The 51829-nt window shown below is 66.6% G+C and carries 37 protein-coding genes and 2 pseudogenes (1 of these 39 only partly in view); 18 read left to right on the forward strand and 21 right to left on the reverse strand.

Annotated features, from left to right (window positions below):
- Positions 1–183, reverse strand: the beginning of a protein-coding gene (locus tag IEW19_RS09480) for a DUF3710 domain-containing protein (protein WP_188571383.1). The gene continues 531 nt to the left of window position 1, outside the view; the window shows 183 of its 714 coding nt (coding positions 1–183); its start codon is at positions 181–183; its stop codon lies beyond the left edge, outside the window.
- Positions 184–290: 107 nt separating this feature from the next.
- A complete protein-coding gene (gene dut, locus IEW19_RS09485; RefSeq protein WP_188571384.1) occupies positions 291–809 on the reverse strand; it encodes a dUTP diphosphatase in 519 nt (172 codons plus the stop codon).
- Positions 810–926: 117 nt separating this feature from the next.
- Here dut and IEW19_RS09490 point away from each other — a divergent pair, with 117 nt between their 5' ends.
- From IEW19_RS09490 to IEW19_RS09500, 3 genes are all read left to right on the forward strand, one after another.
- On the forward strand, positions 927–1415 hold the full coding sequence (locus tag IEW19_RS09490) for a DUF3093 domain-containing protein (RefSeq protein ID WP_188571385.1): 489 nt from the start codon (positions 927–929) through the stop codon (positions 1413–1415).
- 205 nt (positions 1416–1620) lie between these two features.
- Positions 1621–2943 (forward strand): septation protein SepH, encoded by a 1323-nt coding sequence (sepH, locus tag IEW19_RS09495; protein ID WP_188571386.1) that lies wholly within the window; start codon positions 1621–1623, stop codon positions 2941–2943.
- 125 nt (positions 2944–3068) lie between these two features.
- Complete coding sequence (locus IEW19_RS09500) at positions 3069–3653, forward strand: dihydrofolate reductase family protein (protein ID WP_373283581.1); 585 nt, start codon at positions 3069–3071, stop codon at positions 3651–3653.
- A 22-nt stretch (positions 3654–3675) separates the two neighbouring features.
- Here the strand turns inward: IEW19_RS09500 and IEW19_RS09505 are convergent, their stop codons facing one another.
- Positions 3676–5556: a bifunctional lysylphosphatidylglycerol flippase/synthetase MprF gene (locus IEW19_RS09505; RefSeq protein WP_229748404.1), complete on the reverse strand. Its 1881-nt coding sequence runs from the start codon at positions 5554–5556 to the stop codon at positions 3676–3678.
- A gap of 154 nt (positions 5557–5710) precedes the next feature.
- Between IEW19_RS09505 and IEW19_RS23455 the strand changes: the two genes are divergently transcribed.
- Positions 5711–5992: a hypothetical protein gene (locus IEW19_RS23455; protein ID WP_229748405.1), complete on the forward strand. Its 282-nt coding sequence runs from the start codon at positions 5711–5713 to the stop codon at positions 5990–5992.
- 295 nt (positions 5993–6287) lie between these two features.
- On the opposite strand, the gene IEW19_RS09510 is transcribed toward IEW19_RS23455, so the two are convergent.
- Positions 6288–7472, reverse strand: coding sequence for an alpha/beta hydrolase (locus tag IEW19_RS09510; RefSeq protein WP_188571388.1), 1185 nt, complete (start codon positions 7470–7472; stop codon positions 6288–6290).
- An 874-nt stretch (positions 7473–8346) separates the two neighbouring features.
- The gene (locus IEW19_RS09515; RefSeq protein ID WP_188571389.1) at positions 8347–8628 is read right to left on the reverse strand and encodes an SGNH/GDSL hydrolase family protein; all 282 of its coding nucleotides are present in this window, start codon (positions 8626–8628) and stop codon (positions 8347–8349) included.
- A gap of 312 nt (positions 8629–8940) precedes the next feature.
- On the opposite strand from IEW19_RS09515, the gene IEW19_RS09520 reads away from it, so the two are divergent.
- Positions 8941–11139 (forward strand): PKD domain-containing protein, encoded by a 2199-nt coding sequence (locus tag IEW19_RS09520; RefSeq protein WP_229748406.1) that lies wholly within the window; start codon positions 8941–8943, stop codon positions 11137–11139.
- Positions 11140–11647: 508 nt separating this feature from the next.
- On the opposite strand, the gene IEW19_RS09525 is transcribed toward IEW19_RS09520, so the two are convergent.
- Genes IEW19_RS09525 through IEW19_RS09540 form a run of 4 tightly spaced genes read right to left on the reverse strand, consistent with a single transcriptional unit; the run spans position 11648 to position 17090 of the window.
- The gene (locus tag IEW19_RS09525; RefSeq protein WP_188571391.1) at positions 11648–12388 is read right to left on the reverse strand and encodes a thymidine kinase; all 741 of its coding nucleotides are present in this window, start codon (positions 12386–12388) and stop codon (positions 11648–11650) included.
- On the reverse strand, positions 12381–13619 hold the full coding sequence (locus IEW19_RS09530; RefSeq protein ID WP_188571392.1) for an alkaline phosphatase family protein: 1239 nt from the start codon (positions 13617–13619) through the stop codon (positions 12381–12383). The genes IEW19_RS09525 and IEW19_RS09530 overlap by 8 nt, the downstream gene beginning before the upstream one ends.
- 1 nt (position 13620) lies before the next feature.
- Positions 13621–14364, reverse strand: coding sequence for a DUF5998 family protein (locus IEW19_RS09535; protein ID WP_188571393.1), 744 nt, complete (start codon positions 14362–14364; stop codon positions 13621–13623).
- 41 nt (positions 14365–14405) lie between these two features.
- Complete coding sequence (locus IEW19_RS09540; RefSeq protein WP_188571394.1) at positions 14406–17090, reverse strand: bifunctional acetate--CoA ligase family protein/GNAT family N-acetyltransferase; 2685 nt, start codon at positions 17088–17090, stop codon at positions 14406–14408.
- Positions 17091–17166: 76 nt separating this feature from the next.
- Between IEW19_RS09540 and IEW19_RS09545 the strand changes: the two genes are divergently transcribed.
- Complete coding sequence (locus IEW19_RS09545; RefSeq protein ID WP_188571395.1) at positions 17167–19686, forward strand: DNA gyrase/topoisomerase IV subunit A; 2520 nt, start codon at positions 17167–17169, stop codon at positions 19684–19686.
- A 67-nt stretch (positions 19687–19753) separates the two neighbouring features.
- On the opposite strand, the gene IEW19_RS09550 is transcribed toward IEW19_RS09545, so the two are convergent.
- Together IEW19_RS09550 and IEW19_RS09555 are read right to left on the reverse strand one after the other, a co-directional pair.
- Entirely contained in the window at positions 19754–20554 is an 801-nt protein-coding gene (locus IEW19_RS09550) for an ABC transporter permease subunit (protein WP_188571396.1), read from the reverse strand.
- Positions 20544–21512: an ABC transporter ATP-binding protein gene (locus IEW19_RS09555; RefSeq protein WP_229748407.1), complete on the reverse strand. Its 969-nt coding sequence runs from the start codon at positions 21510–21512 to the stop codon at positions 20544–20546. Before IEW19_RS09555 ends, IEW19_RS09550 begins: the two co-directional genes overlap by 11 nt.
- Before the next feature lie 69 nt (positions 21513–21581).
- On the opposite strand from IEW19_RS09555, the gene IEW19_RS09560 reads away from it, so the two are divergent.
- Positions 21582–22100 (forward strand): DinB family protein, encoded by a 519-nt coding sequence (locus IEW19_RS09560; protein ID WP_188571397.1) that lies wholly within the window; start codon positions 21582–21584, stop codon positions 22098–22100.
- A gap of 60 nt (positions 22101–22160) precedes the next feature.
- On the opposite strand, the gene cydD is transcribed toward IEW19_RS09560, so the two are convergent.
- The 3 genes and pseudogenes from cydD to IEW19_RS09575 all read right to left on the reverse strand — a co-directional run bounded on the left by cydD (position 22161) and on the right by IEW19_RS09575 (position 28319).
- Positions 22161–25652, reverse strand: a complete 3492-nt coding sequence (gene cydD / locus IEW19_RS09565) for a thiol reductant ABC exporter subunit CydD (protein WP_188571398.1) — start codon at positions 25650–25652, stop codon at positions 22161–22163.
- 1 nt (position 25653) lies between these two features.
- Positions 25654–26675, reverse strand: a pseudogene (gene cydB / locus IEW19_RS09570) (cytochrome d ubiquinol oxidase subunit II).
- 39 nt (positions 26676–26714) lie between these two features.
- The gene (locus tag IEW19_RS09575) at positions 26715–28319 is read right to left on the reverse strand and encodes a cytochrome ubiquinol oxidase subunit I (RefSeq protein WP_188571399.1); all 1605 of its coding nucleotides are present in this window, start codon (positions 28317–28319) and stop codon (positions 26715–26717) included.
- A gap of 260 nt (positions 28320–28579) precedes the next feature.
- On the opposite strand from IEW19_RS09575, the gene IEW19_RS09580 reads away from it, so the two are divergent.
- Both IEW19_RS09580 and IEW19_RS09585 read left to right on the forward strand, forming a co-directional pair.
- Positions 28580–28963 (forward strand): BlaI/MecI/CopY family transcriptional regulator, encoded by a 384-nt coding sequence (locus tag IEW19_RS09580; protein ID WP_018769682.1) that lies wholly within the window; start codon positions 28580–28582, stop codon positions 28961–28963.
- 6 nt (positions 28964–28969) lie between these two features.
- Positions 28970–29962: a M56 family metallopeptidase gene (locus IEW19_RS09585; protein WP_188571400.1), complete on the forward strand. Its 993-nt coding sequence runs from the start codon at positions 28970–28972 to the stop codon at positions 29960–29962.
- Between the two features lie 85 nt (positions 29963–30047).
- Here the strand turns inward: IEW19_RS09585 and IEW19_RS09590 are convergent, their stop codons facing one another.
- On the reverse strand, positions 30048–32156 hold the full coding sequence (locus tag IEW19_RS09590) for a DNA gyrase/topoisomerase IV subunit B (RefSeq protein WP_188571401.1): 2109 nt from the start codon (positions 32154–32156) through the stop codon (positions 30048–30050).
- Between the two features lie 255 nt (positions 32157–32411).
- On the opposite strand from IEW19_RS09590, the gene IEW19_RS09595 reads away from it, so the two are divergent.
- Positions 32412–32633, forward strand: a complete 222-nt coding sequence (locus tag IEW19_RS09595; RefSeq protein ID WP_139028897.1) for a DUF7455 domain-containing protein — start codon at positions 32412–32414, stop codon at positions 32631–32633.
- 207 nt (positions 32634–32840) lie between these two features.
- Here the strand turns inward: IEW19_RS09595 and IEW19_RS09600 are convergent, their stop codons facing one another.
- The 4 genes from IEW19_RS09600 to IEW19_RS09615 form a co-directional block, all read right to left on the reverse strand.
- Positions 32841–34145: an RNA polymerase sigma factor gene (locus tag IEW19_RS09600; RefSeq protein ID WP_188571402.1), complete on the reverse strand. Its 1305-nt coding sequence runs from the start codon at positions 34143–34145 to the stop codon at positions 32841–32843.
- Positions 34146–34438: 293 nt separating this feature from the next.
- Entirely contained in the window at positions 34439–35782 is a 1344-nt protein-coding gene (locus tag IEW19_RS09605) for a DUF4192 family protein (protein ID WP_188571403.1), read from the reverse strand.
- A gap of 112 nt (positions 35783–35894) precedes the next feature.
- Positions 35895–37238: an MFS transporter gene (locus IEW19_RS09610; protein ID WP_188571404.1), complete on the reverse strand. Its 1344-nt coding sequence runs from the start codon at positions 37236–37238 to the stop codon at positions 35895–35897.
- Positions 37239–37289: 51 nt separating this feature from the next.
- Positions 37290–38228, reverse strand: a complete 939-nt coding sequence (locus tag IEW19_RS09615; RefSeq protein ID WP_188571405.1) for a proteasome assembly chaperone family protein — start codon at positions 38226–38228, stop codon at positions 37290–37292.
- A 255-nt stretch (positions 38229–38483) separates the two neighbouring features.
- Between IEW19_RS09615 and IEW19_RS09620 the strand changes: the two genes are divergently transcribed.
- The 5 genes from IEW19_RS09620 to IEW19_RS09640 all read left to right on the forward strand — a co-directional run bounded on the left by IEW19_RS09620 (position 38484) and on the right by IEW19_RS09640 (position 44608).
- Positions 38484–40007 carry a leucyl aminopeptidase gene (locus IEW19_RS09620; RefSeq protein ID WP_188571406.1) on the forward strand — a complete coding sequence of 508 codons (1524 nt, stop codon included), beginning with the start codon at positions 38484–38486 and terminating at the stop codon, positions 40005–40007.
- Positions 40008–40261: 254 nt separating this feature from the next.
- Complete coding sequence (lpdA, locus tag IEW19_RS09625; protein ID WP_188571407.1) at positions 40262–41644, forward strand: dihydrolipoyl dehydrogenase; 1383 nt, start codon at positions 40262–40264, stop codon at positions 41642–41644.
- A 114-nt stretch (positions 41645–41758) separates the two neighbouring features.
- The gene (gene sucB, locus IEW19_RS09630; RefSeq protein ID WP_188571408.1) at positions 41759–43525 is read left to right on the forward strand and encodes a 2-oxoglutarate dehydrogenase, E2 component, dihydrolipoamide succinyltransferase; all 1767 of its coding nucleotides are present in this window, start codon (positions 41759–41761) and stop codon (positions 43523–43525) included.
- A 160-nt stretch (positions 43526–43685) separates the two neighbouring features.
- Positions 43686–44039 carry a hypothetical protein gene (locus tag IEW19_RS09635; protein ID WP_188571409.1) on the forward strand — a complete coding sequence of 118 codons (354 nt, stop codon included), beginning with the start codon at positions 43686–43688 and terminating at the stop codon, positions 44037–44039.
- 140 nt (positions 44040–44179) lie between these two features.
- Positions 44180–44608, forward strand: a complete 429-nt coding sequence (locus IEW19_RS09640) for an OsmC family protein (RefSeq protein WP_188571410.1) — start codon at positions 44180–44182, stop codon at positions 44606–44608.
- Between the two features lie 82 nt (positions 44609–44690).
- Here IEW19_RS09640 and IEW19_RS09645 read toward each other — a convergent pair whose 3' ends face one another.
- Positions 44691–48218 carry a S41 family peptidase gene (locus IEW19_RS09645; protein ID WP_188571411.1) on the reverse strand — a complete coding sequence of 1176 codons (3528 nt, stop codon included), beginning with the start codon at positions 48216–48218 and terminating at the stop codon, positions 44691–44693.
- 73 nt (positions 48219–48291) lie between these two features.
- Here IEW19_RS09645 and IEW19_RS09650 point away from each other — a divergent pair, with 73 nt between their 5' ends.
- Positions 48292–49194 carry a TIGR01777 family oxidoreductase gene (locus IEW19_RS09650; RefSeq protein WP_188571412.1) on the forward strand — a complete coding sequence of 301 codons (903 nt, stop codon included), beginning with the start codon at positions 48292–48294 and terminating at the stop codon, positions 49192–49194.
- A 64-nt stretch (positions 49195–49258) separates the two neighbouring features.
- Here IEW19_RS09650 and IEW19_RS09655 read toward each other — a convergent pair whose 3' ends face one another.
- Positions 49259–50899 (reverse strand): serine/threonine-protein kinase, encoded by a 1641-nt coding sequence (locus IEW19_RS09655; protein WP_188571413.1) that lies wholly within the window; start codon positions 50897–50899, stop codon positions 49259–49261.
- A 137-nt stretch (positions 50900–51036) separates the two neighbouring features.
- On the opposite strand from IEW19_RS09655, the gene lipB reads away from it, so the two are divergent.
- Both lipB and IEW19_RS09665 read left to right on the forward strand, forming a co-directional pair.
- Complete coding sequence (lipB, locus tag IEW19_RS09660; RefSeq protein WP_188571414.1) at positions 51037–51705, forward strand: lipoyl(octanoyl) transferase LipB; 669 nt, start codon at positions 51037–51039, stop codon at positions 51703–51705.
- Positions 51702–51829, forward strand: a pseudogene (locus tag IEW19_RS09665) (lipoyl synthase); the annotation flags it as partial. The gene lipB and the pseudogene IEW19_RS09665, both read left to right, overlap by 4 nt.

Below are 51829 nucleotides of genomic sequence, written 5' to 3' on the forward strand. Positions count from 1 at the left end.
GATCAGCAGCGCACCCAGGTCCACGAAGGCGTCGCGGCTGCTGATTTCGGCCTCGTCGAAGGGGCCGTCCTGGCGGCGTGCCGCGGTCGCGGGTGCGCCGTCGCCGGCCTCCGCAATCGTGAGCTCTTCGGCCGGCTCCGCCGGCTCTTCCTTCTTTGCTTTCCTGCCGAGCCCAAAGACCATGGGTGACTCCTTAATTCTGGAATGTGCCAGTTCTGAATTGGTGCCGGCCGGACCCATGGAGGTCCCGCCGTCGTACGTGCTGGCGTGGCAGCGGGTGCAGCCGGGCGTCAGGCTCCGGAGACGTTGAACCCGCCCGTTGACCCGAACCCTCCCGTGCCGCGCACGGAACCGCTCAATTCGCTGACAGGAACGAATTGGGCATACTCCACCCGCTGGATGACCATTTGTGCAATTCTATCGCCGCGGCGCAGCTCTATCGGCCGGGAGGAGTCGGTATTCAGCAGGGTCACGGAGATCTCGCCCCGGTAGCCGGCGTCCACGGTGCCGGGGGCGTTGACTATCGTGAGGCCGTGCTTGGTGGCCAGGCCGGACCGGGGATGGATCAGGGCTACAAAGCCCTCGGGAAGGGCGATGGCGACCCCGGTGGGGACCAGTTTGCGCTCCCCCGGCAACAGGACCACGTCCTCCCGGGCACGGAGGTCGGCACCGGCGTCGCCCGGATGCGCGTAGGACGGTGCTTCAAGCTCAGGATCCAGCATCTTCAACTGCACCTGCAATGTGGAGGCAGCGGCGGCAGGTGAGGCTGCGTCCGGGACAAGGTCTACCGTGGCGGGATGATCAGTCACAGTCACTCACTCTAACCCGCGCCCCCAAATCAGTCCTAGGGAGCTCTGGTCCAGGGGACCGATCAGGGCCCCTGGACCCAAGGTGAAATAGCCGGCCAAAGGTGGAAAGCTTAGGCTATGCCCGAATCAAGCTCGCCTGAGTCCGTTCCCAGCACACCTTCCGCTGGGGCACCTGTTATTTACAGGGAGAAGCTGTGGCCGAACGCCTGGATCTGGATCATCGCAGCCGGCGTCTCCGCGGCGGGGATCCTGGTATTCGCCCCCATCAGCATGGAAGCAGGCTACACCGCGGCTCTGGTGCTCTTCGTCATCATCGCTGTCCTCCTGGTCCTCTCCACACCCACCGTTACGGTGACGGCGGACGCCCTCACCGTTGGAAGGGCCACCATCGAACGCCGGTTTATTGGCGCTGTCCAGCAGTTCAGGTCCGGCGAAGCGACCGCGGAGCGCGGCACCCGGCTGAACGGGCTCGCCTACCTGTGCATCCGCGGCTGGATCGATCCCGTGGTGAAGGTCGAGATCACAGACCCGGCGGACCGTACCCCCTACTGGCTGGCCTCGACCCGCCACCCGGAGAAGCTGACGGCAGCCCTGTCCCGGCACTGACACTGCCGGGACTCCTGGCGCTAACGCCCGCAGTCTTTGCCTTGGCTCGGCAGTCGCCCCTGGTCGACCCGTGCCGGGGCCAGGCCACTCCTCGTTCGGGCCCGGATCCAGCGGAAAATCACGGCGCGCCCTGCTCCTTGAGCGAATTCCGCGCTGCCGGGTGGCAGAGTTTCGATTGATAGTAATGCCAGGGTGGAGGATTTGTATGCAGGATCTACGGCTTGTAGGCGTGCACGACGACGGGACGCATCTCCTGTTGAGCGGGGCCGGCGGCGAGATGTTCCAGCTGCCGATCGATGAGGCCCTCAGGACGGCCAGCCGGTCCACGGTGAAATCGAGGGCGGAACGGCCTGCCGTTCCGATGTCTCCCAGGGATATCCAGGCCCGCATCCGTGCCGGCGCAACCGCTGCGGACGTCGCGGAGTTGTCCGGGATGCCGCTGGCAAAGGTGGAGCGCTACGAAGGGCCCGTCCTGGCGGAACGCGAGTATGTTGCCCAGCAGGCTCGGAAAGTCGAAGTCGCCGCGCCCTCTCCCGGCCACGACATTTACCGGTCCGCATTCGGTGACAATCCGGCAACCCTGGGCGACATGGTGGCCCACCGCCTGTCCGCCCACGGCATTGACCCCGCAACGGTGGAGTGGGACTCGTGGCGGCGCCAGGACGGCACCTGGACTGTCTCGGCAAGCTTCGAAGCGAAGCCCGGCGGGACCTCCGGGATCGGAGAAGAGCCGCCCGCGTTGTGGACGTTCAGCCCCGGACGCAAATCACTGCAGAACACAAACCGCTGGGCGCAGCAGCTGAGTGAACTCGAGCCGCTGGACGGGCCTGTTCCCGCACGCCGGCTCACAGCGGTTTCCGACCGCCCCTTCGATTTCGAGACTGACGCAGACGCGTCAAAGATCTCACCCCAAGGCCAGGGTGGCACCGCGCAGGATTCCGGCAAGGAATCCGACGGCCTCCTGGACATGCTCCGCTCGCGGCGCGGCCAGCGGCTGGGTGTGGACGAGGACTCGGACGATGCACTGGCGCTGCTGCTCACGCACGGCGTGCCCGCTGCCCACCCACGCCCTTCCGAGGTGGTGGCTGAGGCTGAGGCTGAGGAGCCGGAACCGCAGGATGACGCGCGGGAGGCGCCGGCAGCCCAAGGGGATTCCTTCATTCGGCGCAGGGACACCAGACCGTCCATGCTTTCACGGCTCAGCCTTCTACCGCCGCACCGCGACGGCCACGATGACGCGCTGCGGCTTCACGACGGCGTCAGCACCGACACACGGGAAATCACCATTGTGGCGTCCCCGCAGAAGCCCTCCGCTGCTACGCCTGGAGCCGGTTCCGGGACTTCCGGCGGCGCCGGATTGGACGAACTGCTTGGCGGAAACCCCCGCCGCCCCGCACCCAAGCAGACCGATCCGACCCCTTCTACCGGACAGTTGCCCGAGACTGAGGCGCCGGAACGGCCCGCACGGCCCAAGCGTTCCAGCGTCCCGTCCTGGGACGAGATCGTCTTCGGTACACGGAGCGATTAGGAGCAGTTTCTCCGGCCACTGCCGGGGTCGCTGTCATCTCCGCTGCATGCTAGTATCCCCGCAATCGCTTGGTTTGAAGCTGGAATTAACCCTGGAGGTTCGCCGTGCCGGACACCACCTGCCATATGTCGATGTCACTGGACGGCTTCGTCGCCGGACCTGACCAGAGCCGCGACAACCCGCTGGGCAGGCGGGGACTCGAACTGCACGGCTGGCACATCGGCGATCCGAGGGCCAATGAGGTCGACGGGATCGCAACCGACTGGCTCATGCGCCCGCGCGGGGCTTATGTGATGGGCAGGAACATGTTTGGGCCCATCCGCGGTGGCTGGGATGGGGAGTGGAACGGCTGGTGGGGGCCCGAACCGCCCTATCACGCGCCCGTGTTCGTCCTGACCCACTATGAGCATGAGCCGATCCGGATGGACGGCGGGACAACCTTTCACTTCGTCACCGACGGTTTCGATGCGGCCTACGCCGCAGCCCGTGAAGCAGCCGGGGACAAGGGCATCGATATTGCCGGCGGAGCCTCCACCGTCCGGCAGGCGTTGAAGGCAGGGGTGATCGACGAGCTCACCCTGGACATCGCACCGGTTCTACTCGGTTCCGGTGAGCGGATATTCGATGGGATTGCATCTTTCGGCTTCGAACCTGTAGAGGTGTTGCATTCGCCTCTGGCCACCCACATCCGCTACCGCCGGGTGGGCTAAGAGCGGGAAGCCACGCCGGCGGCTAGTCGCGCCCCGCTCCCGGCGTGCGTGGCAGCAGGAGTTGTCCCGCAAGGCCAAGCCGCCGCACTGTGGAAACGTCTCCCAGGTAGGCTGTTGCGATTGCGTTGGCAATGCTTGGAAGAGCCGCAGCGTCGTTGTAGACCAGGAACAGGGGTTCGAAGCGTGGAGCGAACTTGTTTTTGAAGGTTAGTAACGAGCGGAATCCGTAGACAGGTTCCAGCCGGCTTCCACACCAGTCCAGCACGTGTGCCAGAGGCGAATCGTAGGAGCCGGCGTCGCCATTCTGCAGGGAACCTGCGAGGGGTGCTCCTGACAGGCTGACGTAGCTGTAGCCCTCGTCCCTGAGTGCCAGGGCGGCGGAGGCGATGAGCAGTTCCGTACTGTTTGGAAATCCGTTCGTGCGTCGGCGCATGAGATCCAGTGTCCAGCCAACGATCTTGCCGTTGCAGTACGACGGGAGCCAGGAAGTAATGCCATGCACCGTCCGGTCCGCGTCCAGTGCCACCAGGCATCGGACCTCTGGGTCCTGCAGTTCGGTAAGGCCACCCAGGGTGAAGCCCAGTTCGGGCAATTTCTTGTCGGCTACCCATTCCTTGGATATCTCGTCGATTTGTTGCCGGATCTCCAAGGGTGCCTCAGTGTAGTTGACCCATTCGACGTGGATTCCTTCTTTGCGGGCCCGGTTCATATTTGTGCGGATGTGCTGAAATTGTCGTCCAGCGAAGGTGAGTGCGGCCAGGGGGAGGATTGTCTGGAGGGCGACTTCAATTGAGCTCCAGCCTTGCGCTGCGGCTTCATCCCGGAGGGTCTGGTCTGCAGAGTAGAAACAGGGCGTCCAGCCGTTGTCATCACAGAAGCGGGCGAACCCTGCCACGCACGTCCGGTAGTCGGCTGCCGGGCCCACGGGTGAGCCCAGCGCCAGGGCCACGCCGGAGTTGACCCGGTAGGCGACATAGCCTTTGCCATCGGGTGTAAACCAGTAGCGGTTCCCCGGCCAGGTGGTCATCCAGGAGAGGGGGTTGCCAGTCCCGGAGCGAAGTATGTTCCGCACTCTCGAGGGGTCCGGGGCGTGCGGGCTGGGCGGCGTCTGCAGGAAGGAGTGGAGCACAAGTGCGCCGGTCATCGCCCAAAAGACGATCCCGATACCTTCATAAAGCATGACGGCCGGCGTGCTCTGGGGGAAGATCGCAGGCGGGATGTCAAGGGTGTATCCCAGCGGCAGGAATCGATCGGGCACGTCTGTCAGGAGCTGACCCGGCGAGGGAACCGGTGTGAAGCCGCCGGACAATGCCACCCCGGCTCCAACGTAGACGGCTGCGAGCACGGCGCCAAGCAGAAGGACCCTGCGGCCAAGCCTGGCGTAAGTGCCCGTTGTCGCGCGGGCAGGGAAAAGATCGCGGAATCCGAGGACGAGCAGGAACATCACGCCTGGCAGCAGCAGCGGCACCACGAGACCCAACTTGTTGTGCAGATGGCTTAGGTTTTGGAAGTCCATGTTTTCGTCCTGCAGCGTCCCGAGGACCCCTGGCCAGACCACTCCGGCGACGTGCATGGCGGCCAGAACCGCCGTGCTCCCTAAGACAACCAGAGCGGACCACCACGCGAAATGGCGTCCGCGGCGGAGTCCCTCGGCGATGAGCAGCAGCAGAAAGGAGGGAAGAATGGCCATGAATATGCCCCCTGCTCCCGCCCGGAGCTGAAGGAGCATCATTTGGCATTCGGCGGACCTTGGCCCCGAGGTACAGGCGCTCTTGAGCGCCTGGGGATCGACCGGCTGAATATCGGTGAACAGGAGATGGAGCACCGAGAGTGGGCCGGGAGCATGCCGCGACAGCCCGGCGATCACCGGCCCGATCGCGAAGGCAGCTACTGCCAGTGCCACCAGAACCCGTACTTCCCGGCGTGACACCCGGGGCCAGGCCAACGCTGGCCGGCGGCCTAGCAAGAATGGACCCAGGAACATTCCCGCTGCAGCGGAGAACATCCTCACGAGGTCGGCATAGGATCCCTCAAATAGCACGAGAAGCAACAGCAATGTGCACACCGCCATCCGCAGGCGGCGCCGCCACAGTACCGGCATCGTCGCGGACGCAGCCATTGATACCCCACAGAGGGCCGCTGTGGGACCCAGGTACCGGTCCGGCATCAGGACCACCGGCCAAGAGCCCGTCGTGGAGTGCATCGCCCAAACTGCTGCCGATGCCCCCATGATGCCCATGATCTGGCTGGCAGCCATCGCTCCGGCAAAGCGGGCAGATCCCAGCCGCCGCTCCAAAAGAAGCCCTGCCAGCAGGACCGCAACTGTCGCGGCGACATAGTAGAGGGGCGTTGGCAGCCAAAAGGCTGAGGTCGCCACAGACCAGGGCCGTAAGAAGAGTGACGACGGGGCTGCTGCTACCGACCCGAGGCCGCCCGGGACGGGCACGCGAAGTACATGAAGGACCTGCGTCACGCCCGTAACAGCCCAAAGCAGGGCAACGTAGCCGAGCGTGACAGGTGCTGTCCGAAGCCTTGGGACCAGCCACCCGGCGAAGGACCGCAAATGGGCCAGGTATCGGCCGGGCAACGCCCAGACCGGCATGCGATCCCGGCCCGTGGACCCCTGCGTACCAGTCATCGCGCGGAAAGGCCGAAGCGTTGGAACAGCAGTGGAAGGCCCATCTTCAGCCCGTAATCTACGGCGTCCCCGCGGTGGCCAACTGCGTCCCCGGTGAAGCGGTAGGTGGTCATGCCCGCCGCCTTGGCATCTGCAGCTGCGGCGGTTACCTGCGGCGTGTAGGTGTTGTCCAGGGTGCCGCTCGTGAAAATTGCCTCCAGGTCGGTGTATGTGTGGGCCTTGAGGATGTTGGCCGGTTCTTCCGCACTGAAGTTGGCTTCGTTGCCGCGGAAGATGGTCTTGACGGTGTCCTGGACGCTGCCGCTGACTGGTTCGAGCTCACCGGATATGTCAAGAAGTGAGCCGAAGAGCTCTGGTCTTTTGGCAGCGAAGGACAGGGCGCACTCGCCGCCATTTGAGTAGCCCGCTACGGCCCAACTGTCCCGGCTGGGTGAGACGTTGAGGCTGCTGCGGACGAAATTGACGACGTCGGTGGTGACGTATGAGTACACATTGCCGCTTGGAGAATCGACACACACGGGGTTCTGGTAGGGACTGCCCAACTGGTCCACAGTGAGGAGGAGCGGGGCGAGGCCATGGTTCTTGGCGGCCATGGCGTTCAGGCGGGCGACGGCGTACTGGTTCTGGTCCGGCCCTCCAGGCTGGCCCATCATCATGATGATTATGGGTAATTGCGGTGGCTTGGCGACCAAGGCTGCCGGGGGAAGATACAGGTAAGCGTGTCTGGCCTGGAACCCGGAGACTGTGGCGGGGATTGCAACGGGCCCGCTCCGCCCCGTGGCCGGCATCCCCGACGGCGGCTTCCAGGTTTGCCATAACGGCGCCGTGCCTGCTTCCGCCGGGGCTGGAATCTGCTTGGGGAGTTGCAAAAAGCGGCCTGTGTTGACCCCGAGGAGGGAACCAAGGGTGGGATTAAGCCTGTAGTCGGCGTTAACTCCAAGGATGGCCGTGGCGAGAAAGACCGGAACGGACACCACGGCCAGGATCTTCCGCCACCATCGTGAGCGCCACAAATTCACCAAGGCCAATGCGACGGCGGTAAAGGCCAGAATGACCCACGTTCGGGTATCCCCGTCCAATGGAATACCGAAGATGTTCAGCCAGCCCTCGCAGATAACCAAAACCAGTATTCCGACGCATGCCCCCGCAGCCAAGGCAAGCAGGCTCGTACGGAGCCGCATGCGACGAAAGGTTTGGGAGCCGCGCAAGGCCGGGCCCGGATTGCTAACAGCCGTACGTTCGCTTCGGTCCCGACGTGGCAAGAGAATCGGGCGCCAGACCAGATAGATGATTGCCAGAATACTCGCCGCGTCGAAGGCGTACCGCAGTGGCTCCTGAAGGATATTCAACTTGAGTAAAGCGTCCATCTCACTCCCTGTCCCCAGACCGACCAGCAAAACATTGCTCCGGCATGGCACGGGATCGTATGGTGCCGGGCTGCAACGGACGCCGGGCGTACGTCAGCCGTGTGACGAGCTTGAGGCCTTCCGCGGGCAAGTTTTTCACCTCTCCACCGACCTCCAAGGCTTTTTCCTGACTCATGCCCTGGTTGCTTGGTCTCTGGCCTCCAGCTCCGTCGCCACGCACCGGGCTCTAGAAATGAGGTTACGGTCGTGGTCGGGAGTCAGGCACCAGTAGCGAGTACTCGCATTTACCCTGCATCCCCCAATCCCTGGGTAAGTACCGGGATTCGGGACGCTGATCCTTGGGTAGGGACAGGGATTCCATCCCTGTCCCGCACCCCTGCACCACCGAGCTGGGAAGAGGCAAAATCCACCTGCTGCTTCAGTGACGCCATCACATGCCAGTCCCCGACGGGCAGGTCATGCCTCGCCGGTGGGGACGCCCGACGTCACTAGGACCGGTCGAAAAACGCTATCGTGTGGTTCGGGCTGCCGGGCCAAGTCGGTCCGCTTTGCACTATGACGCTGAGAATTTGGCATCTCCGGAACCGAAATCCGGACAGAGCCGCCGGAAGCCAAGACCGCGCCGACCGGAGTGGGAACGCCAGACTCCCCTTGATGGCGTTATTGGCAGGCGGCGAAGGGGCGAGGGCTAATTGGGCCGGGAGTTCGGATCCGACGGCACGGTGCCGTCGGATCCCGGCGTTGTTGCCAGGTAACCGGCCCCGTTTTTGGCGGCGTTAGTAATCTCCACTCCCTGCTGCCCGGAACCCAGATCGTAAGCAAGAAGCACCGGCCATGCTTGCTCCGGGGAGGTCCCGTACCCCGTGCTGAGGGAATCACCGATGATCACGATGCGTTTTGGCGCCCGCTGTTCCGGGCTCGGGGACGCGGCCTGGACGGATATGTTCTGCTGGTGTGTCTTTGAGGCCATGGCGTGGCCAGTGGCGGGCACAGCGGGTGAGGGCGACGGCGAGGGCCGGCGCACAAAGGGCGGCCACGGAAATTAACCCACGGCGTAAGCCGGCGGTCATCCGCGTCCGAATAAATCTCAAGGTTCGCTAAAGACGCCGTGGATACCCTTGTGTTGGTTTGGTAAGGGGGTCTACGGTCTGGGCTAGTTGATTCCGCTATCCTGGGCGGCGGATGAGAGCTCAAGTTGGAAGTCAAAACAGCCCAGCCGGAGCTGGTGTCCAGCAGCCCTACCGTGAAGATTAAACGTTGTGCGACAACATTGGCTCCCGCGGTGCTTGCCGCTCTTATCGTGGCAGGAGGCGTGGTCTGGTCTCCCCCGGCGTCGGCCGATCCGGTCTACGGCACCCAGAGCTTCACCTACACCGGTGTCTCCAACCCGCCCACATCGGATAAACCGCAGAGCAAGCTGTGGTGGAATGACGGGTCGTGGTGGGCGGATATGTGGACCACCGGAAGTGGCTGGCACATCTACCGGCTCGACAGGGCCGCGCACAGCTGGGTGGATACAGGGGTGTTGAATGATGCGCGCGGCAGCACCTTGGCCGACACCCTCTGGGATGGGACACATCTCTACATCGCCTCGCACGTTGTTGGTGTCTCGACCAACGCCAACCCTGTACCGTCGGTTGCCGGCCAGCCCGCTTACCTCTACCGGTACAGCTACTCCGGTGGCAAGTACACGCTGGACGCTGGGTTCCCCACGGTCATCACGGACAACAGCAGTGAGTCGATGACCATCGACGAGGACAGCACGGGCGCCATCTGGGCAACGTGGACGCAGGTGGCGGCCGACAACACCAGCGGATTCACCAACACGGTTTACGCGAACAACTCGGCACCCGGGGGCACCAGCTGGGCTTCGCCGTTCGTCCTGCCGGTCTCCAACCCGCACCCCTCTCCCGACGACATCGCCGCCGTCGTGTCCTACGGCAAAAACAAGATCGGGGTGATGTGGAGTGACCAGCTCACCGGCACCATCTGGTGGGCCACCCGAACGGACGGGACCTCCGCCACCGCACCATCTTCCTGGAACTTTCAGCCGGCCATCAGGGGCAGTGGGCAGGCCGATGACCATCTGAACGTCAAATCCCTGCAGTCGGATCCCAGCGGCCGGGTTTTTGCCGCTGTGAAGACAAGCCTCAACGACATATCCTCGGATCCGACACTGCCGCAGCTTTTGCTGCTCGTCTTCAAGCCGGGCACGGGGTCCTTCACCCAATCGACCATCTCCACCGCCGGTGACTGCGTCACCCGCCCGCAAATCGTGCTGGACACCCAAAACAACCTCGTCCACGCCTTCCAAACAGCCCCGCCAACCTCAGTGAGCAGCTGCGCGTACTCCGGGGTTGCCGGCAGCATCTACGAGAAGACTGCGTCCATGGACAACCCAACCTTCGGGGCCGGCCGCGGAAACCCCATCATGCAGGCAGCGTCCTCCTCGAACATCAATGACGTTACCACCAGCAAACAGGGCGTCAATGCCACAACAGGTATCGTCATGTTGGCCAGCGACGACGTCGCCAAATCCTACTGGTTCTCGGACGAGCCCCTAACGTCCGGCAACCCCACCCCCGTAGCGTCGTTTACTGCTACCCCAAACTCCGGCACAGTGCCGCTGTCTGTGGCATTCAAGGACACCTCTACGGGAACACCGACCTCATGGTCCTGGAACTTTGGCGACGGCACGGCGGCCTCCACCGTACAGGACCCGACACATACGTATTCCGCTGCAGCGACCTACACCGCAACATTGACGGCCACGTACGGCACTGGTTCAACTGAGTCCGCCTCCTCCACCATCACAGTCCTGACGCTCGCGCAGGCGATGGATGCCAAGGCCGCTCAATGGAATTTAGGGGCGCCCGTCGGCGACGTGGCGGCAATCCGTGATGGTGGCTATTACCGCAACTACCAGTCAGGTGCCATAATCTCGGCGCCCACGCACAACCTGTTCGTCTCCCATGGCGCCATCCGCAGCGAATGGGCAGCGCTCAACTTCGAAAACGGCCTGATGGGTTATCCGACTACAGACGAGGTCGGCGGCCTGGTGAACGGCGGGGTGTACCAAAACTACGAGGGTGGGGCCATTATCTGGACCCCAGCCACCGGCCCTCACGAGTCCTTCGGCTCGATCCGGTCAGAGTGGCAGGCCCTGGGCTTCGAGGGCGGCGTCCTGGCATACCCGACCAGCGAAGTAGTCACCGGCCTGATCAACGGGGGCTCCTACCAGAACTACCAGGGCGGAGCCATCGTGTCCTCCCCGGCTTCCGGTACACACGAGTCATATGGGGCCATCCGCACGGCCTGGATGTCCACAGGTTTTGAGCGGGGCGCCCTTGGCTACCCGACCAGCGAGATCTACTCTGTGCCCAATGGAACAGCACAGGACTTCCAGGGCGGCCGCATCAACGACGTCAATGGAACTACGACCATCGCCTATTCGACTGGATCAAGCACCCCGCCAGCCTGATAGTCGCGGCTACCCCACGTTTGATCGGTTCCGGCCAGTTTAAGATCGTTCGCCCTGCCCAAACTACCCATCAGCCGCCAACCCGAGGATGCCGGCTGCCCGCACGGCAGCGTCTGTCAGTGGGTGGCTGGGATGCCGATCGCAGCAGGAGAACCTCTGACTTCCCGGTCTTCCCAGGCCGGCTCCAAGGCAAGGTCAATATCAGGCCGGAATGGAGGGAAATCCACAGACATTTCAGCGGCGTCCAGCAGCCGGCCAGGAGGACGGTCCTTGGTAAAGGCGCCGTGCCTGCTTCTTCCGGGGCTGGATTCTGCTTGCGGGATTGCGGAAAGCGGCCTGTGTCCACGTCCTCCCTGACCCGGTCCAGAGCAGTCAGCGACCCGCTCCTGCTAGGCACCAGTAGGCAGTACTCGCACATATCCCATCGGCCCCAAATCCGTAGGTAAGCACAGGGATTTGGGCGTGCAATCACGTCTAGGGATAAGGAATAGGCTGCACCCTCCACCGCTCAGCCTTCGCCGCCGTCCCCGCGACCCCCGCCAGGTCCGCCTGACCCCCGCCACAGGCAGGCATCCACGTCGAACGGGAGCAGCTGGTCCTGCTGGGCCATCAGGTTCGCGCCGTGCGCCGTGACGCGCCGCATGAAGTGGCGCCGGCACAGTGTTTCGTATCCCACCAAGGGCACATGTCCTGCCTCCGGAGCGGCGGCCTCCACCACCATGTCCACATCGCCCACCACCACCTGCGCGCCCTCGGTGACCATGACGCCGTCGACCGTCCTGGCGTTATGCGTGGCCCGCCGCCCGCACCAGCACAGCGCCTCCACCTGCAGCACCTGCACCCGGTCGGCGAGCTCAATAAGCCGTTGAGAACCCGGGAACAGCCGCGTCCGGAAGTCGGCGGTGATGCCGAACGCAAAGACGTCAACGTCGATCTCGTCCACCACCTTGGCCAGCTGTTCCACCTGCTCCGGAGTGTAGAACTGGGCCTCGTCGCAGATCAGGTAGTCCACGCGCCGGCCCTGGGTGCGGCGGAGCATGACCTCCTCCCAGAAGTCTGTGGTGTCCAGCACCTCCACAGCGTCCGTCTCCAGGCCCAGGCGGCTGGAGATCCGGGACTCGCCGGCGCGGTCGTTGCGGCTGAACCGCACCCCACCGCGCCCGCGGGCCCGGTGGTTATAGTCCATCTGCAGGGCCAGGGTGGACTTTCCGCAGTCCATGGTGCCGGAGAAAAAGATGAGCTCAGCCATGCCGGCGGTTCCTTCCTTCGGCCGTGAAGCAGAGCAGGGGGACCTCCCGCTCGGCCTTCGTCAGGGAACCATGCTGGCCCACCACCTCCATGGCAGTAGGCCGCATCCGCCGGCCGTCATAAAAGGCGACGGCGTCACGGGCCGCGATCATCAGGTCACCAATCCTGCCCTCAACAGCGGGCCGGACGTCACCAAAGAGGCCGGCGGCGATGGCTTCTCCACGGGTGAAGGCCCAGATCCGGTCACCGAACCGCGCCTTCCAGGCGGCAAGCAGCCGTTCCCGGCCACCTGCGCCGGCCGCCGTCTGGGCTGGTTCCAGGTAGAGGTGCACCATCCGCGGCTCACCGGCAGTGTGGCGGACGCCAGCCACCAGGTCCGGGTCGGTGGAGAAATCGATCCGCTGCGGTTCGGGCACGTCCAGCATGCCGTGGTCCGCGGTAAGCAGGATGGTGGTGCCTGCGGGAAGGGAGGAGTTGAGCCGCTTCACCGTGGCATCGAGCTCTTCGAGCTGGTGTTCCCACTGCTCGGAGCGGCAGCCGTAGCGGTGGCCGGCCTTGTCCAGATCGTTGACGTAGAAATACATGAGGGACGGGCCGGGGGCCGCCATGGCGTCGGCAGCCGCCGCAGTGCGGGCGTGCGCGGTTGTCCCCGGAACGAACCTGCCTCCGCGCAGGGCAGCCCGGGTCATGGGAGAGCCGTCGAACTGGGCGAGGCTGACTGTGGTTACGTCCACTTCGTCGGCGATCCGCTCAAACACCGTGGGGAAAGGCTGCCAGGTGGACGGGTCAACGCCTGGATCCCAGTTTCCCAACAGGTTGACCACCTTGTCCTGGTCCGGGTCCAGGACGTCGTAGCCAACCATGCCGTGCTGGCCCGCAGGAAGTCCGGTGCCAAAGCTGGACAGTGCCGCTGCGGTGGTGGAGGGGAAAGCGGAGTCCAGCCAGACAGGGACGCCGCCCTGCCCGGCCTGCACCACCGAACGCAGGAAGGGCGTGTGCGCAGCCTTTTGCTTCAGGAGGTTCCTGCCCAGGCCGTCCGCGAGGACCACGCAGACCCTTGAGGCGGCCGGGAATCCCAGGGTATTGGTGAACCCCTCCACGCCCAGGCTGGCCGCTGCACTGGTGAGGACTTCGGCGATGGAACGGTGCCCGTAGGCGGGGGCGGGCGGAACGTCGGGAAGGTGTCCGGAGGCTGCTGGGGCTTGAAGGGCGTGGCGGCGGTCTTCCGGCATCTCAGCGCTGCTGGTGCCCGCGGCTGAGCCGGTTGCCGAACACTCCGGAGCGGGGCCGGGGCGCCATGGACTGGGCGTGGGACGCGGGAGCAGCGGAACCGGTGTTGACCGCCCGCAGGGCCCTGGCGAACAGTTTGGCGTCCTGCACAGCCTGCAGCCCGTCCGCCTCGGCGCTGATGCGAAGCACGATGTCTTCCTGCGCGATGGTTCCGGTGTAACCGTGGTCCGCTTCACACTGCGGGTCGCCGCAGCTGGCGGGACCCATGTCCAGTCGCTGGCCGCCGGACCACGCAATGGACAGGGTGAGTTCGCGGACCGGGTCGGAGGGCTTGTAGTTCTGCGGCTGGGCGTACATGTAGCTGAGGACCACCGACCGGATCTGTGCCACGGGAACGGACTCGGTGGAGATCTGGGCGACGATCTGTTCGCCGGCCTCGTCCAGCTGCTGGTCGTCCACGTGGGTGATCACCAGCATGTCCGCGGTGAGGACGAGCACAGTGATGTGGCGGCGCACCTCTGCCCGGTCGAAATGGGTCTCCAGGTGGACCAGGTGGGCCACGCAGTCCCGGCCGTCCAGTGCGTCGTCGACGACGTCCGAGACCAGGGGCGGGTAGAACCCTGCCTTTTGCAGCGCGTCCTCCAGGCTCTGGCCCTGGGCTCCGTGGTTGTGTGAGCTGTGTTGTCGGACTGCCTGGTTTTCATTGCCGGGTGTTTCGGGCGCCGAAGCGGGAGGCTGGAAGCTCATTCCCCCATTTTCACAGATCGTCCGGTCACTTGCTAACCGCATCAGCCCAGCATTGCCCTGCGGGCACTGTCGGTACGTTGGGCGGCATTGCCGATGCGCACGTCAGCGGCGAGGATAGTGGCCCCGGCGGGGCCGCACAAAACAGGGTTGAATTCCACCAGTGCGATTTCCGGGTGGTTGTCCTTCATCCAGGCCAGCCTGCCGGCGAGGTCTTCCAGCGCCGCCACGTCGACGGCGGGCAGGCCCTGGTAGCCGAAGAGCTTCCGGGACGCCCGGGGCGCCCTGATGAAATCGTGGACGTCCGCCTCGTAGAGCGGGGGAACCCGGTGCGACCAGTCGTCCAGGAGGTTCACGGCGTCGCCGGCGAGTCCGAAGGAGATGACCGGACCCAGCAGCGGATCCTCGATGGCCCGGAACGTGCAGGCCTGTCCCACCGGGGCCATGGCCTGCACTTCGAGCGCCGGGTCTCCGTAGGCGGCGAGCGCGCGCCGCATCTGCAGCACGTTCAGGCGCAGCGACTCCGCGTCCTCGATGCCAAGCCGCACCCCGCCGAGGTCCAGCCGGTGCCGGAGGGAGGGCACGGTGGTCTTCAGCACCACCGGCCAGCCCAGTGCGTCTGCCGCTGCCACCGCCTCATCAGGGGTGGTAAACGGTGCCGACGGCAGCACGGAAATGCCGTAATGGCCCAGCAGGGAAGCCGTTGCCGCCGGGTCCAGTTGCTTGAGTTGCTCGCCCGTGACGTCGCGCAGCAGTTCGTCGAGCCCTGCCGCTGCCTGCCGGGGGTCGCAGCCGGCGGGTTCCACGAACTGCCCCTGGTCGCGCGCTGCCCACGCGGCGTACCGCACGACGGCGGAGAGGGCGGCCACGGCGGCGCCGGGGTTTGAGAAGCAGGGGACGGTGCAGCCGTCCGTTCCCACCAGGCCTTCCACGTGGATGGCAGGGTCCAGGATGCCGGTGAAGGCAGCCACCACCGGCTTCCCCGCGCTGGCGGAGCATTCGGCCAGCACCTGCGCCACGGCGTCGGCGGTCAGCCCACGGGCCGGCAGCAGTGCGGCAACGGCGGCGTGCACTGCGTCCGAAGCCAGGGCGTCGAGGAGGGCCTTCCGCAGTGCGGGCAACGCCACGGACTGGCCTGCGTCGAGGTCGAGTCCGGAAACCACCTGCGCCACTCCCAGGCCGTGCGCCGCTGCGCTGTCCGCCACCACGTTGCCCAGCGCCTGGGAGTTGCTGAAGATGGCGACGTCGTGCCCGGCGGGAAGCGGCTGGCCTGAGACCACCTGGGCCACGTCCATCAGCTGTTCCACGGTTTCGACGCGGATCACGCCTGACTGGCGCAGCATGGCGTCCAGCGCGCCGGCCGGCGCCTGCGTGGTCCGGACGGCATGTCCCGGGGGGAGTCGAAGCCCCATGGTGTCCGATTTGGCGACGATGACCGGCTTGGTGCGGGCCAGCCGGCGGGCGATGCGGGAGAACTTGCGCGGGTTGCCGATGGACTCCAGGTACAGGCCCACCGCCGAGGTGTCGGCGTCGTCCTCCCAGTACTGCATCATGTCGTTGCCGGAAACATCCGCCCTGTTGCCCGCCGAGAGGAGGCTTGACACTCCCACCCGGCGCCGGCTGGAGGCGGCGTAGAGCGAGACGCCGATAGCCGCGGACTGGCTGAACAGGCCAAGGCCGCCGCGCAGCGGCATGGTGGGCGCCATGGAGGCGTTCAGTGATACGTCCGGATGGGTGTTGGCGATGCCCAGCGACGCCGGCCCGATCACCCGCATCCCGTTCGCCCTGGCCTGGCGCACCAGGGCGCGCTGCCGCAGCAGGCCGCGTTCGCCGTCGTCCCCGAAGCCCGCCGACGCGATCACCACGCCTTTGACGCCTGCCGCCGCGCACTCTTCCACCACGCCGGCAACCTCTTCGTAGGGCACGGCGATGATAGCCAGCTGGACGGGCTCGGGAACCTCCGAGAGCTTGCCGTAGGACATCATGCCCGCCAGCTCCAGCGCCTCGGGGTTGATGGCATAGACCGAGCCGCGGAAACCGCCCTCGATGATGTGCTCCAGCAGCTGGTACCCCACGGTCCCCCACTTGCGGCTGGCACCGATCACGGCAACGGACGACGGCGCCAGCAGGTCCCGGACGCTCCTCGCCTCGGCACGGTGTTCGCGGGATTCCATCACCGCGCGGGACTTTTCGGTGGGGTCGACGTTGAACTCGAGGCTGACCACGCCGTCATCGAAATGGCGTTTGACGTCATAGCCGGCGTCGGAGAAGACCATCAGCATCTTGCGGTTCTCCGGCAGCACCTCTGCCGTGAACTTCCGGATCCCGTTTTCGTGCGCGGCGGCGGCGAGGTGCTCCAGCAGGATGGATCCGATGCCCCTCCCCTGGTGGGCGTCCGCAATGTTGAAGGCCACCTCTGCCTCGGTGGGATCGGCAAGCCGGTCGTAGCGGCCGATGCCGATGATTTCGCCATGGATGGTGATGACGAAGGCCACCCGGTCCTTGTAGTCCACTTCGGTGAAGCGCTTGAGCTCCTTGGCGGACAACCTGGCCTTGAACGCGAAAAAGCGCATGTAGATTGAATTCTGCGACTGCCCGGTATGGAAGGCCTGGACAGCGTCCGCATCCGACGGGTGGATGGGGCGAAGGTGCGCCGTTCCGCCGTCGCGCAGGACGACATCGGCTTCCCAATGTTCCGGATATTCGCCGTCCCCGGGCTGATCCACCATAGGCTTAGCCTAGCCAAAAACTAACGCAGCACACCCCAAAGGCTGCGCAGGAACCCCCGAAGGATTCACCAAACCCATGGCCCGCCGCCAAAGTTCAAAGCCCATCGTGGACGACAGCTACACGGAAAACATCGTCGATATCGATGTGACGTCCGAAATGCAGGGCTCCTTCCTGGAGTACGCGTACTCGGTGATCTACTCCCGGGCCCTTCCCGATGCCCGGGACGGACTCAAGCCGGTACAGCGCCGGATCCTGTACATGATGAGCGACATGGGCCTGCGCCCGGACCGCGGCCACGTCAAGAGCGCCCGCGTGGTGGGCGAGGTCATGGGCAAGCTGCACCCGCACGGTGATGCCGCCATCTACGACGCCATGGTGCGCATGGCGCAGGACTTCTCGCTGCGGCTGCCGCTGATTGACGGGCACGGCAACTTCGGCTCGCTCGACGACGGCCCGGCAGCACCGCGGTACACGGAAGCCAGGCTTGCTCCCGCCGCGCTCACGCTCACCAGCCACCTCGACGAAGATGTGGTGGACTTCGTTCCCAACTACGACAACCAGCTGACCCAGCCGGACGTCCTGCCCGCCGCCTTCCCCAACCTGCTGGTCAACGGCGCCACCGGCATCGCCGTCGGCATGGCCACCAACATGGCCCCGCACAACCTGGTGGAAGTGATCTCCGCGGCCCGGCACCTGATCGCGCACCCCGACGCAACGCTGGATGACCTCATGCGGTTCGTTCCGGGCCCGGACCTGCCGAGCGGCGGCCGGATCGTGGGCCTGGACGGCATCCGCGATGCGTACGCCACTGGCCGGGGATCCTTCAAGACCCGGGCCAAGGTGGAGGTCGAACAGCTCTCCGCGCGCCGCACCGGCCTGGTGGTCACCGAGCTGCCGTACATGGTGGGCCCGGAAAAGGTGATCGAAAAGATCAAGGATGCAGTCAACGCCAAGAAGTTGACCGGCATCAGCGACATCGTTGACCTGACGGACCGCAAGCACGGACTGCGGCTGGTGATCGAGCTCAAGAACGGCTTCAACCCGAACGCGGTCCTGCAGCAGCTCTACCGGTACACGCCGATGGAGGATTCCTTCGGCATCAACAACGTCACGCTGGTGGACGGCCAGCCGCAGACGCTGGGCCTGGTGGACCTGTTGAGCGTCTACGTCAACCACCGCATCAACGTTGTGCGGCGCCGGACCTCCTTCCGGCTTGGCAAGAAGAAGGACCGCCTGCACATGGTGGAGGGCCTCCTCATCGCCATCGTTGACATCGACGAGGTCATCCAGATCATCCGGTCCTCGGACGAGGCCGCCGCAGCCCGTGAACGGCTGATGTCCATCTACGACCTCACCGAGATCCAGGCCAACTACATCCTGGAACTGCGGCTCCGCCAGCTGACCAAGTATTCCCGGATCGAACTGGAGAAGGAACAGGACGAGCTCCGCCGTGAGATCGCTGACCTTGAGGCCATCCTGAACTCGGAGGAGCTCCTCCGCACCGTGGTGTCGGACGAGCTGGGCGCGATTGCCGAGGAACACGGCACCCCCCGCCGCACCGTGCTTCTGGAGTCCGAAGCGGTGTCCCCCACCGTGGCCGCCGCCGAGCTTGTGGGGGCGAACGGCAAGAAGGGCAAGGCCGCGCCCCTGTCCCTGGAAATCGCCGACGACCCCTGCTGGGCAATCCTCACCGCGTCCGGGCAGGTGGCCCGCACCAGCAACCAGGAGCCACTGGCCGAGGCTGGGCCGCGGAGCAAGCATGACGTGTACCTGTCGGTGGTAAAGACCTCGGCCCGCGCCGAAATCGCGGCGGTCACCTCGCTGGGCCGCATGCTCCGGCTCCAGGTCATGGACATGCCCGTGGTGCCTCCGGTTTCCGGCCTGCCGAACCTGGTGGGCGGCGTTCCTGCCAAGGAGTTCCTCACCCTGGTGAAGGGTGAAACCCTGGTGGCGTTCGTGCGCCTTGACGAGGTGCTGGCCATCGGCACCGCCCAGGGCGTGGTGAAGCGCGTCCAGCCGGACTACCCGCTGAACCGGGAGGACTGGGAAGTCATCGCCCTCAAGGACAAGGACGTCGTGGTGGGAGTCGCTCCTGCCGGTGCGGATGACGCCGAACTGGTGTTCCTCACCCGGGAGGCCCAGCTGCTGAAGTTCCCCGCTGCCGCCGTCCGCCCCCAGGGGCGCACTGCCGGCGGCATGGCGGGGATCAAACTCGCGGCGGGTGACCAGGTGATCTTCTTCGGCGCCGTCCAGCCGAACGACGGGTCCGCCGTCGTCGTCACCATCGCCGGGACCAACGGCGCCCTGCCCGGCACCGCCCCCGGCACGGCCAAGGTAACCGCGTTCGCCGAGTATCCCGTCAAGGGCCGCGCCACCGCCGGGGTGCGGTCGCACCGGTTCCTCAAGGGCGAGGACATGCTGCTGCTGGCCTGGGCCGGGCACGGGCCGGCCAAGGCATCGTCGGCCGGCGGAGTGGCGCGCTCGCTGCCGCAGGAGCATGGCCGGCGCGACGGCTCCGGTGTCCCGCTCTCCCAGGCCGTGGATGCGGTGGGTCCGGCCATGGCGTGGCCGGACGGGCCGGCAGCGGCGGAATAGCGCCGGGGAACAGCGTAGGCGGGGGCACAGCGTAGGCGGGGGCACAGCGTTTGAGTGCGCCCGGTGCTCAGCCAGCTACGTCCCTGCGCCGGAAGCCCGCCACGGCGAGCGCAACCAGCACGGCAATGGTGGCTGTGGACACCAGCACGCTGTCCCAGGCAACGCCCTGCCTGAGGGGGTCGTGGGCGATGTACTGGAAGAACGGCGATACCTTCTGGATCCGGTCGAAGACGTCCACAAGCGGTGCCAGAGCGTTGACGATGTAGGCCAGGACCGCCAGCACGGCCGGAACTCCGCGGCTGAGACCGGTCCGGCCGGTGGCCGCTGAGAGCGCCAGGGCCAGGGAGCCGAAAACGACGCCCAGAAGTGCAAGGTGCAGCATGGCCGCAGCCACCTTGTCCGGCGGAAGGACAAGGTCCACCATGCTGCCCTCAAGCACCAGGGACACACCCATGACCGCGGCCAGCCCGAAGGTGCCCAGCACCATGGCGAGGAACTTGTCCACCACCACCCTGCCCCGGCCCACCGGGTTGGAAAGCAGCAGGTCCATGGTGTGCCGGTCCTCTTCCCCGCCAATGGCCCCCGCGCCGGCGCTGATGGCGTAGATCAGCACCGCAATGGGTCCCATGAAGGACAGGAGCTCCACCTGGATGTACCCGGTGGGAGTGGACATGTCGGCGCTGGAGGTGGCGAACAGGGAACGGAAGGCCTCCGGCATCTGCTCGATGAAGCCACTGATCGAGGGCTGGGACTGCACCGAAGGCCAAACGGCCGCGTACGTGGCCACGATGAGCGCCAGCGAGACTGCCCATGCAAGCAGCAACCGGCCCTGGTCCCTCAGCGTTTTCAGCAGGACGCTAGCCAGCATGCTGCGCCGCCGATCCGGCCGCACTAAGGGCTGTGCCGCCGGCCTGGTCCATCCCGTAGTAGCTCAGGAACGTCTCCTCCAGCGGGGCCTCGGAGCATTCGAAGTCCTCCACTTCCCGGGCGCTGACCAGCTTCAACAGGGCGTCCAGGGCTGACTGCGGTGCGTTGCAGCTCAGCGTGCGGCCTTCCACCAGCAGGTCCCGCACCCCGGGCAGGCCTGCGAAATCCTCTGCGGCGACGTCCCCGGCAAAGCGTGCCCGGACCCGGTGCAGGGAGCGCGCGGCAAGGTCCTGCAACCGCTCCACCGCCACCAGCTTTCCCCCGCGCACTACCCCGATCCGGTCTGCGACGCGTTCCACCTCGCCCAGGACATGGGAAGAGAACAGCACCGAGCCGCCGTCGGCAGTGTGTTCACGCAGGATTGAGTGGAAGACCTGCTGGACCAGCGGGTCGATCCCGCTGGTCGGCTCGTCCAGAACCAGCAGCCGGGGCCGGGACATCACCGCCAGGACGACGGCGAGCTTCTGCCGGTTCCCGCGCGACAGCGTGCGGGCCGGGCGATCCAGGTCCAGGTCCAGCCGCGCCGCGACCTCGGCCGCCCGGTTGGCGTCGTCCCGGTGCCGCAGGTGGGCGCAGTAGGCCACGTGCTGCCGGCCGGTGAGGCGGTCGTAAAGTGCCGGTTCCCCTGGCACGTAGCCCACCACCCGGTGGACTTCGCGGGACTGCCGCCACGCGTCGAGCCCCAGCACGGACGCTGTGCCGGACGTGGGCCGGAGCATCCCCATCAGGAGCCGTATCGTGGTGGTTTTGCCTGCCCCGTTCGGGCCCAGGTATCCGAACACCTCGCCCGGTCCAATGGTGAGGCTGACGCCGTCGAGCGCCGTGTTCCTGCCGAACTGCTTGGTCACGCCGGCGAGCTGCACCATGCTTTCCGCTCCCACTGGGGCTTCCGGGCTCATGCCGAAAGGCTAGCCGGGCGGCTGCGTGCGTCCCAGAGTCTTTTGGCCCGCACCGCTTAGACTGCTCCCATGCCTATCGTTCCTGATGAAAAGGACTGGACCTGGGTCCTGTCCCGCCCCTGCCCGGAATGCAATTTCGACTCCTCCACCGCCACCCCCTCAACAGTCCCCGGAAGCATCGAAAGCATGATCCCCCGGTGGCTCGCCGTGCTCCGCCGGCCGGATGCGGCGGATCGCCCGGACGACCAGACGTGGTCCGCGGTGGAGTATGCGTGCCACGTGCGGGACGTCTTCACCCTTTTCGTCCAGCGGCTGAACCTGATGCTGACGGAGGACGGCGCCCGCTTCGCTGACTGGGACCAGGACCTGACAGCCATCGAACAGGACTACGCCAACGCGGACCCGTCGGCGGTTGGCCCCGAGCTGGCGGCGGAAGGACACGAGGCCGCCGAATCGTTCGCCCGGGTCCGGGAAGAGGACTGGGGACGCAGGGGGCTGCGCAGCAACGGTTCGGAGTTCACCGTCCTCACGCTCTCCCGATACTTCCTGCACGACGTCGTCCATCACCTGCACGACGTCGACGGCTAAGGGCACGGTTTCCTGCGCCCCAAGCCGCTGAGCCCTCAGTCCGCCAAGCCCCTCCCGGACCTAGCGGAAGGTTGCCAGTCGTCCCGCGGGCTGTTCGGAGGAGGCCGGGAGATCCAGCCGGGCATCATGGGCCTGGATGTCCGCAGGGTTGTGGGTGACCAGTACCACGGTGCGGTCCCGCAGTCCGGTGCGCAGGTCCGCCAGCATGGCGGCCGCCGATTCCGCGTCGAGGTGGGCGGTGGGCTCGTCCAGCAGGATTACCTCCGCACCTGTCAGCAGGGTTCGTGCAACGGCCAGGCGCTGGCGCTCGCCGCCGCTCAGGAAGGCACCGCCGGGGCCGATCCGGGTGTCCAGCCCCGACGGCAGGCGGCGCACCAACCCGGAAAGTCCGACGGCGGCGAGGACGGCTTCCAGCGCATCGTCCGCGGGCGCCGGTGCGCCATTCGCGGACGGCCGCCCCAGCAGCAGGTTGCCGCGGATGGTGGAGTCGAACAGGTGGGCCTCCTGCGGACACCACGCCGCCCGGCCGGTGACCTGCGCCTGTCCTGCCGCCGGCGGCAGGAAGCCCAGCAGCACCGAGAGCAGGGTGGATTTTCCCGAACCCGATGGCCCGGTAACCGCCAGCCAGCGCCCGGGCCCTGCCACCGCGTCGACGCCGGCGAAGACCAGCGGACCGTCAGGCCACGCCGCGGCCAGGTTCACCAGTTCAAGGCCTGGCGCCCGGCCGGGCCTGGCAGGGACGGGCTGCAGGCCATCGCGCGGGTCACGCTCATGCCCGGGCGTCCCGGCTGCGTATTCGCCGGTCCGTGATGGACCGCCCTCGAGGGCCCCGGACTCCCCCACCCGTCGCATGACGGCACGCAGCGCCGGGAACTGCCGTACCGCCGTCGTCATCGCTGCGTAGGGTTCCACCAACGCCAGCAGGAGGAGGACCACCACCGCCGCGGTGGCCGGGGCAACCCGGGCAGCCAGGACCTCGGGGCCCGCCAGCCAAGCAGCCGCAAGGGCAGCGGTTCCGCAGGCAGCGGTGGCGACGGCGTGTCCCAGCCCATCGGCCCAGGCTGAGCGCTGGGATGCCCGGGTGGCGTGCCGGTCCTCCGCCAGCACCGCCTCAAGCACGCGCGGCGCCACGCCGTTTGCGTGCAGTTCCGCCCGTGCGTCGAGGGCCGCGGTGATCCGGCGCAGGACGCCGGAGCGCAGGGACTGTTCGGCGCTGGCGGACTTGCGGTCGCCCCACAGGGCGGCCGTGGGCGCCAGCAGCAGGCCGCTGATGGCTGCGCAAACCACTGCTGGAAGGGCAGCCGGCACCAGGACGCCGGTGGCAGCCACCGCAAGCGCGGACACGGCAAGGGCCGTAACGGGCGGCAGGACCACGCGCGGCAGGAGGTCACGGACCGTGTCGACGTCGTCGATCACCGTGCCCAGCACGTTGCCGCCCTGCAGGAGCCGGCGCAATGACAGCGCCCTGCGGCTCAGGGACTCCCAAAGCCGGCCGCGAAGGCGGGTGAGGGCGGCGAAGACGGCATCATGCAGCAGCAGCCGCTCCCAGTACCGGAACACCGCCCGGCCAATGCCGAAGAAGCGCACGCCGACGATGGCGGTCAGGAGGTAGAGGATGGGCGGCTGCTCGCTGGCCCGGATGATGAGCCAGCCGGACAGGCCGGAAAGCGCGACGGCGAAGACGGCCGCCAAGGTGCCCAAGATGGCCGCGGCCGCGAATTTGCCCCGCACCGGCGCCAGGAGTGCGGCAAGGAGGCGGGCGGCGCCGGCGGGCTGACGGTCGGATTCGGTGAAACTGGTGTTGGCGGGGCTCTCTGTGTCGAGGCTGCCCGCGGAGTCGCTGGCTGTCCCGGCGCTGCCCGCAGCGGGGCCGCCTGTGATGCCGGTGCTGGCGCTGGCGGGCAGGAGCCCGGCAACGCTGCCATGGTGCTGCGCAGGCGTGGCAGCGTTGCCCGGAGGCAGCACGGGCACCAGCAGGTCGGCAAGCTGCCGGGTGCGCTGGTTGTGGGCCACCAGGATCAAGGTGACCTGGCCTCGAAGCCGGCGGATGGCGTCCTCGACGATGGCTGCCGAGGCGTCGTCCAGGTGGGCGGTGGGCTCGTCCAGCAGGAGGAGGGTGGCGCCGGCCTCGATCCGTGCCAGCCCGCGGGCCAGTGCCACGCGGCGCAGTTCGCCCGGGCTCAGCTCCGCCTGGTGCTTTCCTGCCAGATGCCCGGCTCCGGCGCGTGCCAGGCACCGGCGGGCAGCGTCTTCGGCGGCGAACCGGTCCGGGCCATGGCCGGACTCCGCGGAGAGGTACAGCAGCACCTCGTCCAGGACGGTTCCGGCCACCATGACGGGATGCTGCGGCACCCAGGCCACTGTGCTGCGGTCCAGGCCGCTTATGGATCCGGTGATGCGGGTACCGTCGCCGGTGCCGATGGTGCCGGCCAGTACGCCCAGCACGGTGCTTTTCCCGGCGCCGCTGGGACCATCCAGGGCGGTGATCCTGTCCTGGGGTGCTGTGAATGTGAGGGGCCCGACGGCGGCACCGGAGCGCCCTGCGTACGTCACGGTGAGTCCGGTGACCTCAAGCGGCGCGCCCGGCCGGCCGGCCTTGGCCGCGGGCAAGGGGGTTGCCTCGGGCGCACCGGTTACGGCGGCCGTGTCCGCGAGCGCCACCCTGCCGTCGTCGCTGGCGTGGTGGGCCGTGCCCAGCTCCCGCAGCGGAAGGTAGCAGTCCGGGGCCAGGAGGAGCGCCAGCAGCCCGGCTTCCAGCGGCATGTCGCCGTGGACCAGACGGACTCCGATGAAGACGGCCACCACGGCAACCGAAATGGTGGCGATGAGTTCCAGGGCCAGGGCGGACAGGAACGCGGTCCGCAGGGTGCCCATGGTGCGCGAGCGGTACTCCTCTGAGATTTCCTCCAGGGCCTTGCGCTGGGCGGTGGCACGTCCCAGCCCCACCAGGACCGGCAGGCCCTTGGCGAGCTCGAGCATGTGCGCGGACAACCGTGCCAGCGAAGCCTGTGCCTGCCGCACGTTGTCCCCGGTGTACCGGCCGATCAGCACCATGAACACCGGAATCAGCGGCACCGTCAGCACAATGACCAGCGCGCTCACCCAGTCCGCGACGAGGATCCGTGCCCCCAGCAGCAGCGGAACGGCGGCGCAGTTGACCAGCGCGGGAAGGAACTGCGTGTAGTAGCTGTCCAGGGCGTCCAGGCCCCGGGTTGCCAGCACCGCCAGGCCGCCGTCGCCGGGCCCCGTGCCGCGGGCGCCGGTGCGCAGGGCGCGCTCCAGCAGCTCCGCGCGGAGCTCTTCCTTGACCCCCAGGGCTGCGCGGCGGGCAGCGACCGCCTGGCCCCAGACGGTGAGGGACCGGAGGACGACGCCGGCAAGTCCGGCCTCGAGCTGGTTGGTCCAGTCGGGGTTCCCCGCCACGAGCCCGGCAAGGACGGAGGCCACCGCCTGGCCGATCAGGACCAGGGACAGGGCCTTGAGCGCGGCGAGGACTCCCAGCCAGTAGATGGCTGACCGGGTTGCCGGACCGGCGGGAAAGGTTGGCCGCACGTCAGCCCTTGGTGAAGGCCTTGACGGCCACCGCGGGAAGGAAGCTGTGGGCTTCCGGGATGTGGGCGGCACTGACGCGGCGGCGGAAGACCCAGTAGGTCCACGCCTGGTAGGCGATCACCAGGGGGAGGCCAAAGGCTGCCACGATGCTCATCAGCCCCAGGGTGTAGTCCGAGGACGAGGCGTTGGAGATGGTGAGGTCAAAGGCGCTGTCAAGGGTGGAGGGCAGCACCACCGGAAATACCGCGCCGAAGATGGCGGTGGTGCCCAGCACCAGGAAGGCGCCCAGGGCCAGGAAGGCCCTGCCCTCGGAGCCCTTCCGGGCCAGCAGCCAGGCGGTGGCGGCAGCAGCGACGGCCAGGACGACGGCGGCCCAGGTCCAGGGCTTTCCCTCCATGAACTGGATGGCGAGGGCCCACGCGGCAATCGGACGAACCACTGCCGGGCGCGGTGCCGGACCTCCCCGTCGGTCTTGAGGGCCAGGAAGGCCAGGGCGTGCAGCAGCGAGAAACCCACCACTGCGAGGCCGCCCAGCAGCGCGTAGCCGCTGAACCAGGCCATGGGGCCGCCTTCGCGGTCGCCGTTGGCGTTCAGCGGAAGCCCGGTGGTAGTGAGGGCAAGGGCGGCACCCACCCCGAAGGCCGCGAACAAGGAACCCAGCGCAATGGCCCAGTCCCACCGGTTACGCCAACTGTCCGTGTCCACCTTGCCGCGGTATTCGAACGCCACGGCGCGGAAGATGAGGGCCAGCAGGACCACCAGCAGGGGCAGGTAGAGCGCGGAGAACAGCGACGCGTACCAGAGCGGGAAGGCGGCGAAGGTGGCGCCGCCAGCGGTGAGCAGCCACACCTCGTTGCCGTCCCAGACAGGTCCAATGGTGTTCAGCAGCACGCGGCGCTCCGTGTTGTTGCGGGCGAAGAGCTTCATGAGCATCCCGACGCCGAGGTCGAAGCCCTCCAGGAAGAGATAGCCGGTCCACAGCACCGCGATGGCGATGAACCAGATGGTGGGAAGCAGTTCCATTGTTTGTTTCCTCTGCTCAGTCTTTGGAGCCGGGTGCGGTTAGTAGGCGAAGGCCAGGACGTCGTCGGCCGGTTTGGTTTCCCTGTTGCCGCCGGTGCCGGGCGTTTCGTCCTCGTTCTCGTCAGCCGGGGCATGGCCGAGCTCTGGCATCGCGGAAACGACGCCGCCGCGGATGTACTTGACCAGCAGTTTCACTTCCACCACCAGCAAGACGGCGTACACGGCCGTCAGGGCCACCAGCGAGGCGATCAGCTCCCCTGCGGAAACACCGGGCGACACGGCCGCGGCGGTGAACATGAACACCTGGTCGATGCCACTGGGATCGGGGTTGGGGGCCACCACGAACGGCTGCCGGCCCATCTCGGTGAAGATCCAACCGGCCGCGTTCGCGCCAAAGGGTGCCAGGATGCCGAAGACCGCGAGCCGCATGAGCCACCGGGACTCCGGTACGGTCCCTTTGCGGGCGAGCCAAAGCGCCACGAGGGCCGCCAGTGCGGCGAGGCCGCCGAAGCCGATCATCATCCGGAATCCCCAGTAGGTGACTTCCATGACGGGCACGTACTGGATTTCCTGGCCGGCGCGCTCGCCATAAATCGGGTTGTCCGGCAGGTTGGTACCGTAGTTTGCTTTGTACTCGGGCAGCAGGCTGTTGACGCCCTTGACCTCGGTGGTGAAGTCGCCCTTGGCCAGGAAGGACAGGATCCCCGGGACTTCGATCACGGCCACCACGTCGTCGCAGTTCTTGGATCCCACGTTTCCGACGCTCAGGACAGAGAAGCCCGTGCCGTCGTGGCAGGCGGCCTCCGCGGCGGCCATCTTCATGGGCTGCTGCTGGAACATCAGTTTGCCCTGGAGGTCGCCGGTGACGGCGGTGCCGGCGAATGAAATCATCGCCACCACGGCCCCGATCCGGAGGGACCGGATCCACACCTTGTGGTCGGCACGGTCGCGGCCCGGGATGCGCACGTCCTCACCGGGGATCACCCTGCCGTCGGCACCCACGGTGTCGACGCCGTCGTGCCGCCTCCGCCACAGGTGGTACCACGCGATGCCCAGGAGGAAGCCGCCTGCCACCGCAAGGGCACCGAACAGGGTGTGCGGGACGGCCACAAGCGCGGTGTTGTTGGTGAAGACGGCCCAGGCGTCGGTCATGACGGGCCGTCCGTTGATCATTTCCACACCCACCGGGTGTTGCATCCAGCTGTTGGCCACGATGATGAAGTAGGCAGAGAGCGCCGACCCTATGACGGCCACCCAGAGGCAGGCGAGGTGGATGGCGGGCTTGAGCTGCTTCCAGCCGAAGATCCACAAGCCCAGGAAGGTGGATTCCACAAAGAAAGCCAGCAGGGCCTCAAGGGCCAGCGGCGCACCGAAAACGTCACCCACGAAGCGGCTGTACTCGCTCCAGGCCATGCCGAACTGGAATTCCTGCACAATGCCCGTGGCGACGCCCATGATGAAGTTGATGAGGAACAGCTTTCCCCAGAACTTGGTCATGCGCAGGTATTCGGGCTTGCCGGTGCGGAACCAGGCGGTCTGGATGACGGCCACCACGAGGCCGAGACCGATGGTGAGCGGCACCATCATGAAGTGGTAGACCGTGGTGATACCGAATTGCCAGCGTGCGATTTCCAAGGCGTCCATGGCGGTCCCTACTGTTGGCCAATGCAGTCTTCTACGCTCCGTAGAACTGTAACTTCTACAAAGTGTAGAACATCATCTTCCCGGGCAAAAACTGATTCCCTCCTCCCAAGGATGGCGCGTCCCGGCCCGGGGCGCCACATGTTCTACCCGGTGTAGAAAGTAGAGCGGTTTCAAGGTAAATTTGATTCTGTAGTTGAACAACCGCGTGAAGTCATCGTCGCTGTGAAGCGTTCGGTGCGGGGAAATAGAGGAAAACTGAAATGGCTAGTCTTGGTGAACTGGAACGGGCAGTGATGGACCTGCTCTGGGCGGGCCAGGAAGCGGCTACGGCCAATACCCTGAGGGACCAGTTGGCGCGCACTTCTGCAGCACAGGGCGGACCGGGCCACGAAGGCAAGGAACTGGCCGTCACTACGGTGCTTACCGTACTTTCCCGCCTGGAGAAGAAGGGTTTGGTGGAACGCGAACGCGGAACCCGCCCGCACCGGTACCAGGCAGTGTCCAGCCGCGCAGACCATACAGCCGAACTCATGCATGAGGTCCTCGGTTCAGCCCCGGACCGCGAAGCTGTCCTGGCCCGCTTCATCGGGTCCGTGTCCGAAGGTGAAGCCGAAACGCTGCGCAAACTGCTTGGCCACCTCTAGCGCACCATGTTCTGGGCCTCATACCTGCTGGCGGTCCTTGCGATAATCCTGGCCTGGCCGGTGCCAATCCTCCTGTCACGGGCACAATGGCCGGCCAGGTCGCCGTTCACGGCAATGCTGTTATGGCAGGCAATCGCGCTCGCAGGTGGACTGTCCCTGATCGGCGCCATGCTGGTCTACGGCCTGGAACCTGTTGGGGACAACCTCATCGCCGGACTCCGGTCCCTGGCCGGGATGGTGCTTTTCAACGCCCCAACCACGGCACTGGGGTTCTGGCACATCTTTGCGCTGTCCGCTGCCGCCCTGCTGACCGCCCACCTGGTCTTTACGCTGCTGCTGACGTACTACAAAATCCAGCGGCAGCGGCGCCGGCACCGCGAACTGCTCGCGCTGCTGGCCTCGCCATCCGGGCAGGATGCGGGGACCCTGGTCATCAGCCACGACTCCCCTGTCGCCTACTGCCTTCCGGGGGGCGCCCGCTCAGTAACCGTCCTCTCGGACGGCCTCATGGCGGCACTCGAGCCCGCAGAGCTTCGGGCCGTCCTGATTCACGAGAACGCACACCTGAGCCAGCGGCACCACCTGCTGCTCTGGGCCTTCGCAGCCTGGCGGCAAGCCCTTCCGTGGCTCCCCACCACCCGGCTTGCCCAGGAGTCAGTGAACTCCCTGATCGAAATGCTTGCCGACGACGTGGCCCTGCGGACCGAGAGCAAGGCGACCCTCATCAAGGCAATCGCCATCGTTGCCAGCGGTTCGGCGGGTGCTGCGGGCGCCGCGGATCTCCGGCCGCCCAACCCCGCACTGGCCCTGTCCGGGCTGGAGGCAGCATCGGGCGGATCCGGCTCGGACGCCGTCCGGACCACAGCATCCCGGGTCAGCCGCCTCCTGACGCCGCAGCCCCAGCTTCCTGCCGCCGTCCGCAGTGCCGTCATGGCCGGCTGTGTCCTGCTGCTTGCCCTGCCCACCGCACTGCTTGTGGTTCCCGGGCTGCTCGGCTGAGCTGCCGCCGTCGTGCGGCGTCCCGCGGCGGCTAAGCCTGTCGAAACCCCGGCACCGTCACGCCCACCCGCCGTCCCACCGCCTGTCAGGCGTCGATGCGCTCCCGGTCCAGGCTCGATGCGCCGGCGATGATGAAGTCCTTGCGCGGCGACACGTCCGAACCCATCAGCAGATCGAAGATCCCCTCTGCCTGCTGCGCGTTTTCTATTCCCACCTTGCGCAGGGTGCGGTGCCGCGGATCCATGGTGGTCTCGGCCAACTGCTCGGCATCCATCTCCCCCAGGCCCTTGTACCGCTGGATCGGTTCCTTGTACCGTTTGCCTTCCCCGGCCAGCCGCGCCAGCAGGACATGGAGTTCTGCCTCGGAGTAGGTGTAGATCATCTCGTTGGCCTTCTGGCCGGCGTTGATGACCTCCACCCGGTGCAGCGGCGGAACCGCGGCGAACACCCTGCCTTCGAGGATCATGGGCCGCATGTAGCGGAAGAAGAGGGTCAGCAGCAGGGTCCGGATGTGGGCACCGTCCACGTCCGCGTCAGTCATGAGGATCACCTTGCCGTACCGGGCGGCGCTGATGTCGAAGCTGCGCCCGGAGCCGGCGCCCACCACCTGGATCAGGGCTGCGCACTCGGCGTTGGAGAGCATGTCCCCCACCGACGCCTTTTGGACGTTGAGGATCTTGCCACGGATGGGCAGCAGGGCCTGGAAATCCGAGGAACGGGCCAGCTTGGCAGTGCCCAGCGCGGAGTCGCCTTCCACGATGAACAGTTCGGAGCGTTCGACGTCGTCCGTCCGGCAGTCGGCAAGCTTGGTGGGCATCGAGGAAGTTTCCAGCGCGTTCTTGCGCCGTTGGGTCTCCTTGTGCACGCGGGCCGAGATGCGGGACTTCATCTCGTTGACGATCTTTTCCAGCAGCAGCGAGGACTGGGCCTTGTCGTTCCGGTTGCTGGAGGACAGCTTGGCGGAGATCTCGCGCTCCACCACCCGGGCCACGATGGCGCGGACGGCGCTGGTGCCGAGGATCTCCTTGGTCTGGCCTTCGAACTGCGGTTCGGCGAGCCGGACGGTCAGCACTGCCGTCAGGCCGGCAAAGATGTCGTCCTTTTCGATCTTGTCGTTGCCGGCTTTGAGCTTCCGGGCGTTTACCTCCACCGCTTTCCGGAAGGTTTTCACGAGGGCCTGCTCGAACCCTGACTGGTGCGTGCCACCTTTGGGGGTGGCGATGATGTTCACGAAGCTGCGCACGGTGCTCTCGTACCCGATGCCCCAGCGCAGTGCCACGTCCACCTCGCAGTCACGCTCAACCTCGGCCAGCTGGCTGTGCCCCCGTTCATCAAGGACGGGGACCGTCTCCTTGAACTTCCCGGAGCCGTGCAGCCGCCACACATCGGTGACGGCCGGATCCGCCGCCAGGAACTCGGCGAACTCGGAGATGCCGCCGTCATGGTGGAAGACCTCCTCGTGCGGGCCCGCCTCGCCCGGGGTCCCGGGCACTTTGCGTTCGTCCCGCACGGTGAGCTTGAGGCCGGGCACCAGGAAGGAAGTCTGGCGGGCACGGGCCACGAGGTCCTCGTAGGAGAACTTGGCGTCAGGGGTGAAGATCTGCCGGTCCGCCCAGTACCGGATGCGGGTGCCCGTGACGCCGCGCTTGGCTTTGCCCACGACGTCCAGCACAGAGTCTGAAACGAACGGCGTGAACGGCGCTGCCGGGTCCAGCCGGGACCCGGTGTCCTTGAACCGTCCGGGCTCGCCGCGGCGGAAGGACATCCTGTAGGTCTTGCCGCCGCGGTCCACTTCCACGTCCAGCCGGGAGGACAGCGCGTTGACCACTGACGCACCCACACCGTGCAGGCCACCGGAGGCCGTGTAGGACCCGCCGCCGAACTTGCCGCCGGCGTGGAGCTTGGTGAACACCACTTCGACGCCGGTGAGCCCGGTCTTTGGCTCCTTGTCGATGGGAATTCCGCGGCCGTCGTCGTGGATCTCCACTGAGTTGTCCGCATGGAGGATGATGCGGATGTCGTGGCCGAACCCTGCCAGGGCCTCATCCACGGAGTTGTCGATGATTTCCCAGAGGCAGTGCATCAGACCACGTGAGTCCGTTGAGCCGATGTACATGCCCGGGCGCTTGCGGACGGCTTCGAGGCCTTCCAGTACGGAGAGGTGCCGGGCGGTGTACTCAGAGCTTGGTGCCACTGGTTATGAACTCCTTCTGGGACGTGGAAGCGGCGCTGGGACCGCACCTTCCAGCGTAGTCGGCGCCGGCGGTGACCGCCGTCTGCCACACCTTGAGCAGGTGTGCGGCGCGCCACCAAGCCCCGTGATTGGCGGAACTTGGCGATTCTTGACTGAACCTTGCGGATACGCGCACAGCGAACTTGCCCCATCCTTGCGATGGTTTGGATACGAATGCTGGTTATATAGACGTACTGATCTACTAAGGAGGCCGATATGACAACAGCAGTGGCAGACCGCACACTAAACGCACTCGACCGGTGCGACCGGTGCGGAGCCCAGGCATATGTCCGGGTTGTACTCGAGTCCTCCGGCGGTGAGCTGTTGTTCTGCGGCCACCACGCCCGTGCAGTCGAGGCAACGCTGAAGCCGTTGAGCTCCGACTGGCACGACGAAACGGGAAAGCTTCACGAGAAAGCTGTCGTGGAAATCGACTAGATGAGGCATCGGTAAGCGAACCTGCGGGACCCTTCCACCACGGAAGGGTCCCGCAGCCGTTTAAGGACCTCCAGGTCATCGGGCCCACCCCACGTGAACGCACGCAGGCCCGGCCAGCGGCCAAAGACAACAGGGGCCGTTCCGGACCCACCTTGAGTGGATTCGAAACGGCCCCTGTCCCGTGCGTGGTTTCGCGGAGCGGAGGACCTAGTCCAGGTAGTCCCGCAGCACCTGCGACCTGGAGGGGTGGCGGAGCTTGGACATGGTCTTCGATTCGATCTGGCGGATCCGCTCACGGGTGACGCCGTAGACCTTTCCGATTTCGTCTAAAGTCTTCGGCTGTCCGTCAGTCAGGCCGAAGCGCATGGCGACCACGCCGGCCTCGCGTTCGGAGAGGGTGTCCAGCACAGAGTGCAACTGCTCCTGCAGGAGGGTGAAGCTTACGGCGTCAGCCGGAACGACGGCCTCCGAGTCCTCGATCAGGTCACCGAACTCGGAATCGCCGTCCTCGCCCAGGGGAGTGTGCAGCGAAATCGGCTCGCGGCCGTACTTCTGGACCTCGACGACCTTTTCCGGGGTCATATCCAGTTCCAGTGCCAGTTCTTCGGGCGTGGGCTCGCGGCCCAGGTCCTGCAGCATCTGGCGCTGGACGCGTGCCAGCTTGTTGATGACCTCAACCATGTGCACCGGAATACGGATGGTGCGGGCTTGGTCGGCCATGGCGCGGGTGATGGCCTGCCGGATCCACCAGGTTGCGTAGGTGGAGAACTTGAAGCCCTTGGTGTAGTCGAACTTCTCCACGGCACGGATCAGGCCCAGGTTGCCTTCCTGGATCAGGTCCAGGAACAGCATGCCGCGGCCGGTGTAGCGCTTGGCCAGGGAGACCACCAGGCGCAGGTTGGCCTCCAGCAGGTGGTTCTTGGCGCGCTTGCCGTCGTGGATGATGAATTCGAGTTCCCGCTTGTACTTCGGATCCATCGACCCGTCGTCAGCGGCGATCTTTTCCTCGGCGAACAGACCGGCTTCGATCCGGAGTGCAAGGTCCACTTCCTGCTCGGCGTTGAGCAGTGCCACCTTACCGATCTGCTTCAGGTAGTCCTTGACGGGGTCAGCCGTGGCACCGGCAGACATGACCTGCTGCACGGGGGCGTCATCGTCGTCGGCATCGGAGTAGACAAAGCCCTTGCCGCTGCCGGCGGCACCCTTGGCGGTATCGGCGTCGGCGTCCTCTGCTGCATCCGGGCCTTCAAGGGCGATGTCGTCGAGGTCTTCCTCGACTTCTTCGGCCTCGTCCGGGTTAACGTCACCGGCGGCAGACTTTCCTGCAGCCTTGGCGCCGGGCTTGGGCCCACGCTTCTTGGGCTCGCGCTTGCCGTCCGCTGCAGCTTCGCCGGCCGAAGCCTTGTTGGCTGCCCGCGTAGCTGCCCGCTTGGCATTGGTCGCGGCCTGCTTCTCCTCAGGGGACAAGACATCCTGGGCGGCGGAATCCTTCTTCGTGGAAGACGGGGTCACAGAAAACCTTTCTAGCGGTGGTCTGTGGAATCACCATACGGGCAACACCACTATGACCCTGTCAAGTCCGTGATGAAAACCAAGCGCCACCACGGCCGGCAGAGTCACTTAAGACAACTCCCGGAGCGGCTGTAATGTTCCCTTGCGGGGACGGCTACAAGCACTCGATACACGGACCCAACCGGGTCTCGGCATCTATTGTCTCATGATTTGCCCGGATCCGGCCTCCCCCGCCCCTATCCGTTCCGGCTGCCTGGCCTACCCACCCCCGACGATCCCGTGACCGCCGCCCGTCAAGGTGTCGGCCTGCCGCTTACGGCGCCTCCCTCCCCCGTGGGATCCTCCGGGAACTTCTGCCAGGCCGCTTCCTTCCGCGCGGCCCAGCCACAGAGTGTTCCCCTGCCCACGAGATCCAGCAGGAGTTCCGCAAGCCGGTACTCCGGCTCCAGTTCCAGGGCCTGGCCCAGATAGGCAGCCGAGTAGGAGCCTCGGCCCCGGCACCACGCCACCCAGCCACGGAGCGTCAGCGCCGCAGCGGCCGGACGCCCTCCCAGCGCAGCCAACTGCCCGAGAATCCGGTCGAGAACGTCAAGGCCGGCCCAGTCGGGCACGTCCGGTGCCACGCCCATCAGGACCTCGCCGTAGCCGGCAGGAACGGAGCCGGAAACTGTAGTGCAGCCATAGCTCCCGCCACGCACCTTGGGTGTGCCACGTGCTGCTCCGGCCACCTCCATGCCACTTCCCGGAATTCGAGGTTGCCGGCCTGTTGGTGCCGCCGGAGGCAACAGCGGCAGCGGCACCACCGAAAAGTCCGTGCCGTCGCCACTTCCGTCCGCAAGGACGCCGTACTCTTCGGCGCCGGCCTCTGCAGCGTTCCGTCCGGCTGCGGCCATGACCAGCACTGCGTCGCGCCAGGTGGGAACGAGCAGCGTGGCGCGGAGGAAGGCGTCACGTTCGACGTCCGGTATCCACGGCCCGGCCTGGGACCGGTCCAGCAGTGCCTCCCAGAAGTCAAGGACCGCGTTGAACTGCGCCCTGCTTCGGGACCGCCCGCCAAGCTCCTCCTCCCAGCCGCACTGCGCCTCAAGGACGGCGGCCAGGTGCATGGCGGGAACCGGAGATGGCTGCGCGCTGCCGGCCCGTGGAGCCGGTCCGACGCTGCTGCCCCGGTACACCATCTCGGTGTTCAGCATGCTGTCCCTGATCTCGTGCACGGGCCGCCCCGGCAGCGGGCAACACGAAGCATCGGCGCATAAAGCGTCGCGCCAGTACTCCTCCCCCACGAACCAGGCGCTGCGGACGGGCATCCCGGCCTGGTCCAGGGCAGACTGCACCACGGAGATCAGAAGGTCGTAGGCGGACGGCGGGGCCATTCCAGCATCGCTGGTGAAAACGGCAAGCAGGGCGCCGTCGGCATCCTGGTCCGACTCCAGGTAGCGGCGGACGGCACGGGCGAACTCCGCCGGTTCGGCCTGCACCTCCCGCCCCGGCAGGTCAAGCCGCAGCGTGGCGCCGAGCCTGGTGCCGTGCAGCGTCATGGCCACCATGCTGGAGGCCGGCCAGTACCCCAGGGAATGTGGAATGAAGCCAAGAATGTCTTCCGGCCCGCGGACTGTTAATCGTTCTGAAGCTGTCATGGCTCCAGCATTCGCCCGGACCCACCCCCGCATAAGGGGAGTCTTGTCGTAAGTGGACAAGTCGGCCGCCAGGCAGTCCAACCCGCGTCAGAGCGGGCCTGTGGAGGATCAGTCAGTCGTCGACGGGCGCGGACTGGCGGCGCGCCAGGCTTTCCCGGCGCTGCCTGGCGAGGGCGCTGCGCAGTGGCGGCACCACGATTCCCTCGGCTGCCATTTGCCGGCGAACTTTCCGCCGGGAGGCCAGGATGGCTGCGGCGCCGAACGCCAGGAGCACGAACTGGACGCTCAGGGCCAGCCGGAAGGGCTCCAGGCCGTACAGCACCCCCTGCGAGAACCCGGTGGCGTTGAGGACGTCGAGCACCAGGCCGATCAGGAAGATGGACACCAGGGCGGCGATGAAACCGCCAACGTTGACGATGCCAGTGGCAGTACCGATCCGGTGCGCAGGGTTGAAGGTTCGCGCGAAGTCGAAACCGATCATCGAACCGGGACCGCCGATGGCCAGCACCACCACCAGGCCGGCCAGCAGCCACAGCGGAGCCCGTCCGGGCAACAGCAGCACGGCGGCCCAAGCCACGGCGGTGGCGCCGGCGATCAGCAGCACCATGGTGGAACGGCGCAGCGGGTGGCGCGAAACGAAACGGCCGATGAAGGGACCCACCGCCATGGCGGCAGCGACGTACAGCGCCATCAGCGCGGCAACGGTGCCGGCATCCAGGCCCTGGCCGGAGATCAGGAACGGGTAGCCCCAGGTCATGGCGAACACTGTGCCGCTGAACTGGATGGTGAAATGGCTCCACATCCCCAGCCGGGTGCCGGGCTGCCGCCATGCCCGGGCAAGCGAGGCACCGGTGGCCCGGAGCCCCTGCCGTGCGTGCGGGCGCCCGGTCCCCGGCGGAGCATCCTGCAGCAGCAGCAGTACCAGTACGACGGCGAGCGCGGACATCCCGGCCAGCATCAGGAAAGCGGGGGTCCAGCCAGCCAGGTGCAGGACCAGCGCGAAGGGCAGGACACTGAACAGCTGCCCCAGCTGGCCCGACATGCCGGTCAGCTGCGTGACCAGGGGGACGCGGGCGGGCGCGAACCACAGGGGGATAAGCCGGATCACCGAGATAAAGGTCATCGCATCGCCGGCGCCCACCAGGACCCGGCCCAGGACTCCCCCGGGAATGCTTTCGGCAAAGGCCATCTGCAGCTGGCCGAGTCCCATCAGGACCGCACCGCCGGCGACCATGGCCCGTGATCCGAACCTGTCCACCAGCAGTCCCACCGGAATCTGGAGGCCCGCGTAGACCAGCAGCTGCAGGACCGTGAAGAAGGAGATGGCAGACGCGGTGGCGTGGAACCGCTCGGTTGCCTCAAGTCCCACTACGCCAAAGGACGTCCGCTGCGCCACGGCCACCAGGTACCCGAAGATTCCAATGGTCCAGATAAGCCAGGCGCGGGGTGCAGTCACCACATCATTATGCCCGGCCGGCGCGCGCACCCCGGCAGCTGTGACGCCGCGCTACTGCCCCGGGTTTTCCCTGGCCAGGTAGGCCTCCACGGCGGCACCGAGGTCCTCGGCGTCGGGCAGTTCGTCATTTTCGTTGGCCAGCAGCGACCGGCGCACGATGCCGTCCGCCTTTTCGTCGTAGCGGGTCTCGAGCCTTGACACCACCTGCCGGACTTCCTCGGACGCCTCGATCTGCTCGGCGATCTGGCGGCCGACCTCCCGGCCCGATTCACGGAGCCGGTCGGTGGGCAGCATCAGGGACGTCGCGGCACCCAGGTATTCCAGGCCGGCGACGGCGGCGGTGGGGTACTCCGCTTCAGCAAGGTAGTGCGGGACGTGGATGACGTATCCGGCAACATTGCGTCCGGCCTCCACGAGGCGCAGTTCCAGGATGTGCCCAACAGCGGCGGGAACTTCAACGGTGGGCTTCCACACCGAGATGCCCTCGATCAGCTCAGGCCGGTTTCCGTGCACCGTCACGCCCACGGGCCGGGTGTGCGGCACGGGCATGGGAATTGAGTGGATCCAGGTGACCAGGTTGACGTCCAGCTTCTCCACAATTGTCACCACGGCGCGGGCGAACCGTTCCCACTGCAGGTCAGGCTCGAAGCCGGCCAGCAGGAGGAAGGGCTTCCCCAGGCCGTCCACCAAGCGGTAGAGGGCCAGCCGGGGCTCCTGGTAGTCCTGGACGTGGTCTTCCACGAAGCTCAGGTGCGGCCGGCGGGACCTGTAGTCAATCAGCTGGTCCGCGTCGAAGACCGCAACAGGCTGGGCATCGAGGGTGTCCAGCAGTTCGGCGTTAATCTGCTTCACCACGTGGCCGGCGTCGGCAAAGCCGGTGAATCCCATGACCATGTTCAGCCCTTGGAGCTCCGGGCTGTGGAACAGCTCTATGTTGCTGGCATAGAGCGCGTCGGGGTCCAGCAGGGAGCCGGAAATCCGTTCAAGCACGGCATGTTCCTTTCAGGGTTCGGGTGGACATCAGGCATAACGCGGCAGGGACACCTGGCATTCCGGGGCGCGGTGTGGCGCACATCTCAGGAAATTCTCCTGCTGCGCAGAGGAAGGGCTACGATCGGAACTGGCCTGCCAGGTGGGCTTGCACGCACCCGGGCACTGTCCAGAACGGCCGGATCCGGGCCACCATGGCAGAGCGCCCAATATGCATCCCTGCCCGAACGTTTCGAGAATCGAGGACTCATCCCTGTGGTCAAGAATACTGAAATCAACCTTAGTACCGTCTCGCGGGACCTGAAGAAGAACCCCAGCGATGCAGTGGTCATCGGTGTGGGGCAGGGAACCGACGGACCTGTCCTGCTGGACAACCCGCTGACGGCGAAGTCGGCCGAGGCAGTCGCCGACTCCCTGAAGGCGCTCGGAGTCACTGGCGCCGCAGACCAGCTGGTCCGCCTGCCGGGCCTGCCCGAGACCGGGGCCGGCATCCTGGTGCTCGCCGGCGTGGGCAAAGTTTCGGCCGGCGGACAGCCCACGGGAGAATTGCTCCGCCGCGCTGCCGGATCGGCCGTCCGGCAGCTGGCCGGCCTGGCCACGGTCACCCTGGCATTTCCGACGGCGACGGTCCAGGATGTCGCCGCCCTCGCCGAGGGTGCCGCGCTGGGGGCCTACTCCTTCACGGAGTTCCGGTCCTCCGCCGACGGGCTCAAGGATCCTGTCCGCAATGCCGTCATCTTTACCGAGCTGGCAGTAAACGGGAACCTGGACGGCGCACTGAAACGGGCCGGGCTGGTGGCCAAGGCCGTTAACGCCACCCGGTCCCTGGTCAACACCCCTCCAAGCCACCTGTACCCGGAATCGTTTGCGGAGGCTGCAAAAGACCTGGCCAAAGGCCTTCCCGTCAAAGTCACCGTCTGGGACGAGAAGCGCCTCGAGAAGGAAGGCTTTGGCGGCATCATGGGTGTGGGCAAGGGTTCCACCCGGCAGCCGCGCCTGGTCAAGGTCGAGTACTCCCCCGCCAAGGCCACTGCCAAGGTCGCCCTCGTCGGCAAGGGCATCACGTTCGACACCGGCGGGATCTCCCTTAAGCCGGCCCTGAACATGGGTGACATGAAGAGCGACATGGCCGGTGCCGCCGTCGTCCTTAACACTGTCCTGGCCCTCGCCGGCCTGGGCCTGCCCGTGAAGGCGACCGCCTGGCTCTGCATCGCGGAGAACATGCCCGGCGGCGGCGCGTCGCGCCCTGCCGACGTCTTGACCATGTTCGGCGGCAAGACGGTGGAAGTCCTTAATACGGACGCCGAGGGCCGGCTGGTCATGGCGGACGGCATCGTCGCTGCCAGCCGCGAATACCCCGACGCCATCATCGACGTCGCCACCCTCACCGGCGCGCAGCTCATCGCACTGGGCAACCGCACCGCCGGAATCATGGGATCCGACAGCGTCACAGGTCCCCTCAAGGCCGCAGCTGACCGCGCCGGCGAACTGGTGTGGCCCATGCCGCTGCCGGAAGAACTGCGCCCCAGCCTGGATTCCCAGGTGGCGGACCTTGCCAACATCGGTGAACGGCACGGCGGCATGATGACCGCTGCCGTGTTCCTGCGCGAGTTCGTGGGTAAGGACAAGGCGGGCGAACAGATCCCCTGGGCGCACATCGATATTGCGGGGCCGTCCTTTAATAACGGAAGCGCGTATGGCTACACCCACAAGCAGGGCACCGGATGCACCGTCCGCACCCTGGTTGCGTACGTGGAGGACATTCTGGCTGCCGCCTAAGCGGGGGCAGGCACCTTAGTGCCACGCGGCTTTGCGGCACAGTGATCCCTGTGCCACAGGGCCGCGTGACACTGGACACAAGCGCTCCACAAACGCAGTGCCAAGGTGGAGCATGGATAGGTGGTTCGCTAAGGTGAACCACGGTAGTCACAAATGCAAGAGAGTTGCCCTGCTGACATAATCACGGCAGTGCAAGTTCCAAGACCAGATGATGCGCGCTGAACGCGTCATCGTTCACGCGAGGGAGCGTTTTAGTGGCCGATCAGGCAACTGCGCAAGAATTCGACATCCTGGTACTCGGTGGCGGCAGCGGCGGATACGCTGCAGCGCTGCGTGCGGTACAGCTCGGCCTCACCGTCGGCCTCGTGGAGAAGGGCAAGCTGGGCGGCACCTGCCTCCACAACGGCTGCATCCCCACCAAGGCGCTGCTGCACTCCGCAGAGCTGGCCGACCACGCCCGTGACTCCGCCAAGTACGGCGTGAACGTCACCCTCGACGGCATCGACATCAACGCCGTCAACGCGTACAAGGACGGCATCATTGCCGGCAAGTACAAGGGCCTGCAGGGACTCATCAAGTCCAAGGGCATCACCGTCATCGAGGGCGAAGGCAAGCTGCAGGGCACCGACACCGTCGTGGTCAACGGCACCGCCTACAAGGGCAAGAACATCGTCCTGGCCACCGGCTCCTACTCGCGCACCCTTCCAGGCCTGGAAATCGGCGGCAAGGTCATCACCTCCGACCAGGCCCTGACCATGGACTTCATCCCCAAGAGCGCTATCATCCTGGGCGGCGGCGTCATCGGCGTCGAATTCGCCTCGGTCTGGAAGTCGTTCGGCGTGGACGTCACCATCGTCGAAGGCCTGCCTTCCCTCGTTCCCAACGAGGACGCCACGATCGTCAAGAACTTCGAGCGTGCCTTCAAGAAGCGCGGCATCAAGTTCTCCACGGGCATCTTCTTCCAGGGCGTCGAGCAGAATGACGACGGCGTCAAGGTCACCCTGGTGGACGGCAAGACGTTTGAAGCAGACCTGCTGCTGGTCGCCGTCGGCCGCGGCCCCGTCACGGCCAACCTGGGCTACGAGGACGCCGGCATCACCATCGACCGCGGCTTCGTCATCACCAACGAGCGCCTGCACACCGGCGTCGGCAACATCTACGCCGTGGGCGACATCGTCCCCGGCGTGCAGCTGGCCCACCGCGGCTACCAGCAGGGCATCTTCGTGGCCGAGGAGATCGCAGGCCTGAAGCCGGTTGTCGTCGAGGACATCAACATCCCCAAGGTCACCTACTCCGAACCCGAAATCGCCACTGTCGGCTACACCGAGAAGGCAGCCAAGGAAAAGTTTGGCGAAGACCAGGTGCAGACCCAGGAATACAACCTGGCCGGCAACGGCAAGAGCTCCATCCTGGGCACCTCAGGCCTGGTCAAGCTGGTCCGCCAGAAGGACGGCCCCGTGGTGGGCGTGCACATGATCGGTGCCCGCATGGGCGAGCAGGTGGGCGAGGCCCAGCTGATCGTGAACTGGGAGGCCTACCCGGAGGATGTGGCGCAGCTGCTGCACGCCCACCCCACCCAGAACGAAGCCCTCGGCGAAGCCCACCTGGCGCTGGCCGGCAAGCCGCTGCACGGCTAGTTTTCCCCAGCATTACCAGGCCCGGTGCACCCGGTCGCGCAGACCGGGTGCACTAGGCTTCCAACAAGGCAGCAACCATTCGCACTAAAGATAAATAAGGAGAACGGGGACGACATGTCTGAATCCGTTAACTTGCCCGCGCTCGGTGAGAGTGTCACCGAAGGAACCGTCACCCGCTGGCTTAAGCAGGTAGGTGACCGGGTAGAGGTGGACGAGCCGCTGCTCGAAGTCTCCACCGACAAAGTAGACACTGAAATCCCCTCTCCGGTAGCTGGTGTGATTGAAGAAATCCTCGTCGCCGAAGACGAGACCGCCGAGGTTGGTGCACCGCTGGTGCGCATCGGCGACGGCTCCGGCGGCGGGTCCGCTCCCGCCGAGGAAGCCCCTGCTGCCGCGCCCGCCCAGGAGGCACCTGCACAGGAGGCTCCGGCCCAGGCGGCACCGGCTGAAGCAGCACCTGCCCAGGAAGCCCCCGCCCAGGAAGCCCCGGCTGCCGGCGGCGGCGAAAGCCACGAGGTCACCCTCCCCGCGCTCGGCGAGAGCGTTACCGAAGGCACCGTCACCCGCTGGCTCAAGGCAGTAGGCGACTCCGTAGAGGTCGATGAGCCGCTGCTGGAAGTTTCCACCGACAAGGTGGACACCGAGATCCCGTCGCCGGTTGCCGGCACGCTGCAGGAAATCCGCGTCAACGAGGACGAGACCGCTGAAGTCGGTTCCGTGCTCGCCGTGATTGGGTCCGGCGCTGCCGCTGCTCCGGCTCCCCAGGCGGCCCCGGCCCCGGCCCCGGCTCCCCAGCAGGAGGCCCCCAAGCCCGCACCGGCGGAGTCGGCCCCCGCACAGACTGCACCTGCCCAGGCTGTTCCCGCCCAGCAGGCCCCCGAGCAGGCTGCCCCCGCCGCACAGGCACCCGCCGCTCCGGCAGCACAGGAAGCCGCACCGGCCGCAGGTTCCGAGTCCGGCTACGTCACTCCCCTGGTCCGCAAGCTGGCCAACCAGCACGGCGTGGACATCTCCTCGCTCTCCGGTACAGGTGTTGGCGGCCGCATCCGCAAGCAGGATGTCATCGCCGCCGCTGAAGCCAAGGCCGCTCCCGCCGCAGCTCCGGCCGCAGCCCCCTCCGCTTCCGCCCCTGCCGCCTCGGGTGCGGCTGCCTCGTCGCTGCGCGGCACCACCCAGAAGGCTCCCCGCATCCGCCAGGTCATTGCCCGGCGCATGCGCGAGTCCCTTGAGGTCTCCACCCAGCTGACCCAGGTGCACGAAGTGGACATGACCAAGGTCGCCAAGCTGCGCGCCCGTGCCAAGAACTCGTTCCAGGCCCAGAACGGCACCAAGCTGACCTTCCTTCCCTTCATCGCCAAGGCAGTGGCCGAGGCCCTCAAGCAGCACCCCAAGCTCAATGCTGCGTACGACGAAGCCAAGCAGGAAATCACGTACCACAACGCCGAGCACCTGGCGATCGCCGTCGACACCGACAAGGGCCTGCTGGTTCCGGTGATCTCCGACGCCGGCAACCTGAACCTTGCCGGCCTGGCCGGCAAGATCGCCGACGTTGCAAGCCGCACCCGCGACGGCAAGATCGGTCCGGACGAACTGTCCGGCGGCACGTTCAGCATCACCAACATCGGTTCGGTAGGGGCCCTGTTCGACACCCCGATCATCAACCAGCCGCAGGTGGGCATCCTGGGTACCGGCGCCATCGTCAAGCGGCCCGTTGTGGTTGCCGACGAAAACGGTGACGACTCGATCGCCATCCGCTCCATGATGTACCTGTCTTTGACGTACGACCACCGCCTGGTGGACGGCGCCGACGCGGGCCGGTTCCTCCAGACCCTGAAGGCACGCCTTGAAGAAGGCGCCTTCGAAGCGGACCTGGGACTGTAGCCACAGGAAGTCCAAAGTCGGCGGTGCCAGCAAGGGCGGGAAACGTCCCAACGCCGGCGCCGCCGTCGCGGTTTAACCAAGAGCGCCCCGCCGGTGGCCGCAGGCAGGCGACCGCGTGGCTTTGCTACGGCCTGTAGAACTGACTGGCTAAGCTGGAGCCATGACTATTCTCTTCAACATCCTGGTTTTCCTGCACGTGGTGGGGGCCGCCATGATCGTGGGCTACTGGATCGCCACCATGCGCACCCCTACCGTGCACCCGCGCCAGCGTGACGGCGCCTTCCTGCAGCTCCTCACCGGCATCGCCATGATGGGCATCCTTCCGTTCCTGCCGGACTCGAACCCCAACTACGCCAAGCTCGGCATCAAGTTCGTGATCGCCATTGTGGTGGCAGTCCTGGCCGTTATTGGAACACGCAAGGTCAAGAACGGAGAGCCCGTATCCACCGGACTCGCCCACGGCGTCGGCGGCCTGGCCTTGATCAACATCGCCATCGCCACCATCTGGCAGTAGCCGCCCATAAATCCGGAACCCGGTCATAATCCTCTGAGAGCGGACAATCCGTGCACCGGAGGTGCCCGGTCCCTAGGATGGGAAGCGGTGGGCCCGGCAGCGGCTGCCGGACCCGGATCGAACCGACGTTGAGGAGAGACATGGCTACAACACGTAACGCCCACACCGTATGGACCGGAAGCCTGACCGAAGGCTCAGGCAATACCACCCTGGACAGCTCCGGCCTGGGCACCTTCGATGTCACCTGGAAGGCGCGCACCGAAGCTGCCGGCGGGAAGACCAGCCCCGAAGAGCTGATCGCCGCGGCCCACTCGGCCTGCTTCTCCATGGCCCTCAGCCATGAACTCAGCCAGGCCGGCTTCACGCCCGAGGAAATCAACACCAAGTCAGAGGTTGGCTTCCAGCCCGGCACCGGCATCACCGGCAGCCACCTGACCCTCAACGCCCGCATCCCCGGCATCTCGGAGGAAGACTTCCAGCGCATTGCCGAGGCCGCCAAGAAGGGCTGCCCCGTGTCCCAGGCACTCACCGGCATCGAGATCACCCTCGACGCCACGCTCCAGTCCTAGGCCGCGCCGCCACGCAAAACGGCAAAGGCCCTGCCCTCCGGAATTCTCCGGAAGGGCAGGGCCTTTGCCGTTGCCGGTGGGGCTAGCTTTCCTGCCGGCGGGCCGGCAGCGGTGCGGGCTTCAACCGGCGGTATCCCGAGCGTGCCGGCGGCCGGTCGGTGGGCAGTTCCTGGATCATCTCCTTGAGGGCCCCAATGCCGTATTCCAGTTGGGGATCGCGTCCGGCGGCGTAAGCGTGCGGCGGATAGGTCACCTCGATGTCCGGGTCGACGCCGTAGTTCTCCACGCTCCAGCCAACGCCGCCGCTGAACCAGTTGGCGTAGCGGGGCTGGGTGACGCCGGTGCCGTCAGCCAGCGCAAACCGGTTGTCGATGCCCACCACGCCGCCCCAGGTGCGCGTGCCGATCACCGGACCGATGCCGCGCAGCTTTGACACCTGGGTGATGATGTCGCCGTCGGACCCGGCGAACTCGTCCGCAAGGATGATCACCGGCCCCCTCGGCGCATGGTGCGGGTAGGTACGCGGCTTCTCCCCGCGCGGCATGCTCCAACCGGTGACCTTCCGGCCAATCAGTTCCGCGACCAGCTGGGATGTATGTCCACCGCGGTTGCGCCGCACATCGACGATCAGGCCGTCCAGTGCTGTTTCCGTATCGAGGTCGCGGTGCAGCTGTGCCCAGCCGTTGGCCATCATGTCAGGGATGTGCAGGTAGCCGAAGGTTCCGTTGGAGGCCTCCCGGACGGTCCGCCGGTTGCCGGCGACCCATTCCTGGTACCGGAGGCGCTCCTCGTCCTTGACGGGCACGACGGCGACCCGGCGCTGGGTGCCTTCAGCACCACGGTGTCCGGAGCCGTTGAGGAGGGTCAGTTCCACAGGGCGGCCCGCTGCTCCCACGAGCTGCATGGCAGGGGTGACGCTTTCGGACAGCGGGACGCCGTCGACGGCCAGGAGGATGTCCCCCGCCTTGGCACCGACGCCCGGCCGGGTGAGCGGCGAGGTGGCCAGCGGGTCGGAGGATTCGCCGGCCAGGATGCGGGTGATTTCCCAGCCCCGGCCGGTGTGCGCGAGGTCGGCACCGAGCCTGCCCTGTCCCCGGCTGCCGCGTTCGGTAACCGGAGCGGGGCGCACGTAGGCGTGGGACGTCCCCAGTTCGCCGTGCAGCTCCCACAGCAGGTCCACCAGGTCATCATGTGAGCCAAGGCGGTCCACCAGGGGGCGGTAACGTTCATGGATGGACTCCCAGTCCTGCCCGGCCATGTCCTCCGTCCAGAAGAAGTCACGCTGCAGGCGCCACGCTTCGTCGAACGCCTGTCCCCAGACGCTGAGCGGGTCCATCAGGACCCGGATCCGGCCCAGGTCCACCTTGACCACCTTGCCGGACTCCTCGTCCGCCTTGGCGTCCGCCGGAACCACGGTCACCTGTTTATCCGAAACCAGCACCACGTTCCTGCGGTCGCCGGACAGCCGGTAGCTGTCCACGGCATCCACCAGGATGGCCTGCTTGCGTCTTGCGATGTCATAGCGGACCAGGCCAGGGCGGGCGTCCTTGTCATCCTGGCTGGCCTTTCCGTCGCCGGTCACGCCGGCCAGGACGGAGTCGAGCCAGAGGAGCGCACCGTCAACGGCTTGCAGCGAGCTGTAGTTGCCCTGGGAAACGGGAACACTGACCACGCGGTGCGCCAGGCCTTCCGCGTCCACGTGGACCGCAGGCACGGCGCTTTCCCCGGCGTCCCCTGCGTCGGTGCCGTCCGCCTCCAGCTCTTCGCCTGCGGGATCCACCGATGGGCCAAAGGGCGACGGCGTTTCAGCCGCGAGTGCCACCAGGTACGGCTTGATGGGGCTGGGGAAGGAAAGATCGAACGAATGCCCGTCGTACACCGGGTCGAAGCTGCGGTTGGAGAGGAAGGCAAGGAATTTGCCGTCAGGGGTGAAGGCGGGCGAGGCGTCGCGGAAGCGTCCGTCGGTAACCTCCACGGGCCCGGCGTCGAGCTGGTCCACGGTGGCCAGGCGAAGCCGGCTGCGCGAACCGAAGGACGTGACCGGCTCCGACCAGGCAAGCCAGCGCGAGTCTGCGGACCACGCCAGTTCCGAAATGCTGCCTTCGCCGATGCTGGCTACCTGGGTGAGGTCCCCGCTGAGGGTGTCCAGCACGTAGACGTCACCGAAGGACGTTCCCAAGGCAAGCCAGCGGCCGTCCGGGCTTGCTTCGAGGGAGCTGGCGCGCGACGGCGTTGCGACAGTGATGGCTGCCTCAGTTGCCGATGCCTGGGCGTCAGCTGCGGGAGCTGCGGACGGCGGTGCAACGTCCGCCTGCTGCTCGTCGTCTGCGGGAACGTGGGCAGCGGCTCCCGCCAGCACCGCTGCGCCGGCCGCCGGCACCGGCTGTGGCAGGCTGACGGTCTCCGGCCCTTCCGCCCCGGGCCGGGCTGTGCTCCCGGCATCGGCTTCGAACGCGGAGATCCCCGAAGTTGTGGAGGGCCTGCTGCCGCTTGCAGCAGCCTGGCCGGCACTGTGTGGAACGGGCGCTGCGATGTCCTTGATGTGCACTGCTTCGACGCCGTCATGGTCCGCGATGTAGGCGATACGGCCATCGCCCAGGGGCCGGGGCAACCGGCCGCGCACGCCCGGAGTGGCCTCGATGATGCGGGACGGCCCGTCCTTGTGCCGCAGCCAGTGGATGGTCCCGTGCGACTCCACAGCGCTGGCGGCACCTGCCACATCCGGGGCCACCGCCCCCAGGTGCCTGACGGCATCGAGGAGCGCGGGGCGCCTGGTCTGTGAAGCGGATCCCAGGGTGATGTCCAGCTTTACCGCATCCGAGCCAAGGTCCTGGAGGACCCACAGTTCACCGGCGGATTCGAAGATGACCCGCTTCCCGTCCGTGGCGGCATGGCGGACGTAGAAGTCCTGGTGATCAGTATGGCGGCGCCGGTCCTTCCCGTTGGGAAGGACCGAGTACAGGTTGCCGTAGCCCTGGTGGTCGGACAGGAAGGCGATCCGGCCGTCCACCCAGAGGGGATCGGTGAGGTTGCCGTCAAGGTCCGGCAGCAGGCGCTCGAACTCACCGTTGCCGTCCCGGTCGATCCACAACTTGCCGGCCGTGCCGCCGCGGTACCGCTTCCACCACGCCGGTTCGCGGGACAGTACACTCGCCAGCACCACCGGACGCTCATCGCCCACTTCGGGTCCGTAGGCAACTGACTCCACCGGCCCGTACGGGAGCTCCTGGGCCCAACCACCCTCAAGGGGAACGCTGTAGGCGTGGGTGTGCCGGCTCTCAGCCTGGCGGAACGCGCTGGTGACCACCACGGAACCGCCGGCGGTGAATCCCTTGACCCTGGTGGTGCTGTGGCCAAAGTAGGTGAGCTGCCGGTATCCGCCGCCGTCGACCTGGGCCGACACCACTTCCGGAGCCGTTCCCTGCACAACGGTCCACACCAAGCGCTTGCCGTCAGGCGTGAAACGCGGGTTGCGGGCAGGAAGCTGGAGCGACGAGACACGCCAGGCCCGGCCGCCGTCCAGGGGCGCAATCCACACGTCGTCCTCGGCCACGAATGTGACCAGATCGCCGTGCAAGTGCGGGAAACGGAAGTAGCTCGAAGAGGTCATCGTTCGATCATAGTCAACCCCTCCCCTGCCCCGCGGGAGGTACACAACCCGCGCTGCCGTGGTGTGATGGACCATGCATATCGTCATGGCCGGCGCCTCCGGGCTCATCGGCACTTCCATGTCCGCGGCCCTCCGCAATGCCGGCCACTCGGTGGCAACCCTGGTCCGCCGGCCCCCTGCCAATCCCGCCGAAGTGCGCTGGGACCCGGCGGCGGGCATCCTGGATCCGGACGTGCTTGCCGGCGCGGACGCCGTGATCAACCTCTCCGGTGCCGGCATCGGTGACCGGCCGTGGACGCGGAGGCGCGTGGAGGAGCTGTTCAGCTCCCGGCTGGGACCCACCAGGACCCTGGTGCAGGCCATGGCACGGGCCGAGACGCCGCCGGCCACCTTCATCAGCCAGTCAGGTTCTGGCTACTATGGCGATGCCGGCAACACCGTCCTGCGGGAAGATGCTGCAGCAGGCTACGGGACCCTGGCGCAGATCTGCGTTGAGTGGGAGCAGGCCGCCCTGATGGCGCCACCGGGGGTGCGGGTGGTGACGCCCCGCACTGGTGTTGTCTTCAGCCGTTCCGGAGGAGCACTGGGAAAGCTGCTTCCGCTGCTGCGCCTGGGTGTTGGCGGTCCGTTCGGCAACGGTCGGCAGTTCTGGCCCTGGGTGACGCTTCCCGATGTGTCCGCAGCCTTCCTGTTCCTCCTCGACTCCCGGGTCTCCGGCCCGGTCAACGTGGCCGCACCGGAGCAGGCAGACGTCAACACAATCATCACGGCACTGGCCCACGCCCTGCACCGTCCGGCCGCGCTCCGGGTCCCTGCCCCTGTGCTGCGCGCCGTCATGCCTGGGCTCGGCGAAGAGCTCCTGCTGTACAGCCAGCGGTTGGAGCCGGCGGTCCTGTCAGCCGCCGGCTTCCGATGGCAGCACGGACGCTTGGCCGACGCTTCACAGTGGGTGGCAGTCAAGGACGGCACCGCCTAGCCACGGTGGGATCCGGCAAGCGTCTTCCTCCTTCCGGGGCCGGACAGATCAAAGTCCCGGCCCTTCATGGGCCCGGCAGGATGTCGCTGACCTGCCACCGGCCATTCACAGAGACCAGGACTAGCCGGAGCAGCTGCGGCGGACTGGGTGCCCCCGTGGCCACCACGATGTCCTCTGAATTAACCATCCGGTATCCGGACGTAGCGGACATTGCCCGCACCACGGCGCGGTCCTCGGTGGCCCCGTCCTCCGCGGTCACCTCGGAAAGCATGGTGCTGAACCCGTCGAGGCGCCGGCCGGAGGCGGCAAACTGGCTGGCCAGGCGCTGGTCGGCCGCCGCCGCGGACGACCCCGGCGCGTTCACGTCCGCCAGCAGCTCCAGGCGACCGCTGCTGAAGGCATGGTCACGCAGCGCCGCCAGCCCCTGCACAGCCACCACGGGATCAGTTGCCGCCGCCCGCTGCCGCGCCTCGTCAAGAGGGACAGCAGCTCCCGGCCCGCCGCCTGCGCCGGTTCCGGATGGGGCTGCGGACACCAGTGGCGACCCGGATGCGGCAGCCCCGGCCCGCATTCCCTCCCCCGCAGCCGCCGAAAGCCACCAGGCCACCACCGCAACACCGGCAACTGCCGGCAGGACAGCCAGCAGCAGCACCCGCCCTCCCCCGCCACCAGCGGGCCCATCCACATGCTTTCCGCGGGACGCCGCAGCGGCTTTTGCTCCGGTCAGAATTGCGTTCGGTGCCGACGACGGCCGTACGGACCATCGGGATGTCGCCACCCGGCGGCGCAGGCCCTGGAGTTTCATCCGGAGGGCACTGACCTTTGATCCAGCGGGAACGTGGCGCCGGGTCACAAGCTCAGGCAGGACCGTGGGATGGACGGCATCGGCGAGGTCCACCGGCTGCGGTTCGGCACTGCGGTAAACGGCCGTGGCCAGCGCCTGCGCGTCAGGGCGCAGCCGCCGCTCATCGTTCAGTCCCGCTTCCAGTGCGGCCGCAAGGTCCTTGGGGACGGCGGCCACCAGGAGAGACAACGGCGGGCGGTCCGCCGTGCGTCCCGGCGCTTCACCCGTCAGGCAGAACCAGCCCACGGCCGCCAGCGAGTAAACGTCGCGTTCCGGCTGGAGACCGGCGCGGACGGCGTCTACCGGCGCCGGGTCAAGGAACCCGCCCGTTCCGACTGTCCCCACGCGGCCCGGATCGCCCAGCATCCGGGCGACGCCGACGTCGGACAGCATTGGTTTTCCCTGCCCGGTGAACAGCACGTTCCCCGGCGAGACGTCTGAATGCGTGAACCCTTTGCCGTGCAGGTAGGCCAGGGCCTGGGCGATGGGCGTCAGGACCGTGACCGTCTCCCCCACGCTGAGCCTGCCACGGGCCGACACCAACTGGGCCAGCGAACCCCCGGCAGCATAATCCATGGTCAGGGCCGTGCCACCGCCTTCTCCCGCGACAGGGACCGCGTCGTGGGCCTTGATGAGGTGTTGGTGGTCCAGGACCGACAGGATGCGGATTTCACGCCGAACGTCCTGCCCAGCGATGGTTGCGCCGGCGCCTATCCTGCTGCCCGCGGCGCGGAAACACTTGAGCGCATAATCCCTTCCCGTCCGTTGTTCGGTGGCCAGCCACACGTCTGCGCTGCCGCCCCGGCCCAGCAGCCGGCCGACGTCGTAACCGGGAACATCCGGCGCCTGTGCATCGTCCATAGTCCATGTCTAGCCGAGTTTCAGCCATGCTGCAGAAGTTATCCACAGCCCCTGCCCGGCCCGGTCACAAAGGGTCCCGCCGGTGAGCTTGGACACTAAACCGGGCCGACCCGGCTGCGGGGTCTAAGCTGGATCCCATGACTCTTGAGTTTTCACAACTGGGTCTTGCCCCCGACTTTGTTGATTACGTGGAAGGCTGGGATGCCCAGCGCGAACTCCATGACAAGGTTGTCGGCGGAGTTGCCCCCAGCACAGTCCTGCTCCTGGAACACTCCGCCGTCTACACGGCGGGCAAGCTTACCGAAGACCACGAGCGGCCGTTCGACGGTACGCCGGTCGTCGCGGTGGACCGCGGCGGCAAGCTGACCTGGCACGGACCGGGCCAGCTCATTGCGTACCCCATCCTCAAACTGAAGAACCGCGCCGGGATCCGGGACTACGTGGAGCGCCTCGAAGAGATCATGATCACCGTCATGGCGGACTACGGAATCAAGGCTGAACGCATCAAGGGGCGCGCGGGCGTGTGGATCAAGGCCGATGCCAAAGGACCTGACCGCAAGATTGCCGCCATCGGCATCCGCGTCCTGAACGGCGTCACCATGCACGGCGTCGCCATCAACTGCAGCAATGACCTGGCACCATACGGTCAGATCATCGCGTGCGGCATCACCGACGCCGGGGTGACCACCATGTCCCTGGAGACTGGCCAGGACATCCGACCGGCCCACATCGTGGACCGGTTCGTGGAGGAATTCCGCAAACATGAAGAAGCATTGGTTTCGAGCCCTGAAGGAGCTCTACTGTGACATTGGCACCTGAAGGCCGGAAGCTGCTGCGCGTGGAGCAGCGTAACTCGGCCGTTCCCGTGGAACGCAAACCGGAGTGGATCAAGGCCAAAGTCCAGATGGGCCCCGAGTTCGTCGGGCTGAA

Source organism: Arthrobacter liuii (assembly GCF_014639275.1).
In the GTDB taxonomy this organism is placed as follows: Bacteria; Actinomycetota; Actinomycetes; order Actinomycetales; family Micrococcaceae; genus Arthrobacter; species Arthrobacter liuii.

What these genes read in the sequence shown, in the direction of transcription:
- IEW19_RS09640 (WP_188571410.1), top strand. Translation starts at nt 44,180, where the DNA reads ATGGCTACAACACGTAACGCCCACACCGTATGGACCGGAAGCCTGACC.
- IEW19_RS09595 (WP_139028897.1), top strand. Translation starts at nt 32,412, where the DNA reads ATGACAACAGCAGTGGCAGACCGCACACTAAACGCACTCGACCGGTGC.
- lipB (WP_188571414.1), top strand. Translation starts at nt 51,037, where the DNA reads ATGACTCTTGAGTTTTCACAACTGGGTCTTGCCCCCGACTTTGTTGAT.
- IEW19_RS09510 (WP_188571388.1), bottom strand. Translation starts at nt 7,472, where the DNA reads ATGCGGCTCCGTACGAGCCTGCTTGCCTTGGCTGCGGGGGCATGCGTC.
- sucB (WP_188571408.1), top strand. Translation starts at nt 41,759, where the DNA reads ATGTCTGAATCCGTTAACTTGCCCGCGCTCGGTGAGAGTGTCACCGAA.
- IEW19_RS09635 (WP_188571409.1), top strand. Translation starts at nt 43,686, where the DNA reads ATGACTATTCTCTTCAACATCCTGGTTTTCCTGCACGTGGTGGGGGCC.
- IEW19_RS09575 (WP_188571399.1), bottom strand. Translation starts at nt 28,319, where the DNA reads ATGGACGCCTTGGAAATCGCACGCTGGCAATTCGGTATCACCACGGTC.
- IEW19_RS09490 (WP_188571385.1), top strand. Translation starts at nt 927, where the DNA reads ATGCCCGAATCAAGCTCGCCTGAGTCCGTTCCCAGCACACCTTCCGCT.
- IEW19_RS09530 (WP_188571392.1), bottom strand. Translation starts at nt 13,619, where the DNA reads ATGCCGGAAGACCGCCGCCACGCCCTTCAAGCCCCAGCAGCCTCCGGA.
- sepH (WP_188571386.1), top strand. Translation starts at nt 1,621, where the DNA reads ATGCAGGATCTACGGCTTGTAGGCGTGCACGACGACGGGACGCATCTC.
- IEW19_RS09545 (WP_188571395.1), top strand. Translation starts at nt 17,167, where the DNA reads ATGGCCCGCCGCCAAAGTTCAAAGCCCATCGTGGACGACAGCTACACG.
- IEW19_RS09535 (WP_188571393.1), bottom strand. Translation starts at nt 14,364, where the DNA reads ATGAGCTTCCAGCCTCCCGCTTCGGCGCCCGAAACACCCGGCAATGAA.
- IEW19_RS09555 (WP_229748407.1), bottom strand. Translation starts at nt 21,512, where the DNA reads ATGAGCCCGGAAGCCCCAGTGGGAGCGGAAAGCATGGTGCAGCTCGCC.
- IEW19_RS09585 (WP_188571400.1), top strand. Translation starts at nt 28,970, where the DNA reads ATGTTCTGGGCCTCATACCTGCTGGCGGTCCTTGCGATAATCCTGGCC.
- IEW19_RS09650 (WP_188571412.1), top strand. Translation starts at nt 48,292, where the DNA reads ATGCATATCGTCATGGCCGGCGCCTCCGGGCTCATCGGCACTTCCATG.
- IEW19_RS09540 (WP_188571394.1), bottom strand. Translation starts at nt 17,090, where the DNA reads ATGGTGGATCAGCCCGGGGACGGCGAATATCCGGAACATTGGGAAGCC.
- IEW19_RS09605 (WP_188571403.1), bottom strand. Translation starts at nt 35,782, where the DNA reads ATGACAGCTTCAGAACGATTAACAGTCCGCGGGCCGGAAGACATTCTT.
- IEW19_RS09515 (WP_188571389.1), bottom strand. Translation starts at nt 8,628, where the DNA reads ATGGCCTCAAAGACACACCAGCAGAACATATCCGTCCAGGCCGCGTCC.
- IEW19_RS09500 (WP_373283581.1), top strand. Translation starts at nt 3,069, where the DNA reads ATGTCGATGTCACTGGACGGCTTCGTCGCCGGACCTGACCAGAGCCGC.
- IEW19_RS09560 (WP_188571397.1), top strand. Translation starts at nt 21,582, where the DNA reads ATGCCTATCGTTCCTGATGAAAAGGACTGGACCTGGGTCCTGTCCCGC.
- IEW19_RS09655 (WP_188571413.1), bottom strand. Translation starts at nt 50,899, where the DNA reads ATGGACGATGCACAGGCGCCGGATGTTCCCGGTTACGACGTCGGCCGG.
- IEW19_RS09550 (WP_188571396.1), bottom strand. Translation starts at nt 20,554, where the DNA reads ATGCTGGCTAGCGTCCTGCTGAAAACGCTGAGGGACCAGGGCCGGTTG.
- IEW19_RS09580 (WP_018769682.1), top strand. Translation starts at nt 28,580, where the DNA reads ATGGCTAGTCTTGGTGAACTGGAACGGGCAGTGATGGACCTGCTCTGG.
- IEW19_RS09645 (WP_188571411.1), bottom strand. Translation starts at nt 48,218, where the DNA reads ATGACCTCTTCGAGCTACTTCCGTTTCCCGCACTTGCACGGCGATCTG.
- IEW19_RS09525 (WP_188571391.1), bottom strand. Translation starts at nt 12,388, where the DNA reads ATGGCTGAGCTCATCTTTTTCTCCGGCACCATGGACTGCGGAAAGTCC.